Source organism: Alteromonas sp. ALT199, assembly GCF_018619335.1.
GTDB lineage: Bacteria > Pseudomonadota > Gammaproteobacteria > Enterobacterales > Alteromonadaceae > Alteromonas.
The window spans coordinates 1-48736 of record NZ_JAHHDX010000175.1 but is presented as its reverse complement, the minus strand read 5'-3'; the positions used below and the strand labels follow the sequence as shown (position 1 = coordinate 48736).

At 44.7% G+C, this 48736-nt stretch carries 44 protein-coding genes and 1 pseudogene; 26 read left to right on the top strand and 19 right to left on the bottom strand.

Annotated elements, in window-relative coordinates; all coding sequences use genetic code 11:
* From KL866_RS19705 to KL866_RS19695, 3 genes are all read right to left on the bottom strand, one after another.
* Nucleotides 1–187, bottom strand: a 187-nt coding sequence (locus KL866_RS19705) for a hypothetical protein (RefSeq protein WP_214996652.1), incomplete at its 3' end; no start/stop codon positions are given.
* A 147-nt stretch (nucleotides 188–334) separates the two neighbouring features.
* The gene (locus KL866_RS20515; RefSeq protein WP_025257521.1) at nucleotides 335–805 is read right to left on the bottom strand and encodes a type II secretion system protein; all 471 of its coding nucleotides are present in this window, start codon (nucleotides 803–805) and stop codon (nucleotides 335–337) included.
* Nucleotides 806–970: 165 nt separating this feature from the next.
* Nucleotides 971–1858 carry a TraB/GumN family protein gene (locus KL866_RS19695; RefSeq protein WP_214996650.1) on the bottom strand — a complete coding sequence of 296 codons (888 nt, stop codon included), beginning with the start codon at nucleotides 1856–1858 and terminating at the stop codon, nucleotides 971–973.
* A 300-nt stretch (nucleotides 1859–2158) separates the two neighbouring features.
* Here KL866_RS19695 and KL866_RS19690 point away from each other — a divergent pair, with 300 nt between their 5' ends.
* The 16 genes and pseudogenes from KL866_RS19690 (at nucleotide 2159) to KL866_RS19615 (ending at nucleotide 20936) form a co-directional block, all read left to right on the top strand.
* Entirely contained in the window at nucleotides 2159–3199 is a 1041-nt protein-coding gene (locus KL866_RS19690) for an alpha/beta hydrolase (RefSeq protein WP_214996648.1), read from the top strand.
* A gap of 630 nt (nucleotides 3200–3829) precedes the next feature.
* Nucleotides 3830–6115: a FepA family TonB-dependent siderophore receptor gene (locus KL866_RS19685; protein ID WP_214996646.1), complete on the top strand. Its 2286-nt coding sequence runs from the start codon at nucleotides 3830–3832 to the stop codon at nucleotides 6113–6115.
* A 102-nt stretch (nucleotides 6116–6217) separates the two neighbouring features.
* A complete protein-coding gene (locus KL866_RS19680; RefSeq protein WP_214996644.1) occupies nucleotides 6218–6994 on the top strand; it encodes a DUF3450 family protein in 777 nt (258 codons plus the stop codon).
* Nucleotides 6991–8385, top strand: coding sequence for a MotA/TolQ/ExbB proton channel family protein (locus tag KL866_RS19675; RefSeq protein WP_214996643.1), 1395 nt, complete (start codon nucleotides 6991–6993; stop codon nucleotides 8383–8385). The genes KL866_RS19680 and KL866_RS19675 overlap by 4 nt, the downstream gene beginning before the upstream one ends.
* On the top strand, nucleotides 8385–8789 hold the full coding sequence (locus tag KL866_RS19670; protein ID WP_214996641.1) for a MotA/TolQ/ExbB proton channel family protein: 405 nt from the start codon (nucleotides 8385–8387) through the stop codon (nucleotides 8787–8789). Before KL866_RS19675 ends, KL866_RS19670 begins: the two co-directional genes overlap by 1 nt.
* 2 nt (nucleotides 8790–8791) lie before the next feature.
* Complete coding sequence (locus KL866_RS19665) at nucleotides 8792–9199, top strand: biopolymer transporter ExbD (RefSeq protein WP_214996639.1); 408 nt, start codon at nucleotides 8792–8794, stop codon at nucleotides 9197–9199.
* An 18-nt stretch (nucleotides 9200–9217) separates the two neighbouring features.
* The gene (locus KL866_RS19660) at nucleotides 9218–9838 is read left to right on the top strand and encodes an energy transducer TonB (RefSeq protein WP_214996637.1); all 621 of its coding nucleotides are present in this window, start codon (nucleotides 9218–9220) and stop codon (nucleotides 9836–9838) included.
* Nucleotides 9839–9892: 54 nt separating this feature from the next.
* Entirely contained in the window at nucleotides 9893–11266 is a 1374-nt protein-coding gene (locus KL866_RS19655; RefSeq protein ID WP_214996635.1) for a tetratricopeptide repeat protein, read from the top strand.
* Between the two features lie 206 nt (nucleotides 11267–11472).
* A complete protein-coding gene (locus tag KL866_RS19650) occupies nucleotides 11473–12072 on the top strand; it encodes a PepSY-associated TM helix domain-containing protein (RefSeq protein ID WP_025257530.1) in 600 nt (199 codons plus the stop codon).
* A gap of 46 nt (nucleotides 12073–12118) precedes the next feature.
* Nucleotides 12119–12649, top strand: coding sequence for a DUF2271 domain-containing protein (locus KL866_RS19645; RefSeq protein ID WP_025257531.1), 531 nt, complete (start codon nucleotides 12119–12121; stop codon nucleotides 12647–12649).
* A 55-nt stretch (nucleotides 12650–12704) separates the two neighbouring features.
* The gene (locus tag KL866_RS19640) at nucleotides 12705–13538 is read left to right on the top strand and encodes a DUF4198 domain-containing protein (RefSeq protein ID WP_025257532.1); all 834 of its coding nucleotides are present in this window, start codon (nucleotides 12705–12707) and stop codon (nucleotides 13536–13538) included.
* A 111-nt stretch (nucleotides 13539–13649) separates the two neighbouring features.
* A complete protein-coding gene (locus KL866_RS19635) occupies nucleotides 13650–15047 on the top strand; it encodes a flavodoxin domain-containing protein (protein WP_214996633.1) in 1398 nt (465 codons plus the stop codon).
* A gap of 305 nt (nucleotides 15048–15352) precedes the next feature.
* Nucleotides 15353–17037, top strand: a pseudogene (locus KL866_RS19630) (carbon starvation protein A).
* 269 nt (nucleotides 17038–17306) lie between these two features.
* Entirely contained in the window at nucleotides 17307–18467 is a 1161-nt protein-coding gene (locus KL866_RS19625; RefSeq protein WP_214996631.1) for an SO_0444 family Cu/Zn efflux transporter, read from the top strand.
* A 147-nt stretch (nucleotides 18468–18614) separates the two neighbouring features.
* The gene (locus tag KL866_RS19620; protein ID WP_025257536.1) at nucleotides 18615–19697 is read left to right on the top strand and encodes a CNNM domain-containing protein; all 1083 of its coding nucleotides are present in this window, start codon (nucleotides 18615–18617) and stop codon (nucleotides 19695–19697) included.
* A 45-nt stretch (nucleotides 19698–19742) separates the two neighbouring features.
* Nucleotides 19743–20936: an energy transducer TonB gene (locus KL866_RS19615; RefSeq protein ID WP_214996629.1), complete on the top strand. Its 1194-nt coding sequence runs from the start codon at nucleotides 19743–19745 to the stop codon at nucleotides 20934–20936.
* 33 nt (nucleotides 20937–20969) lie between these two features.
* Here the strand turns inward: KL866_RS19615 and KL866_RS19610 are convergent, their stop codons facing one another.
* The 4 genes from KL866_RS19610 to pdsR all read right to left on the bottom strand — a co-directional run bounded on the left by KL866_RS19610 (nucleotide 20970) and on the right by pdsR (nucleotide 26047).
* Entirely contained in the window at nucleotides 20970–22196 is a 1227-nt protein-coding gene (locus KL866_RS19610) for an outer membrane beta-barrel protein (RefSeq protein WP_214996627.1), read from the bottom strand.
* On the bottom strand, nucleotides 22196–22852 hold the full coding sequence (locus tag KL866_RS19605; protein ID WP_214996625.1) for a methylamine utilization protein: 657 nt from the start codon (nucleotides 22850–22852) through the stop codon (nucleotides 22196–22198). The genes KL866_RS19610 and KL866_RS19605 overlap by 1 nt, the downstream gene beginning before the upstream one ends.
* 275 nt (nucleotides 22853–23127) lie before the next feature.
* Nucleotides 23128–25296, bottom strand: a complete 2169-nt coding sequence (pdsS, locus tag KL866_RS19600; protein ID WP_214996623.1) for a proteobacterial dedicated sortase system histidine kinase — start codon at nucleotides 25294–25296, stop codon at nucleotides 23128–23130.
* 61 nt (nucleotides 25297–25357) lie between these two features.
* A complete protein-coding gene (gene pdsR, locus KL866_RS19595) occupies nucleotides 25358–26047 on the bottom strand; it encodes a proteobacterial dedicated sortase system response regulator (protein ID WP_025257541.1) in 690 nt (229 codons plus the stop codon).
* Between the two features lie 685 nt (nucleotides 26048–26732).
* On the opposite strand from pdsR, the gene KL866_RS19590 reads away from it, so the two are divergent.
* Genes KL866_RS19590 through KL866_RS19580 form a run of 3 tightly spaced genes read left to right on the top strand, consistent with a single transcriptional unit; the run spans nucleotide 26733 to nucleotide 29184 of the window.
* Nucleotides 26733–27665 carry an ABC transporter ATP-binding protein gene (locus KL866_RS19590; RefSeq protein WP_214996620.1) on the top strand — a complete coding sequence of 311 codons (933 nt, stop codon included), beginning with the start codon at nucleotides 26733–26735 and terminating at the stop codon, nucleotides 27663–27665.
* A gap of 26 nt (nucleotides 27666–27691) precedes the next feature.
* Nucleotides 27692–28507, top strand: coding sequence for an ABC transporter permease (locus KL866_RS19585; RefSeq protein WP_025257544.1), 816 nt, complete (start codon nucleotides 27692–27694; stop codon nucleotides 28505–28507).
* Nucleotides 28507–29184: a tRNA (guanosine(46)-N(7))-methyltransferase TrmB gene (locus KL866_RS19580; RefSeq protein ID WP_214996618.1), complete on the top strand. Its 678-nt coding sequence runs from the start codon at nucleotides 28507–28509 to the stop codon at nucleotides 29182–29184. Before KL866_RS19585 ends, KL866_RS19580 begins: the two co-directional genes overlap by 1 nt.
* Before the next feature lie 97 nt (nucleotides 29185–29281).
* On the opposite strand, the gene KL866_RS19575 is transcribed toward KL866_RS19580, so the two are convergent.
* Nucleotides 29282–30013, bottom strand: coding sequence for an EAL domain-containing protein (locus KL866_RS19575; protein ID WP_025257546.1), 732 nt, complete (start codon nucleotides 30011–30013; stop codon nucleotides 29282–29284).
* A 581-nt stretch (nucleotides 30014–30594) separates the two neighbouring features.
* Here KL866_RS19575 and panP point away from each other — a divergent pair.
* Nucleotides 30595–32229, top strand: coding sequence for a pyridoxal-dependent aspartate 1-decarboxylase PanP (panP, locus tag KL866_RS19570; RefSeq protein ID WP_025257547.1), 1635 nt, complete (start codon nucleotides 30595–30597; stop codon nucleotides 32227–32229).
* Nucleotides 32230–32388: 159 nt separating this feature from the next.
* Here panP and panC read toward each other — a convergent pair whose 3' ends face one another.
* The 7 genes from panC to sfsA all read right to left on the bottom strand — a co-directional run bounded on the left by panC (nucleotide 32389) and on the right by sfsA (nucleotide 38420).
* Nucleotides 32389–33240, bottom strand: coding sequence for a pantoate--beta-alanine ligase (gene panC, locus KL866_RS19565; protein WP_214996616.1), 852 nt, complete (start codon nucleotides 33238–33240; stop codon nucleotides 32389–32391).
* Nucleotides 33241–33251: 11 nt separating this feature from the next.
* Nucleotides 33252–34046, bottom strand: a complete 795-nt coding sequence (panB, locus tag KL866_RS19560; RefSeq protein ID WP_025257549.1) for a 3-methyl-2-oxobutanoate hydroxymethyltransferase — start codon at nucleotides 34044–34046, stop codon at nucleotides 33252–33254.
* Nucleotides 34047–34103: 57 nt separating this feature from the next.
* Nucleotides 34104–34601, bottom strand: coding sequence for a 2-amino-4-hydroxy-6-hydroxymethyldihydropteridine diphosphokinase (folK, locus tag KL866_RS19555; protein ID WP_214996614.1), 498 nt, complete (start codon nucleotides 34599–34601; stop codon nucleotides 34104–34106).
* Nucleotides 34594–35916, bottom strand: coding sequence for a polynucleotide adenylyltransferase PcnB (pcnB, locus tag KL866_RS19550; protein WP_214996612.1), 1323 nt, complete (start codon nucleotides 35914–35916; stop codon nucleotides 34594–34596). The genes folK and pcnB overlap by 8 nt, the downstream gene beginning before the upstream one ends.
* A gap of 98 nt (nucleotides 35917–36014) precedes the next feature.
* Entirely contained in the window at nucleotides 36015–36938 is a 924-nt protein-coding gene (gene gluQRS, locus KL866_RS19545; RefSeq protein WP_214996610.1) for a tRNA glutamyl-Q(34) synthetase GluQRS, read from the bottom strand.
* A 73-nt stretch (nucleotides 36939–37011) separates the two neighbouring features.
* On the bottom strand, nucleotides 37012–37461 hold the full coding sequence (gene dksA / locus KL866_RS19540) for an RNA polymerase-binding protein DksA (protein ID WP_025257553.1): 450 nt from the start codon (nucleotides 37459–37461) through the stop codon (nucleotides 37012–37014).
* A gap of 242 nt (nucleotides 37462–37703) precedes the next feature.
* Nucleotides 37704–38420, bottom strand: coding sequence for a DNA/RNA nuclease SfsA (gene sfsA, locus KL866_RS19535; RefSeq protein ID WP_214996608.1), 717 nt, complete (start codon nucleotides 38418–38420; stop codon nucleotides 37704–37706).
* A 191-nt stretch (nucleotides 38421–38611) separates the two neighbouring features.
* Here sfsA and pepB point away from each other — a divergent pair, with 191 nt between their 5' ends.
* Complete coding sequence (gene pepB, locus KL866_RS19530) at nucleotides 38612–39895, top strand: aminopeptidase PepB (protein ID WP_025257555.1); 1284 nt, start codon at nucleotides 38612–38614, stop codon at nucleotides 39893–39895.
* A gap of 106 nt (nucleotides 39896–40001) precedes the next feature.
* On the opposite strand, the gene KL866_RS19525 is transcribed toward pepB, so the two are convergent.
* Nucleotides 40002–40184, bottom strand: coding sequence for a hypothetical protein (locus tag KL866_RS19525; RefSeq protein WP_025257556.1), 183 nt, complete (start codon nucleotides 40182–40184; stop codon nucleotides 40002–40004).
* Between the two features lie 495 nt (nucleotides 40185–40679).
* On the opposite strand from KL866_RS19525, the gene KL866_RS19520 reads away from it, so the two are divergent.
* Both KL866_RS19520 and KL866_RS19515 read left to right on the top strand, forming a co-directional pair.
* Nucleotides 40680–41282 (top strand): YhgN family NAAT transporter, encoded by a 603-nt coding sequence (locus KL866_RS19520; RefSeq protein ID WP_025257557.1) that lies wholly within the window; start codon nucleotides 40680–40682, stop codon nucleotides 41280–41282.
* A complete protein-coding gene (locus tag KL866_RS19515) occupies nucleotides 41283–41861 on the top strand; it encodes a YjaG family protein (RefSeq protein WP_025257558.1) in 579 nt (192 codons plus the stop codon). It abuts the gene before it with no gap.
* Between the two features lie 64 nt (nucleotides 41862–41925).
* On the opposite strand, the gene rsmD is transcribed toward KL866_RS19515, so the two are convergent.
* A complete protein-coding gene (gene rsmD, locus KL866_RS19510) occupies nucleotides 41926–42597 on the bottom strand; it encodes a 16S rRNA (guanine(966)-N(2))-methyltransferase RsmD (RefSeq protein WP_025257559.1) in 672 nt (223 codons plus the stop codon).
* A 66-nt stretch (nucleotides 42598–42663) separates the two neighbouring features.
* Between rsmD and ftsY the strand changes: the two genes are divergently transcribed.
* Genes ftsY through ftsX form a run of 3 tightly spaced genes read left to right on the top strand, consistent with a single transcriptional unit; the run spans nucleotide 42664 to nucleotide 45952 of the window.
* Nucleotides 42664–44235, top strand: a complete 1572-nt coding sequence (gene ftsY / locus KL866_RS19505) for a signal recognition particle-docking protein FtsY (protein ID WP_214996606.1) — start codon at nucleotides 42664–42666, stop codon at nucleotides 44233–44235.
* A gap of 26 nt (nucleotides 44236–44261) precedes the next feature.
* Nucleotides 44262–44975 carry a cell division ATP-binding protein FtsE gene (gene ftsE / locus KL866_RS19500; protein ID WP_214996604.1) on the top strand — a complete coding sequence of 238 codons (714 nt, stop codon included), beginning with the start codon at nucleotides 44262–44264 and terminating at the stop codon, nucleotides 44973–44975.
* Nucleotides 44972–45952: a permease-like cell division protein FtsX gene (gene ftsX, locus KL866_RS19495; protein ID WP_025257562.1), complete on the top strand. Its 981-nt coding sequence runs from the start codon at nucleotides 44972–44974 to the stop codon at nucleotides 45950–45952. The genes ftsE and ftsX overlap by 4 nt, the downstream gene beginning before the upstream one ends.
* 14 nt (nucleotides 45953–45966) lie before the next feature.
* Here the strand turns inward: ftsX and KL866_RS19490 are convergent, their stop codons facing one another.
* Complete coding sequence (locus KL866_RS19490) at nucleotides 45967–47205, bottom strand: EAL and HDOD domain-containing protein (protein ID WP_025257563.1); 1239 nt, start codon at nucleotides 47203–47205, stop codon at nucleotides 45967–45969.
* A 142-nt stretch (nucleotides 47206–47347) separates the two neighbouring features.
* A complete protein-coding gene (locus tag KL866_RS19485) occupies nucleotides 47348–48574 on the bottom strand; it encodes an EAL and HDOD domain-containing protein (RefSeq protein WP_025257564.1) in 1227 nt (408 codons plus the stop codon).
* Nucleotides 48575–48736 lie beyond the last annotated feature (162 nt).

Genomic DNA, 48736 nt, shown 5'->3' with positions numbered 1-48736 from the left:
GTGCGCTTTTTTTATGCCTGCGATTTAGTTCGTGATTGTTGTGCCCTCTGAAACGCGCCGTAAAGACATCCTTGGCGGCCTCAATCAGCGTCCCTGCAGCTGAGAGTTTTTGATGGGGCTTCACTCCCTCTTTAATTGGCATAGCAAAAAGCTTGAAGAGGAAGGCAATAACACGTCGTGAACCCATCCGTGCTTTTGTATTAGCGGCTTCGCAGCTGCTGCCATGCAGCTGAAAGTTCTAGGTTGAACAAGTACTCCAGTTTGGCAACTATTAAGCTTGTGAGGACTGTAGAAATGCGTGAGGAGTTTCTGTTATTACTGCGCGAAGGTTGCGTTATGCGTTACAGTTATTCACGGTTATAGTGGGCTTTTCACCTTGATTGGGATGACGATAGGTAAGCTTACATACTTCGTCTTCTTCAATCTCTTCATTGCTAAGGCCGCTAGTTTGTCTTTCTAGGGTAAATATCACTTCAGGGGCCGAGCCTGTAAGTTTCCAATCGTCTTCGGTGAAGTCTGCTACAAGCTTTAAATTCGTTTGTGTTGCGTAAGGGTAGCCATAACGTACACGAATTCCTGAGGTTAGGGTGCTATCAGCGCTACCATCAACACCCTCAAGGAGTGATTTAGCATAGACAATATCTGAAGAAGCGACTAAGGCTGATTTTAAACCCTGCAGCGCGCCAGCTTGCGCGTCTTTTTGAATGTTTAGAAGCTTTGGAGCTGCAGTAACAGCAAGTATGCCAAGCAAAACAATCACTATAATTAGCTCTATCAGTGTGAAGCCATTATTTTTGTTTTGCATACCCTACCGCTCTTATAAATTTTAAACCGCTGATCACCTAGTGTATACCATCAAGCAAACGTTTCAATTTAGACATAAGCCTAAGCGTAATTTTATAGAAAACTGATATAAAAAAGCTAGGCATCTGCCTAGCTTTAGTCTTGATATTCCTGTGCCAAAAGCGAATTACATTTGTTCTATTTTGTAACCTTTAGCTTGTAGTAGGGCAATTACACTGTCATCACCAACTAGGTGCCCCGCGCCCACCAAAACAAACTCTTGGTCTTCATCGCCGAACATAGCTTCAATTTGAGGTAGCCAGTGTTGGTTGCGTTTGGTAAACACATCATCATAAGAAGCTGGTGATTCACGTTTGAACGTATCTACTACTAGCTCATCAATCTGTTCAGTGTCACCGTTTCTCCATGCTTTTATAGTGCTTCGTAGCATGTCTTTTAGCTCTGGTAAGGTCTCCAGCGTTTCAGAAATAAGGCGATCTTCTTCACCTGCGCCCATGTTCGCAAGCATGTTAATTTGGAAATCTAGTGATTCTAAGTATTCACTTGTTTTACCATCACGTTCCGCTAACTGCATGAAATAAGCATCTACACCTTGCCCGGCCATTTGAGAGCGTTGTGCTTCCATAGCAACTAGCATTGATGCAACCATACCTGGCTTAAATCGAGCTAACTGATCTGCAGTAGCTCCGAAATTAGTTAAATAAGCATTAAGGGCCTGATAGGTTTCTTCTGAAACGTCATCTTTAAGCGTTTTGCCTTCTGCATAAGCAAGCCCTGCCATCATTTTCTGCTGACCTTCAATATCTGTAGGGTCTGGCATTTTTACTTCGAAAACCAATGTGTCTGCTTGCTCATAAACGTCAGTAAATTCACTCGGCAGGGGGAATTCAGAAATGGGTAAAATATGGATAGTGCCACCTACATATACGGTGTCTTCCCCATTAGACACTTTCCAAACGGACGTTTGGCTATCAGTGTCGGCTATGGCAGTTGTTACTGTAGATACAGCGAGTCCTAATGAGAACAGTAGTTTGTGTATAGAAAAGCTTTTCATCTTCATCCCTAAGGTTATGTACTTATTATTAGTTAAAGCGTGCGATCTGGTATCCCTTCGCTTTTTAAAAAATCGTAATAATTTGAGCGGTAGTGAGTAAATTATAAGCTAGCATAGCAAATTGCAATCTAGATATAACCTGTACTTAGTGCAGTGTTTTCAAACCAACCGGAAAAACGCATCTAGAGCGAAGTGAAAGCTAACAATTGAAGCCGCTAATTATACTAAGCTTTACATTTAGTGTTCACGTACCTTAACTTTTATAGAAAGATACTCATCGACGTCAGGCGTTTATTCATTATGAAATTTATATACCTACTGATGTATGTACCTACATTCTTGTTTACTCCTACTACATTAGCTACCACAAGCCCTATGAACAATAATAAGCCCCCATTACCACAAGCAGCCAGTGAAGCACTGGTAGAAAACATATCAGCCTTTCCTCACTTCACCAAAGAAGAAGTAAAAGCAAGTACGCCTGGTACTAATGAAGCGTGGAGAAACTATGCTCACGCTAGAAATAGCGAGCAAAAGAAAAAGATTAAAAAGATGAAGAAAGAGCTTAATGTAGATGTTGAGCTTATGAAATTAAATGGTGTAGTAGTGCGCAAGTTGACACCTAAGGCGATTACACCGGAATTTAAGGATAAAGTTTATCTCGATTTTCATGGTGGGGCGTTTGTCCTTTTTGGGGGGCTGCCTAGTATCGAAGAAGGGCTTCTCGTCGCTGAAAGGTTAGGTATTGTGGTGTATAGCGTTGACTATAGAATGCCACCAACGTTTCCTTTTCCAGCAGCACTGAATGACGTAGTTGCCGTTTACAATGCTTTACTCGACCAAGTTGGTGAGGGAAATGTATTTGTGGGAGGGACATCGGCAGGAGGCGGTTTAGTGCTTTCACTAGTCCAGTCTCTTATCAGCAGTAAGAGTCCTCTACCAAAAGCTGTGTATGCAGGCACGCCTTGGGCCGACCTTACCAAAACCAGCGACAGTCTTTACACAAACGAGAGTATAGACGGTGTGTTGGTGACCTACGATGGGGTACTTGAAGCTGCCGCTAAATTATATGCAGGTAAAAGAGCACTAACAGAACCTGCAATATCGCCACTTTACGGTTCATTTGAAGCATTCCCACCAACTTTACTGGTGACAGGGACGCGAGACATGTTTTTAAGCGACACGGTAAGAGTGAATCGTGCAATACGCGACGCTGGAGGCGTTGCGCAGATAGAAATTTTTGAAGGGCTATCTCACGCCGAATATTTGATTTTCTATAAAACGCCAGAATCAAAGACCACCTACAAATCGATGAAATCCTTTTTTCTCTCTACTACTTAATCAGCTTAGTGCGCATACCACTAAGTATGCGCACTAAAACCGCTACTACGCCGACTTTACTTAACACCTATATTCAATGACAAAGAGTGCCATATAAGCTTGCTCTTACAATTAAATAAACCCAACTATCCAATTCTTGTCGACAAGCCTTAAAGGCAGACACGCCCAGATCCCTGAAGTTAGTCGCTTCCCAAGCCGGATTTTCGTAGTCGGGCTGTGCTGTAAGGGTTTCTGAAGGTGTATTTAGCGGTGCTTAAGCTTATTCGTCATTTTTATGTAAAGAAATTAAAAAGCCTTTAAATAATAATTTAATTGCTAATGATAATCATTGTCATTAAGATGTTTCGCGATTTGAGTATGATTAGTCGCTTCTTGCAAATAAGAAGAGAAATTAAACGGTGACAATTCCCTGTGACAGACGGGGGATGTGAGTTGCTGCGGGTAGTCACATTTTTTGGCATCCATTCTTGGAATAATAATTACACCAGTTGCCCTAACTCAAATAGTTAGTGCTTTGCTCTTATTTGGCGTAATCGCCATTTATGAAGATGAGCCGCGCATAACAAGACACAACATTTTGAAATGGTGAGCCACTGGCTGGCCAACACTCAACTTATTAAGGATTATCAAATGCCTGTAAATGGTAAGCGCATTATTTTGTTAGGAACCCTGTTTCCCATGTTGTCAGCGGGTGTGCTGGCGCAAAGTGAAGAGATAGAAACGCTCGACACCACCGTAGTGCAATCTGCTTCTGAAGAACTGAAGCAAGCCCAAGGCGTGTCTATCATCACTGAAGAAGATTTCAAACGTCGTCCTGTCACTAACGATATCGCTGAAATTGTAAGAACTATGCCGGGTATCAACCTTACAGGCAATTCAAGTTCAGGACAGTATGGCAACAAACGTCAAATCGACATTCGTGGAATGGGTCCAGAAAATACGCTTATATTAATTGACGGTAAGCCGGTGTTGTCGCGCAATTCTGTAAAAATGGGGCGTTCAGGCGAACGAAACACACAAGGCGACAGCAACTGGGTCCCTGCTGAAGCGATTGAGAGCATTGAAGTTATTCGTGGTCCAGCGGCGGCTCGCTATGGCTCTGGTGCATCAGGTGGTGTCATCAATATCATCACTAAATCTCCTGATGAAGCCTCTACCACTATCACTGCTCAAACAGAACTTTCTTCAAATAAATACGAAGGCGATAACCGTCGTTTTAACCTTGTTACCAGTGCGCCTTTATCTGAGCGCTTCTCTCACCGCACTATTGTTAACTATAACGAGCAAGACGCCGACGATCCTCGCGTAAATTTAGACGCAACAGATGTAACGACAGGCGGTTCAGCGAAAGCAGTAGGTGCAGGACGTGAAGGTGTTGAAAACATTGATGTGCGTACTTTGGTTCGATTCGACCAAGATGATATTAATCGTTGGGACTTTGAAGCGGCCTATAGTCGCCAAGGTAACCGCTATGCCGGTGACAATGCATTTCAAGGCGTAAGCTACCCCGTTGATGAAAACGGCAACGTTATCATTCCAGACGCTGAAGATTTGGCTGAAACCGATCCTCAGAGCTTAATTGGTGAAGAAACACTAGTAATGCATCGCCGTACGTTCGGCGTAACACACAATGGTGAATATGACTTCGGCGATTCGTTTAGCTACATCCAATACGAAAGCACGTCTAACAGCCGTTTAGGTGAAGGCTCTGCAGGTGGCGGCGAAGGTCGCATTAATAGCCTTGAAATGACCACCATTAAACTAGAGAACATTACGGCAAAGACCGAGTGGAATGTGCCGTTAACATTAGGTGGCTTCAATCAAACAGCAACGTTTGGTGCGGAATACCGCAAAGAGACTCTAGACGATTCAGTTAGCAATCAGCTTTCTTTGAACGTAGTTGATGATGGCACTATTCCTGGCGCAGAGATTGATCCAGCGAGTCGACCTTCAGAGACGGATGCCACGCTTGTAGGTGTGTATGTTGAAGACAACATCATGCTAACGGATTCAATCACACTAACGCCTGGACTGCGTTTCGATGACCACAGCAAAGCGGGTACAAACCTATCGCCAAGCTTGAATGCCTCATGGCAGGCATCGTCCAATATTATGGTTCAAGGTGGTATAAGCCGTGCTTTTAAAGCACCAAACCTTTATCAGCTAAATCCTAACTACGTGTACTACACCCGAGGTAATGGTTGCCCAGTTGACTTCTCTAACTTAGGTGGCGGGTGTCACATTCTAGGAAACCCTGACCTAGAGCACGAAACCTCAGTAAACAAAGAAATTGGTATTAACTACACCAACGAAGAGGGCTTAAACGCTGGTATTACTTACTTCCACAACGACTATAAAGACAAAATTGGCACCGGTAATGTACCGCCAGAGTATGTGTTACCTGGCGAAGAAGGTGGCGAGGCAAACGTTCAGGTATTCCAGTGGTTTAACGTTCCTGAAGCGGTTATTTCTGGCCTTGAAGGTAACTTGTTGTTCCCTGTAACCAACACTATTGAGTGGTCGACAAACTTTACCGTGATGCTTGAGTCAGAAGATAAATCTACTGGCCAGCCATTATCTATCGTTCCTGACTACACAGTGAACTCGCTAATAAGCTGGCAAGCCACCGATGCACTTGAGCTTGTGCTTAGCGCTCAACACTACGGTGAGACAGAAAGCCCTACGGCCAGCGTAAACTCTGGGGCCGTTATCGAAGCTGATGATCGCGAAGCCTATACCATCACCAACATTAACGCCATTTACGCGCTCGACGAAAGCTTAAGCTTCAACGTGTCGGTTAAGAACTTGTTTAACGAAAGTGTTAAACGTGAAGGTACACAAGCATCTAACGCAGGGGCTAATACTTTTAATGAACCAGAAAGAAGCTTCTTGTTGTCTGCTACTTACCAGTTCTAATACTTAGCAAGCAGAAACAAGACATTAAAAATGCCGGCCTCGATAGCGATATCGACGTGCCGGCAATCGCATTAATTCAGCTAAGAGATGTAAGGGATTTGAATGAAAGTTAAGAGAAGTGCAGCGCTTTCTTTTTTACTAGTATCACTTGCTGTGTCCTCATCAGGTATTGTGATCGCAGCAACAAAAGCCAGCGAAATTGATGGGCTCACTGAAAAGTGGATTAGCATTGAGCGCCAGACGCAAAAGCTAGAAAACAAGTGGCGTGAATCAGAACCTGCATTGCGTCAGCGTATTCAATTGCTTAAAGCTGAACGAACTCAGTTGCAGCGTATGATTGACGAAAGTAAGGCTGCAACCACCGACGTAGAAGCCCAGCGAGAAGCACTGCTTTCTGAGCAAAGTGAGCTTGAAGCACAACAGCACGGGGTAGAGCGTGCCTTAACTGGAGTAATAGGGCAAGTAGACAGCCTTTATTCGTCGCTGCCTGAAATTATTCGCCAGACGTGGGATAAAGAGCAAGCCGAATTAGCGGCTGACGCTGACACATCGAATGAACTTCAGGTCACTTTGGCAAAACTTTCATCCCTTGCACAATTCAATAGCAAACTTTTGGTTAATGAGACCGTAATGCGCGCTCCCGATGATAAAGATGTATTGGTTAAACAGTTCTTTATCGGCAGCAGCTATGCGTGGTTTACCAACGCCGATGGTCAATATCAAGGTATGGGACGCGTTCAAAACAGCGAGTGGCAGTGGCAATTTAGTGAAAACGTAGACAGCGAAGCGGTAGCGCTTGCCGTCGCTATTTTCGAGAAAAAGCATGAACCTGATTTTGTTTCTCTACCACTTACGCTGGCTCAAGGAGAAGGCGAATGAAATGCTTATCTCACATTATCACAACATCTAATTCAATGTTGAAATCCTCTTTCTTCGCAGCATGCGTTGCTTTGTGTGCCGCAGTAGCTTGTGTACCTGCAGTGGCTGCGCCTGAAGATAGCATGTTGGCCAATATTAAAGAGGCGAAAACTCGTCTGGATCGCACAGAAAGCAAAATTAGTAAAGAGCGGGTAGCGCTGGCTAACGAATTGCGTGCGCTTGAACAGCAGGTAATGAAACTGCGCAATGAAACCACGGTCGCCCGCCGTAAAATGGACGAACGAACCCTTAGTCTTTCCCAGTTAGAAAATCGGCTATCGAGCTGGAGCGAGCAACAAGAGTTCCAACAAAATTTGTTGAGCCGTTTCCTGCTTCAAACCGGTGTAGACAGTCTGTCATTAAGCGAAATGAGCTTGTCTGATAAAGTCCAAAAAGTGGGTGAAAAAGCGAAAGAGTTTGCGAATCAACAAACCCCTAATTTCAGTGCAGGAAAAGTTGTACTGGCTAATGGCGAAGTGACCCAAGCAAAAGTACTTACTCTTGGTCCGGTAACGTGGTATCTGGCGCAAGCACAAAATGTTGCGGGTACTGCAGAGCGCACAAAGAGGGGAGGGCGAAAGCAAGACCTATTTACCTCTACGTCCACTTTTTCAGACAAGGATACCGAAAGCCTTACAAACTTGGCAAGCAGCGGCACTGGCAGTATCAAAATAGATCCTACTCTTGGCCGCGCCGCTACACGAGAGCAAGCGTCAGAAAGTGTCATCGAACATGTTGTGAAAGGTGGGGTGTGGGTGATTCCTATTGTGCTGTTTGCCCTTATCGCTACGCTTATTGCACTATTTAAAGTTATCCAGCTATGGCGCTTACCTAAGGTTAAGCAAGTAGCGTCAGGGAAAGCCTTGGTGAACATGGTGGGAAGTTCAGGTGTTGGTTTCTTTGATGGTATGCAGCGCGAACTGTATAACATTACTAAGCGTGCAAGCACGCCAACTGAACGCGACGATGAACTGTTTTCTGCACTCCAGCAAGACAAAATTAAGCTAGAAAAATACAATGGCACCATTGCTGTAACTGCTGCCGTAGCACCCTTGCTAGGGCTTCTCGGTACGGTAAGCGGCATGATTGAAACCTTTAGAATGATGACGGCATTTGGTTCGAGTGACCCTGAAGTTATTTCTGGCGGGATCGCTAAAGCTCTGGTAACGACAGAACTAGGCTTGGTAGTGGCCATACCGGCATTAATTCTAAATGCCGTACTCTCTCGCAAAGCGCGGCATTATTACGAAGAGCTCGAAAGTTTTGCTCTTGTGCTTAGCAATGATGAGCCAGACGTTGCTAAGAAAACCGACCAAAAGAGTGATGGTCAACAGCAAGCGAGCGCAAGCTAATGATTGAACAGCTAGCGGGGAATGCATTGTGTTGGTTGATGCTGCTGGTGGCATGGTTTGCTTATCAGCAAATCTTTGCGTTGTTTTCGTCGCGTAAAAAGATTGCCAAAAGCGGTGGCAATAAAAAGCTGCATGACGGTGAGAAAGAGCTAGAAAAGCAAGAAATGGTACCTGCCGTACTGGTCAGTGCCCTTCCCTTGATGGGTCTATTAGGCACAATTGCAGGCCTACAAGTGAGTTTTACTGGAATGATGTCGTTAGGTGTCGATAGTCAAGTCGTCACTGGTGGAATTGCCGATGCACTTTTTACCACTCAGCTTGGCTTAACCTTAGCTATTCCTGGCTGGCTTTTGTTGATGTTTGTTAATGGTGCGGTAAAGCGCGCCGTCGCAAGGGAGGCGTAAATATGGCAAGTCGATTACAGCGACGCCTTGAAAACCAGCAAGCGCAAGGCATTGATATGTCTCCGCTACTAGACGTGGTTTTTATACTGTTAATTTTCTTTATCGTTTCAACAGTGTTTGTAAAAGAAACTGGGGTAGAGGTGGATAAACCACAGGCGATATCAGCACAAAAGCTTGATCAAATGGCCATCATGGTGGCAATTACCCGAACCGGTGGAGTGGTGTATGACAGTGCCAATATCGGTGTGAGCGGTGTGCGCTCTACCGTTGAACAGTTGTTGATGAAAGAACAACGCCCAGTGGTCATTCAGGTAGATAAAGCCGTTCGCTCTGAATTACTGGTAGAAGTTATAGATGAAGCCAAGCTGGCGGGTGCCGACACGGTAAATATCGCCACTTTGAAGCCATAGCGAACGAGGCAAAATTTAATGAAATACAATCTGCAACCTTCTCTACTTAGCGGTGCCGTGCTCGTTAGTGCACTCGGCGTTATGTGGCTAGGACACTTTTTGTCTAACCTGCATCCCGACACTATGGTTGTGCGCAAATTAGACATTGCGGTAACGCCTCCACCACCACCGCCTCCTAAGACACAAAACGTAGTAGAAGAAACTGAGCTTGTTATGCAGGTAGAGGGCAGTGGCGCAGCCATTACCATGGTTGATTTAAGCGTTGAGCCAGATATTCAAGTGCCAAAACCCGACATGCCAAATGTTAAAGTGGCCCAAACCCAATGGGATATGCCTGACATTAAGTTGGATGCCTTTGGGCTAAGCGAACTGGACTCAAAGCCCACCTTGCTTACACCAGTCAAAATACGTTTCCCCAAGCGACTTAAAAAGCAAGGGATCAAGCAGGTGATTGTAAAGCTCGACGTCATTATTGATGAAAACGGCAACGTAAAGCTGATGGATATTGTCGAGAACCCGCATCACGAGCTTAATAAAGAAATAATGCGCTTTGTTAAAGCCAGCAAATTTACATCGCCCTACAAAGAAGATGAAGCGGTGAAGGCACGTTTTATTTGGCCCGTAGTTATTGAGGCCTAGTCTGGCGCAACAAAGCGAAATAAAAGCTAAAGAATTTAGAGGTTGATTGTGACAATGTTAAAGAAAATTACAGCCGTAACTGTCTTCAGCTGTGTAGTGAGCACTTTGGCTTTTGTTAAGCCGGTAAGTGCAAAAATAACGGTGGAATTAGAAGAACCCGATTGGCAGTTTGTTCTGCGTCAGCACCAAAGAGATGATCACCGCGAACGTATATCCCGTGAAGAAGGTGAGTTTATTGGGCTTATCCAGGCCGACTTGCAAGCAGGTAATTATTCAAAAGTTTCCAGCGCATTTGCAACGCAGGATATTTCTCAATTTAGTCCACGCTTACGTGAGCTTTACGGACAAGTGCTATTGAATGAGAAAAACTACGCACTTGCCGAAAAGGTGCTGTTAGACGTAATCGATGCTATGCCAAACCTTCCATCGGCGCACAGAAGTTTGAGTATGGCGTATTTAATGACAGATAAATTAGCCAAAGCACGTACTCACTTAACTAAAAGCGTAGAGCTAGGTATTCAAGATGCCCAACTTTTCGGCCAGCTAGCTTATGTAAATGTTCAGCTTGGCAAACCTGTCACCGCCATTGGTGCCTATCAAAATGCGTTGATGCTCGAACCTGAAAACAAGCAATGGTATCAAGGTTTATTGTTCGCGCTTATTGAAAGTAATGCACTTGCACATGCTGAAAGCTTGTTAAGCGAAATGTTGGTGGATGATGAAAGCAATCAGCAGCTTTGGCTTCAACGGGGGCAGATAGCGTTGAAGCAGGGAAACATGGTAAAGGCGCTGAGCAGCTTAGAGACAGCGCTTTCTCTGGGCGACCGCTCGCTGTCGAACTTGATTTCAGTGGCTAAATTGCACGTATCTGACGGAAGTCCGCGTCGCGCCGCAGACATACTGGCTACCCATGCGAAGACTTTTATTACTGACAAAGATGGGGAAGGTTTTGACGCTTACTCCAAAATATCGGCTTACTTAGCGGCCAATGAGCAATGGTCTGATTTAGGTAAACTAACTCAAGCAGCCGACAAGAATGCGAAAAAGCTCACGACCTCTCAAGCAGCCACGCTCAATGTACTTAAAGCCCAACTGGCTATGGGGAAAGGGCAGACAAAAACAGCAATTTCTCTGTTAACCAAAGCCATTGCTGACGCCCCTGATAATGGTGAGGCGCTGTTGTCTCTCGCCTCACTCTATCGTCAACAGAAAAACGTCGAGCGTGCCAAAATGACCTATCTACGAGCTGAGTCACTCACCGACGTTAAGCAGCGCGCCATGCTCGGACGAGCGCAAATTGCCATTGACCAGCGTCAGTACCAAGATGCACTGATACTTTTACGACAAGTCTATAAATCATACCCATCTCGTTCTGATTTACTTGGCAACATCCAATCGCTGGAAAACTTAGTGAAAAACACAATATGAAGCGCTGTGTAATTACCTTTTTCTTGTCGCTTCTTGAGACCTCGTTTACGTGAAAAATGAAGCAATACTTAAAAGTTATTGCGCAAAAAAACTCAACAATGAGAATAAATCTCATTTACATTGAAAAGGGTGAAAATACCTGTATTATCTAGCTCGTCAAATATAATTAGTATCGCTGGATAATACAGAGAGTTAGCAACGAAATTATGAGTTTTTCTTTAGGAGGCATCCGCCAATGGCATTGGATTAGTGGCGCAGTATGCCTGGTCGGGATGCTGTTGTTTGCTGTAACGGGGATCACGCTAAATCACGCAGCAGATATTCCTGCTAACAGAACTGTAACGTCAGCTGAATTAGGCTTACCACCGTTGGTCATCGACCAGTTGGTTTCTCTGGATACGGGTGACATTCACATTCCAAGCGAGCTTGCCGTGTTCATGCAGTCACAAGAGGGCATTTCATTACCTTCATCGGTGACAGGTGAATGGGATGGTATTGAGTTTTATGCCGCTTGGCCTGGTCCCGGTGCCGACAGTTGGATTGCAGTAGATGCTGAACTTGGCACTGTGACTTATGAAAACGTGGATAGAGGGTTGATATCTTATTTCAACGATCTGCATAAAGGGCGAAACACGGGAGATACTTGGCGCTGGTTTATCGATATTTTTGCTATTGCCTGCATTATTTTTAGTGTAACTGGGCTGCAGCTGCTAATGCGTCACTCGAAAACTCGCGCGTCGACCTGGCCCATTACTATGCTTGGCGTACTCATCCCGTTTGTCATTATTTTACTATTTGTGCACTAGCACGACGCTACTGGCACTTATCTACACAATTTTAAGGAGTGTTTACATGAAAACGAGGAAAGGCGCATTAATAGCAGCGACATTATTAACTATGACGTTTGCCTCGGGTGCTACATACGCAGCAGCTCAAGCCAAACTTGACGTTACCGTACCTCAACTTGATGTGGCTGAATATCACAAACCCTATCTCGCGGTGTGGATTGAAGACAGTAAACGAAAGGCTACTCAGGTAGCGGTATGGTACGACGTCGAAATGCGTGAAGACAAAGGTAAAGAGTGGCTTAAGGACTTGCGCCAATGGTGGCGTCGCGGTGGACGCAGCCTAGATTTGCCTTATGACGGGCTTACTAGTGCAACAAAAGGCCCTGGCGATTACAGCATCGATTCGCAGTTAAATAAAGCGTTAGCGGAACTGGCAGATGGCGAATACACGCTACGCATAGAAGCATCACGGGAAGTAGGTGGGCGTGAAGTACTGTCTCTGCCATTTACGTTGCCGTTATCTGCCGCATCATTACCGGTAGAAGTAAAAGGGAATTCAGAACTTGGACGTGTCGTACTGCGTCTGGAAGACTAATCTGCTAAGCCACTAATTCAACGTTCGCTCAGCAGAGAAACAATAAGAGGACATTATGAAAAAATTATCAGTAAAAGCTTCAGCAATTGCGCTAGCAGCAACACTTGCCGTGTCATTTTCAGCCAGTGCGCATCGCGCGTGGTTACTTCCAAGCTCTACCGTATTATCAGGTGAAGAAGCTTACGTAACGTTTGATGCCGCTATTTCAAATACTATTTTTCACCCTGACCACTTCGCAATGAATGCTAATAACTTAGTGGTTCAATCGCCAGAAGGTGAAACCGTAGACGTAGAGAATATGGCGCGCGGCAAGTACAGAACTACCTTCGATTTAAAGCTAGATAAGGAAGGAACTTACAAACTTACGTCTGCAAGTAGTGGCATTCGCGCTTTCTGGCGAGACGAAGAAGGTAAACGTAAGATGTGGCCTGGCCGTGGTGAAGAATATAAGCCTGAAGAGTTTGCAACAGCTGTGCCTAAGAAAGCTGACGGTCTTCGCGTGATGCAGAGTTCTCGCCGAGTAGAGACATTTGTTACTCTAGGTGCGCCATCTAATAAAGTATTCTCGCCTGACAACGTGGGTCTAGAGTTAGTACCTGTGACTCACCCTAATGACCTATTCGCTACCGAAACTGCAACGTTCAAACTACTTATTGACGGCGAGCCAGCGGTTGGCGCCGAAGTTGAAGTTGTTCGTGGTGGTATGCGCTACAGAAACGATCAGGAAACGATTAAAGTAACCTCAGACAAAAATGGTCAGGTTGAAATCACTTGGCCGCAAGCTGGGATGTACTTTGTAGAAATTGGCTATGAAGACGATAAGGCTGAAAAGCCTGCTACAACACGTAATGGAAGCTACTCAGGTACGTTTGAAGTACTTCCACTGTAATAACATAAATTATTACTTTGCCAGGGGCTGTAAAGGTTCTTTAAATATTAAGGAACCACAGCCTCTAACGTGTCTAATTATTTAAATGCGACAGTATAAAAGATAAGCACCATGACAGAAACACACCGCCTACTTATAGCAATCGCAAGTATTGGTTTGTATATGCTATGGGTAGCGGTGTTATTTTTTAAACATAAAAAGCAACCCAGCAATGCGGTAACTGGCGAAGAAACCCTTGTTGTATACGCAAGTCAAACTGGTACAGCTGAAAAAGTTGCACGCGCTAAAGCCGCGGCGCTCTCAGAGCAAGAGCAAACGTTGGTGGTGTCGATGGCGTCTTTGAAACTCAACACGTTAAGTGCCGTGTCGAAAGTCATCTTTGTTGTAAGCACCTACGGCGAGGGCGAGCCCCCCGATGCGGGCAGAACCTTTAGTAAAGCGCTAAAAAAAGCGTCGTCGAATCAATCTGATTACCTCTCCCATTTGTCATTTGAAGTGGTGGGCTTGGGTGATAAGCAATACGCAGCGTTCTGCCAATTTGCGGTTACTTTGTTTGATAATATTAGCGCCTTGGGTGCTCGCGCGCTTTCTCCGCTAATGACGTTAGACGCGGGAAAAGGTGAGCATTTGGCCTTACTTGACTCATTGCCAGAAGATGCACAGCATCCCACTCATGCTTTCACGCTGAAAACGCGAGTTCAACTAAATGAAGTAACTTTAGCTTCTGGCGAGCCTTTAGATGAATTCGACAATCAAGTTGAGAATCAATCTTTCAATTCAGCGTCACCAGGCCTGTTCGGTTTGTCGTTAAGCGTTGATAATACTAATCATACACAAGAATTACATGAACAATGGGAAGCGGGAGACGTGTTGGAAGTGCTTATCCCTCAGCAAGCGGAGTCATCCATAATTAGCCGCAGCTACACCATTGCGTCGGTGCCACAAGAGCACGACATAAAGCTTGTTGTTCGCCAGCTAGTAAAAGACAACGGCCAATTCGGAATAGGCTCTGGTTTGCTTACCCACACCTTGCCTTTATCTCAATCACTACAGGGCTACATTCGAAAAAATAGCAGCGCAATTATTACTGATACTCAGTGTCCATTACTTCTAATTGCTGCGGGGAGTGGTATTGCTGGGGTACGAGCACAACTTGCAAAACGCGCTTTGCTTGAAAATGCAGGGCCGGTTTGGATATTCTTTGGTGAGCGTCATCCCTCGCATGATAATGTACTAGATAAAACACTATCGCCTTTCCAACACGGCGACTGTATTTTTCAAAAGTCAGTAATATTCTCACGACAAGAAGGCGGCGGCTATGTTCAGCAGCGTCTGATAGAGCAGCAAGATGAGGTGAAATCTTTCTTAGGCGATACCGGACAAGTGTATGTATGTGGGCAATTTGAGGGAATGGGCCAAGGCGTGGATACAGCTTTACAGTCCATACTTAAAGAGCAAGCATATAACGCACTAGCTGACGAAGGACGTTATCACCGCGACCTTTACTAATTTGGCTAGCAATAGGCTATTAATGCCTGTTTTAGGCTTCTTTGTTTCAGCGTTGAATCATCGCTAATAAACCTTCAAAACCTTACCGCTACATCTCAAACTTTGAGTTAGACTTTAGTCTAATGTGTCGAGTCGCTACCTATCGCGTGTTTAAATACATCCAATCGTACATTGGCCATCCTTTATATCGGATATTTTACGCAGGTATGACCTTTTTACACCGATTATTGGTGTAATGTTTAAACTGAAAATAAGAAAATCAATGGGCCCTAGGTCCTGTTGATACAACAAATTAGGACGACAGTATGCAGTCTATTGCCATAGTAATACTGGGCATCATTGGAATGTTGCTCGGTTGGTTCGTATATTCGAAGTTTATTGCGAACCGCATATTCAAGTTGGATGATAGTTTTGTAACCCCAGCTCATACCATGCAAGATGGTGTCGATTTTGTTCCCACCAATAAAGTAGTGTTATGGGGCCACCATTTTACCTCGGTTGCAGGTGCTGCACCTATCGTAGGCCCTGCAATAGCCGTTTATTGGGGCTGGGTCCCCGCTGTTCTTTGGGTGGTATTTGGCACGATTTTGTTTGCAGGTGTACACGATATGGGCGCGCTTTGGGCGAGTGCACGCCATAAAGGCAAATCCATGGGAGCGCTTTCCGAGAGCGTTATTGGTAAAAGATCCCGCTCTCTTTTCATGATTGTAATCTTCCTTGTACTCTTGATGGTTAATGCCGTTTTCGGTGTGGTTATAGCAAACTCATTTGTATCCCAGCCTACGGCAGTCTTTCCCGCATGGATGGCGATTGCCGTTGCACTAATTATTGGTCAGCTATTAAAGCGTAACTTCAGCCTTATTCCCTTGTGTCTTGTCGGCATTATCGTGCTCTACGCTTCGGTATACGCGGGCAGTTATATCCCTCTTACTTGCCTGAAACCATGTTTGGTTTAGCTGATAAAGCTAACTGGATTATCATTCTGTTCGTTTATGCTGCTATTGCCTCATTACTTCCTGTTTGGATGTTATTACAGCCTCGTGACTTCATTAACGGTATGCAGCTATTAGTGGGACTGTTTCTACTCTACGGCGCGGTTTTCTTTGCCATGCCGGATATCACTGCGCCTGCTTTTAACACGCAAACTGCGGTCGATTCACCTAGCTTAATACCTTTGTTATTCGTGACTATCGCATGTGGCGCTGTTTCTGGTTTTCACGGTATCGTGTCATCTGGTACCAGTTCTAAGCAGCTTGATAAAGAAACCGACGCTCGTTTTGTAGGTTATCTTGGAGCAGTGGGTGAAGGTTCACTTGCGCTTATTACTATTGTCGCGGTAAGCGGCGTTGCGTTTGCTGCATCACCTGAAGAATGGCACGAAGTCTATAGTCACTTAGGCGCTGGCAGCGTTGGCGCGTTTATCACAGGTGGTGCGAACCTTATTCAGCAGGGCTGGGGGCTACCAGTAGATTTCTCTTCAACGATTCTTGCTGTAATGGTTGTCTTATTTGCAGGCACTACTATGGATTCAGGGGTACGCTTACAGCGCTACATCATACAAGAATGGGGCGATATTTACTCTATCGGTGCACTGAAAAACGGCGTAATCGCTACGCTAGTTGCGGTCGGGTGCTGTTTATTGTTGGCATTTGGCGCCGGCGGTGCTTCGGGTAGTGGGGGCATGATCATCTGGCCGCTATTTGGTTCTACTAACCAAATTCTTGCTAGTCTAACCCTTTTGGTTATATCGGTTATGTTAATCAAATTGGGTCGCCCTGCAAAATACACGCTCATTCCGATGGTATTTGTATTGATCATGGCTTTCTTCGCTGGGCTGATAAAGCTTAAAGAGTACTACGTAGAAGGAAACTATTTGTTAGTGTTCTTAGACGCAGTAGTGCTGGTGGTTTCAGTGCTCGTAATGCTCGAAGCCTTCTCTGTAGTGTCTAAGCTTAAAAAGGAGTCGAAACACAAGGCCCCACAAGGATAAGCAGCTGAATAGCTAATTGAGCACCGATACGGTTTTTCATGGTTGACCTCTGAGTTTAAAAAGCACACTCACGAGATAGTCAACATTCGGCCAGTACATTTGTACTGGCCATTTTTATGCTTCCACAATCGACCCAATCAGTTTTGTTGATTTTCTGTCACACTTTATATCTGTTACTATCTATAGTGTTTAAGACAACGTGACTTTGTCTGCAAGCAGAGCATGTCAACGAGCATCGAAGCTTAAGGCAAGGTTACAAGAGAGGCTATGTGTCAGATATCATTTTACTAGGGCAAAATTTTCTAGCGCTATTCATGGAATCAGCGCCATGGCTGCTATTGGGTTTACTGGTTGCAGGAGTGATGCATGAGCTAGTGCCTGTTTCTTTTCTTGAAAAGCATATGGGCAGCGCATCATTTGGCTCTATTAGCAAAGCCGCTATTATCGGTGCGCCTTTGCCACTTTGTTCATGCGGTGTTATTCCTGCCGCGCTTGGTTTACGTCGAAGCGGTGCATCTAAGTCTTCAACGATATCTTTTTTAGTGTCCACTCCGGAAACGGGTGTAGATAGTGTGTCAGTTTCATACGCTTTGTTGGGGCCTTTGTATGCCATCGTTAGGCCAGTCGCAGCTATTGTAAGTGCAATTTACGCAGGCCTAATGGTTCGCTTTTTTGCAGAGCACCATGAGCAGGTTGAACAAATGCAGTCTGAATCTAAAGTAGCCACTTCATCGTGTTGCGGTTCGAAGCCAGAGCCTGAAATTGTGAATAAATCAGAAACTGATACACAATGCACCGCGAATGAGATTCCTCATCAACATAACCACCCAGTACAGCGCAAACCATCTAAAGTTGCCAAGGTGCTTTCCTACGCAAGTGGAAAGCTGCTAGAAGATATTGTGGTGTGGTTACTTATTGGCTTGGTGCTTGCGGCTGCCATAAAAACCTGGGTGCCTACCAACTTCCTAACGCAATGGGGTGATGGTCTAGTTGCCATGCTCGTTATGGCGCTTATCGGCATTCCAATGTATATATGTGCTACGGCGTCTACACCGCTAGCAGTCGGCTTTCTTGCGGCGGGACTTTCACCTGGCGCTGTTTTAGTGTTTCTAATGGCAGGGCCTGCCACAAACGTATCTACCATGGGAATGATTAAACAGGAAATGGGCGTTAAGACGCTAATGCTTTATTTGTTTAGCGTTATCTCTGCAAGTATAGGTTTCGGCTATGCCCTCAACTATATTGTGTCAACATTTTCTTTGTCGTCAATGATAACAACGCAAAGCCATATTCACGAGCATGGTTCGCATATTCAGATTATCTATGGCCTATGTGCGGCTTTGTTAGCTGGACTTATGCTGAGATTAGGTGTCAAAAAGCTGTTAAGTTACAGGCAAAATCAAGCGCAGCAATCAGCATGCTGTAGCTAATATATCCCTTATTTTTCTCAATTCTAAACGGGCGCTCGGTTGTTAAAAATAGAGCGCTTGTATATCCCGCTCTATTATCCATAATAGTCGCTTAACTTATTAAAATTAAAACGCGTTAAAACCGACAAGGGCGCTTGGAATAATTACATGTTTTTACTTATTGTGTACGTCTTCATTGCACTGGGCTTTTCTTTTTTGTGCTCCATTGCAGAGGCTGTAATTCTGAGTGTCTCATCTGCTTATATTTCGGTATTAGAAAAAGAGGGCAAAGCCAGTGGAATGTTGCTGCGTAAACAAACTGATAATATCAATACCCCTCTATCGGCTATTTTAACACTTAACACTATTGCCCATACCATGGGCGCTGCGGGCGCTGGAGCACAGGCTGCAGCAGTATTTGGCGATGCATATTTAGGCGTTATATCGGCAGTGCTCACTCTACTTATTCTTATTTTTTCGGAGATTATTCCTAAAACGTTAGGGGCAACCTACTGGCGCACACTGGCACCGGTTACGGCTTATTTTCTAAAGTATCTTTCACTTATTCTTATACCATTTGTAAAGATGTCAGAGCTTATGACAAAAGGCTTTAAAGAAGACAGCCCACTTCGTGGTTTAAGCCGCAGTGAATTGCACGCTATGGCCGAATTGTCGGGGCAAGAAGGGCAGTTAGCCAATCACGAAGCGGCATTTTTGCAAAGCTTATTGAGTTTGCACGAGCTTAAAGTAAAAGATGCTATTACTCACCGTACTGCGCTGTTCAAGGTGTGTGAAACGATGACGGTGGAAGAGTTTTTTCACAAGCATGCAAACATAGAGTTTTCTCGGATACCGGTGTTTGAAGATAAAGATTCGGAAAATATCACGGGTTTTGTTATGCGCTCTGATTTGCTAGTGGCTCAGGCTCGCGGGAATACGGATAAACCGTTAATTGAATATGCCAAAGACATGGTGACCGTGCTTAACACTATGCCGCTTTCAGTAACCTTTGAACACTTTATTAATAAGCATGTGCACATGCTGCTGGTGGTCGATGAGTACGGTGGGTTAGAAGGCGTACTTACCTTAGAAGATTTGCTAGAGCGTTTACTTGGTGTGGATATCATTGATGAAAAAGACACAACGGTGAGTATGCGCCGTTTGGCGAAAATGATGACAAAGCGCAAAGAGCAGATGATGATCAAAAACGCGCCCGATGCATCACTTGAGAATTCGCCGAGAAAAAAATAATCTAAAGTACATAATAGGTAAAAGTTATTATTAAGGATGATAGATATGAACAAGGCTACTCGGAACAGGGCTACTAGTAAAAACACCCTCAACGCTCACTCACAATTGAATGAACACACTGCTAAGAAAAAAACGTTGGCACTTGTGTTGGCCGGTTTACTTACCTCATTTATTACTATTGATGCAGTGGCACAGGAGCTGAGTATCCCCTGCGATGAAGCTGAAGAGAAAGCGCTAGCTGAAGCGAAAGGCGACGAAGTAGAGCGTATCAGCGCGTTCACTCCTGCGACGCCGTTAAAACGCGTTGACCCTAGATACCCTACTCTAGCTGTAAGGAAAGGTCGTGAAGGTTGGGTTAGACTAAGCTACGTTATTGATGAAGAGGGCAGAGTGAAAGACCCTGTGGTAGAAGATTTTTTCGGAAGTCCTTCTTTCAAGCGCAGTGCACTATCGGCTGTTAAGAAATGGCAGTATAACCCAGCGATAAAAGACGGTGAACCCACCCAGCAGTGCCATCAGGCTGTTCAAATGGACTTCTCCATAAGCGGTAAAACAGGTGCAACCCGGAAATTTATTAAAGCGTATAAAAACGTAGATGAAATGTTCAAAGCCGGAGATGTTGAGGCTGCTGATGAAGCGCTTAAAGAGTTGTTGAGTTGGGATTCGTTAAACCGCTACGAAAACGCGTGGTTGCTCAGCTTGGAATCACAGATTGCAAGTACACAAAATGATATCGATAGAGAAGCACGAAGTTTAACTCGACTACTTGCCAGCAATGGACAAAAGCGCTTTAACAACGCCGTGTTTGATGGCGATTACGTGGCTTACGCGCTGCAAAGAAAAATCCTTCTAGATGCTCAGCGCGGGTACTATGCCGAGGCGTTAAAGTCGTACAGCAAACTGCAAGAAATGGAAGAGCAACAAGCGCGTGTTGACGAAATCGCTGCAATTATAAAAAAGGTCGAAACATCAATCGCGTCTGAAAATAATCTAAAGGTACCTGTGAGCATAGGGGACAATGGACGTTGGTTCCACACGCTTGTAAGGAACAAGTTTGCTTTTAATAATATACAGGGCGAACTTGATACGGTTGAAGTACGCTGCGACTCTCATCGAGAAAAGTTCACCGTTGCTGAAGCTCATGTTTGGCATATTCCACAAAGTTGGGGGCAGTGCCAGGTTATGGTTAAAGGTGACAGTGAGACAAAATTTGATTTAGTCGAGGTTGCCAAAGGTTAAGCTTCGGCAAACTAAGCCTTGAAAGTCTTAAGCTTAGAGCTTTGCTGTTAACGCCACTTGAAATAGGTGTTCAGTGTATTTTTCACTAGGCTGAAAGAAGCGCAAATTTTCTTGATGACCTGAATTTAGCTGCCATTCTGTCGTTACAGAAAAATGAGAGGTGACGTCGTACTTTACGCTAAAAGTATAGGCGTACCCTCTACTGCCATTTGGGTCGTACATAGTGTTGTCATTATCACTCACTTGATACCAGTCTATGCGTGCTGCCGCGGTTAAGTCCTCCAGCCCCAGAGCAGTCAAATTTAAGGAAGCGGCAACATAAGCACTCGCAAAGTCATTATCGACAATATTTTCGCCCATTAGGGTGTCGCCATACAAAAATTGAGAAAACAGTGTTATTTCGGGGCGAGGTAAATAGCGCAGTGTTAACGAATGAAAGCGTGTATGCCACGCATAAAGTCGATCTGAGTTGACTACATTGGCATCTGCGTTGTTATCGTAATAGTAATAGCGCATTTCAGCGCTACGCTTGTAGGCCGCATGTGCCCCAAAATAAAAGCCGAAGCGATTGTCGATTTCTCTAAAAGGTTCGGTCCAAGCGGGCGCATCTAGCCTGTCTTCATCTACTACACCCGGAATAGGAAGGAAATTCACCCTATCATTGTAAAGCGATTGTCTGTCGTGAAGTGCAAAGCCGCGCCAAGAAAGCAACGTACCTGTGGTGTCGTTACCTTTAAATAAACTGCCTAATACTTTCCATGACCAGTTGCTTCGGATTTGCCTGCCATTTTGTCTAAGGCTAAATTCAATGCCACCGGTTCTGAGCTCTTCTCCTATCCAACTGTTTATGGCTGAGTTGGTCAGGAAGTGAGGAGATAACCAGCCGAAATCTGTATTTTCAGCGGAAATGGCGGGGTAGAACGCACCTATTTTTACCTCAGGTTTTATTGATGATGCACTGAGTGGCCGATATTTGATATAGAGTTGAGAAAAGTTGAGGCGTTCTTCACCATCGCTGTAACCGTTTAAAACACTAGATAGAGTCCAGTTATTAGACAAGCGCTGCTGCGTTGAAATAATGGCTTGCGAGAGGTGTAAACCATCACCATCAAATCGCTGGTGGTTTTGACCAAAGTTCTGAAAGCTTTGCGTATTTTCCTGTAAAGCCCATGTCCCACGTAGCAAAAAATCTGTTTCTGCGTAGCTGGGTATGGAAAAACCTAACAACAATAGCGCTAATAGTTGAGTGACAAACCGCATCAATAGTCGCCGAAGCCAGAATCGAACCCGTCATCCCTGATTATGTTTGTGTTGAGCGTCCATGTTACTTCAGTATCGGCTGCCACAGAAATGGACTGTGAAGGAAGCGCTTTTTCACCTTCCACTTGCGGATGCCAAAAACGAACGGTGTATTCACCATGAGGAAGTGAAATTGAAGACTGCCCCTCATTATCAGTTTTTCCGAAATAAGGAGAGTCCGAGACAACAATGTAGCCCAGCATCCAATCGTGAATATTACAGCCAATATCAACAATACCTGCGTTTTCGAAGCGTAAAGGCTTTGCAGTAAATTCTTTATAAAGTTTTAGTTCGAATTGTTTCGTAGGTGAAAATGAATAGACGTGGTGAAACAAGTTGTCCGCATTGGGAAAGGTCACTTCAGTACCTGCTTTTACCACAAGCACGTGAGGTTCGAACTGTTTATCTATTTGATTCATTATAGCAGGTTCTTGGTGGGGCATTTGATGCTCATCCACCTCAAACTGAGGCTCAAATAGAAGTACACCGTTGTCGACTGGCTCTCCATCGCTATCATTCAGCGTTATAGAAAACGTTGCAGTTTGATAATCTTGTCCTAAGGCAGTACTTGAACAAGCCATAAGAAGAAGGGCGCTAAAAAGTGTTTTGTATTTCATTCAAGTACCTTATCCACGTACCTTATTCACGTACTATAACGGAAAACATAAAAAGAAAGCGTCAGTAAACTTAACCATAGGATAAACCCAGTAATATACAACTGCGCTACACCTTTAGTATGAGACCTTGTCGACAGCGACTTTATTTCGGCCTTGGGAAATTTTCGCGATAAGATCGGGCTTATTAGGAATACGTATAACTGCGGCGTCTAATTGATAGCCACAGGTTTGTAATTCGCTGTAACGATTAAAGCAAGTAATGCTTCATAAAAGAACTAAAGAGGCAAACTCACGGTAACGATGACGCCCTTACCATCTTCCCTGTCATTTAATAAGAGCTGACCTTTATGAAAAGTGGCTATCATGTTCGCGATATAAAGTCCTAGCCCTAAATGAGGGGAGTTAGTCGCGTTTTGCACGTCATTTTCTTTTCTTACCGATACCATGGATTGGGTAAGCTGACTCTTCATTCCTTTGGGAAGTAAAGGCCCAGGGTTACTCACCGACAACTGCACAGATTTGTCGTTCTTTTCTAGTTTGACGATAATCTCATCATTGTCTTTGCTGAAGTCCACAGCGTTTGACACGATTTTATCGAAAAGTTGGGCAATAAGTTCAGGAGACCCTTTAATAAGCAAATTATTATCAGTGGAAATAAAGGTCCATTTTCTTTGCGCATAAGCGTGCTGATAGCCCTGAACACATCCGTCGATCACCTTTATAATATTGAAGGTTTCTAAGTCTTCCTGCTCAATCGCCTGCTCTAATCGCGTAGCCTCACTCATACTGTTTAATATGGTGCTTAGGCGGTTCACGCCCGACTGAGCTCTTTCTACAAACACCGCTTGTTGGTTAGCATCATTAACGTGAGACAGCATATCCAACGATGATTTCACCACAGCAATAGGTGTTCTTAGCTCATGTGACAAACGAGAGGCCATGTTCTCTAGATAAGAGTTGTATTGCTGTAAGCGTGAAAGGACGTCGGCAAATGAGCGGGATAAATCGCCAATTTCATCACGTTGGTTAGATACCGGCAGTGTGCCAACGATTTTACCATTGTCATCAATGACAGCTTCGGTGTTATCACGAAGGGAACGAATACGGTTTGAAATTCGCGTAGCGAATAGCAGTAGCCCCAATGTACCTATGGTCATCACTGCTAAAATAACATGGAAAAGCTGCTCTAATGCACGGTTTCGCAACGTCCGAATGCCATTGGTAGTTTGTTCTACAATTACCGCCCCCATTACATTGCCTTCAATAAAAATGGGGTAGGCAGCAGAAAGTACAATGGCTTTGTTATCGGGTGACAAACGCCATAGTGATTCGGGTTGGCCATTTAACGCTGTCCCTAAATCCTGCCCTACGAGTGCATAGGCATCGTCTAATTCATCGATAAAGTCAGCGGGCGGACGCGTAAGAATTTGGTAATAGAGCGGCAGTAACCACTCACTTTCTATCCAATGCCAAACCGCGTTAGAAGGGGGAGCTTTTTCATCGACCTTAATGCCAGTAGCCGATTGAATATCACCAGCGCGAGCGAGTACACGTTTGTGCTTGTCCACAACCCACACCCTTGAATCGGCATATTTCAAGCCTGCCAAAATACGCTCAATTTCAGGCGAAGGTGTTATGACAGTTCCCAGCTCAGCGAGTTTTTTTGTATTTGCCGTGCCCAGCGCGTATTGCGTCAACCTGCTGTTCTCATCATCTACATCGACAAGTGAAAATGCTAAGCCACCTGTGGTCATAGACAGTGGAAAGCGCAATTCAACATTGTAGCCAGTGGCGGTTTCCTGCCAGCGACCTTGAATTGAAAGGGCATTCTCTACTGCCCGTGTTGTAGACGTGTTGCTAGCTAATTTGTACGCATTTACCCAGCCACTTTCATAAGGCGCAACAACGTATCTTGCCAATTCGCCTTGTGGGGTTTCCATACCGATAAGTAAATGGTCGCCCGTCTCGACACTTAAGCTATTGGGTTGCCGCCACAGCAAAACGTCATCGCTGACTTCAAACATGGCATATAAGAATTGACCGTAGCGCCCCACCATATGTTTAAACCACAAGCTGGTGGGTTCGCCGGCATAGCCATTGTAATACTCAATAACTTCCTCACTACCATACTTAGTCATTAGCTCACTGACTTGCTGCCAATCGTTGAGTTCTCCATCAAGTTGAATGGGGGATGGGATAGGTGGCGCGTAAAGGTCTGTTCCGGGTCGGACGTCTTGAAGGTAAGCTGATTGACTGTCAAATAAAGCTGGTCGTTCGTGTAGTGCTGTGGCAACGGCTCGCGCCGTACCTATCATGGTTTGCTCTTGACCGTTTCGCAGGTACTGCTCAAGTTCCCACACATAGTTATAACCCAAGTAAGGAATGGTGAATAAGAACAGCGACAGCACCATAAGCTGAAGACGAATAGAAAAACGAAAACCCATGTTTATAGTCGGTTGCCCTTATTTTTGTAACGGGTGAAACACAGCTTTAGACGCAAGCGCTTTACAGCTGCCAGCGGTATCCCATACCGTACACTGTATCAATATGATCAAAGTTTGGGTCAAGCTGCACAAACTTCTTTCGCATACGTTTTATGTGTGACGTAATGGTGGTGTCATCGACTACCATTCTAGACTCATCCATAAGCTGTTGACGGCTTTTCACGTGTCCTGGTCGTTTGATAAGCGCGTGCAGCATCCAGAACTCTGTTACTGTCAGTAAAACAGCCTGGTTTTGCCAGCTTACCGTCATTCTCGATACATCTACTTTTAAATCACCTACTTTTAGTTCATCTTTTTGCTCTGTAGGGGCAGCAAGTAAATCTGTACGTCTAAATAGTGCGGCAATTCGGGCTAACAGGTGGGCCATGCTGATATCTTTAGTCAAGTAGTCATCAGCGCCCATGCGAAGACCGCTGATAGTGTCTACATCGTTATCGCGTGCGGTAAAAAAGATAATGGGAAGGGTTTGAGATAGGCCTCGTAGTTGTTGACACAACATAAAGCCACCTTCTATCTCATCTTTTAAACCAATATCAATAATGGCTAAGTCGGGTAGCGTGTGGTTAAACGCTTCTGCAGCAGAAGGCCTGTCTTCATAAGCATTTACACTATAACCTTGCGCTTTAAGCGCCATAATATAGTTTTCGCGAATGGCCGCGTCATCTTCCACTAATGCAATTGTCTTTGGCATACATTAACCCGCAATTATAATTCTAATAGAGCGCACACTATACCTATGAACAAAAGCTATTGCCTAAGTTCGACATAAAATCCTCAAACTTGCCTCATTTGCGCCATATTTGAGAAGCGTTGAACGAAATTTTCATTGGTGAGGCATTATACAACGCAAGTTTCTATCTGGCTTAGCGTCCTATTGCACTGTCTATGCGGATTGATATCAAACTATCACTATATTTCCACAATTAGGCGCTTTTTCTGCCATTTATACCGTGTTAAATAAGCATCGTCTGTCAAACACAGTGCGTTGGCTTTAAAAACACGCTTGATAGCGTCATTTGTTTTAAAAGGCACTATGTTGTTAAAACAGACTGTGCTGCTGATGTCTCTTTTCGGTATTAAGCTACCCTTTGCGCTGCGTGCTACCCCAACGGTACGCAGCGCTTTTTTTAAAAGGTTGAAAAAGTGTTTTTCGCTCTCATTTAGTAAGGCAATCAGGCGTAAGCTTAATCTGTTTAAAGCAACCACTAAACGCGAGTGTATTCATTTAATAGCATGAACTAGGTTACACTTCGTTGGCTATATATTGTTAGCGACAGATAACTAGATCTCACTAAAGTTGGTTAGGGCGTACTGACCTTTGACATATATCAAAGGTCAGTATGTCTCAGTAGTCACACTCTCACTACGGGCAAATCATGAAAGCGTTGGACATTAAAGGGTTAACCAAAACCTACAAAGGTGGCGTACAGGCACTTAAAGGCGTCGACCTTACGGTACAAGAAGGAGACTTCTTTGCATTACTTGGCCCAAATGGCGCGGGTAAATCTACCACCATTGGCATTATAAGCTCACTTGTTAATCAAACTAACGGCAGCGTTTCGGTTTTTGGTTACGATCTCACAACGCAAAAAGAAAAGGCCAAAGCCTGTATTGGTCTGGTGCCACAAGAGTTCAACTTCAACCAGTTTGAGACGGTACTGCAAATTGTGCTAAACCAAGCGGGGTACTATGGTGTGCCGCGCAGTATTGCCAAGGAGCGTGCTGAAAAATACCTTGCTCAGCTCGATCTGTGGGAAAAACGCGATGCCCGCGCCCGTGAGTTATCAGGTGGTATGAAACGCCGCTTAATGATTGCCCGTGCGTTAATGCATGAACCAAAGTTACTTATTTTAGATGAACCAACTGCAGGGGTAGATATTGAAATTCGCCGCTCTATGTGGGGCTTCTTAGAAGAAATAAACCGTCAGGGGATAACCATTATCCTTACCACCCACTACCTTGAAGAAGCAGAGATGCTGTGCCGCAATATCGCCATTATTAATAAGGGAACCATTGTAGAGAACACCAGCATGAAGGCGCTGCTGTCTAAGCTTAATGTAGAAACCTTTGTGTTAGATATCAAACTCCCAAATGGCGTAGCGGCCACGGACAACTTACTAACCAGTTTCGAGCACCGCTTGATTGACAATCACACTCTTGAAGTTGATGTAGAGAAGAGCGAAGGACTAAACCCTGTTTTCACTCAACTAAGTGAAAAGGGCGTTCAAGTAATGAGCATGCGCAATAAATCAAATCGCCTTGAAGAATTGTTTGTGCGTTTAGTTGAATCAGCGAAGCAAGCTGGCTAAACCCACAGCAAGTAAAGGTGAAGAACATGAAAACTGAAAGTACACAAATGAACACAGAAGAAAACGTGGGCTGGTTTAAGCAAAACTATGTGGCGTTAACCACGATTTGGATAAAAGAGTGCACGCGTTTTTTGCGCATATGGGTACAAACCCTGGTGCCGCCGGCTATTACAATGAGCTTGTATTTCGTTATATTCGGTAGCCTTATTGGTAACCGTATTGGCGAAATGGGGGGCTTTACCTACATGGAGTTTATTGTGCCGGGTCTCATTATGATGTCGGTGATCACAAACTCTTACGCTAATGTGTCGTCCTCATTTTTTAGCGCAAAGTTTCAGCGCAATATTGAAGAGCTATTGGTATCGCCTGTGCCAACCTCGGTCATCATTCTTGGCTATGTTGGCGGGGGCGTGGCTCGCGCTATTCTCATTGGCATTATTGTTACTTTGGTATCGCTATTTTTTGTTGATGTGCAAATCCACAATTTAGGCATCATTGCGCTTACCTTACTACTTACTTCTACCTTGTTTGCTACTGCGGGCCTGATTAATGCGGTGTTTGCCAAAACTTTTGATGATATCAGCGTGGTGCCAACGTTTGTTTTAACGCCGTTAACTTATTTAGGCGGCGTGTTCTATTCTCTTACGCTATTGCCTGAATTCTGGCAATGGGTGAGCAAAGCGAACCCTGTTGTATACATGGTCAACGGGTTTCGATATGGCTTCTTAGGTGTATCTGACGTGAACGTGACACTGTCGCTTACTTTGTTAGTGGGCTTCAACGCGTTGCTATTTAGCGTGGCGTACTACTTACTCAAAACCGGTAAAGGTATTCGTAGCTAATGGCAAGCGGTAACTCTAGAGAAATCACCACATCGCAGGTGGGTATTCACGATAAGTTAGATGACTTAGTAAAAAAGTACCAAGTGAGTGAAAACAAGCGACCGATTAGTGAGCATACACAAGCCGCCTTTGATGAAGTAAGTGCTTGGCTTGATGCCGGCAACGGCTTTAATGGCGAGATTATTCTAGACTCTTGCTGTGGTGTTGGCGAAAGTACGGCAAACATAGCAAGAGCTAACCCCGATGCCCGTGTTATCGGTATCGATAAATCCGCGTTGCGGGTGGATAAACATGAACATTACAGCGCGCAGCAGGATAACTATCGTGTGATCCGTGCCGATGTAAATGACTTTTGGCGGTTGGTAAAACAGTCTAACTGGAACGTGACGCAGCACTTCTTGTTGTATCCCAACCCGTACCCCAAAAAGACTCAGGTTCAAAAGCGTTGGCACGCCAGTGCGGCCATGGTGGATTTGATGGCGATCACCCCTAACATAGAGGTGCGAAGCAACTGGCTTATCTACCTGATGGAATTTGCGCAAGCGGCTAAGAACTACGGCATGGTGTCAGACTTATCCGAAGTCACTGGCGATAATCACATGACGCCATTTGAGCGAAAGTACCGAGGTAGTGGGCAATCCTGTTGGAAGCTGAATTGCCGTAGCGAAGAAAGCTGAAAAGACCTTAACCAATAAATTACTGTAAAAACAACCTAAAGCGGGGCAAGATTGATATCTCGCCCCGCTTAGTTTGTATTACTGAATTGTTAGTTTATTAGTGGCGTGCTGTTGCACTTCTTACGTTCGCCATCGGTGGGCTAAACACATAACCTTGAGCATAACGAATGGGCAAGCGCTTCACGCGTTCTAAATGGGCTTCATCTTCAACATGCTCGGCAATTGTGCTAACGCAGTGGCGCTCACATAGCGACAGTAAATAGTCTACGTATTCTCTCACAGCCTCTTGCTCGTCGTAGTGCTTAATAAGCCCTCCTGCCAGCTTTATTCCTCGAATCGGCAAGTTCATTAAAGCGCGTATGTTTCCTGGGCAAGAACCTACGTTGTCGATAAATACTCCAAGGCCTGCGTGCATGCTTTTTTCTATAAACGCAGTTAAGCTTTTGGGATTCGACAATGCGGTAGAGGCGCTCACTTCTATACTCACTCGCTCGGGCGTGGGGTAACTCGCTAAATGCGTTATTAGCGTGTTGGTTAATTCCTGGTTGTACAAATCTTTTGCAGTGATATTGATATTCCAAGGAATATTCACATCGTGAAAGTAACTGGCACACTGCACGAACATACTGGCTGCAAGTGTGTTTACGTGTTGTTCTCGCTCAATAAGGTATAGAAACTCACTGGGAAGAAAAGTCTTATCTCCTTGAGTAATCAGACGCGCCAAGCACTCGTATCGCCATACTCCCTGACTGTTTAAATCTACGATAGGTTGAAAGTAGGGAACAATATCTTCTATGGAGAAATTCTCGGATATTTCGCGTATGGGCATAAACCGACCTCCTTGAAATGCTGTATTCAATAGTGACTGATACGCTGCCCACACCTGCATTTAACAGATATAGCAGGTCGCACATCCACACTATTCACAAATTAAATATAGTTGAGAGTACAAAATTTTGCGGTACTAATTTGAAAGAAGTATTGTTTGTTGTAGACGCTTACAACGTGAAGAAAGTAAGGTTCGGGTATAACACCCTATTTAAAAAATAGACTAACTAGTCTGAATGTTACACGGAAGACACTGATTTGGTTGATTCTGCCTCTTGGCGAGCATTGCAATCTGATGTAAAGTGCCTCACCCTGAAAGTGTTGTGATAAGTTTTCAGGTTTGGCAACGAATGGACCGCGTAAATGCGCATTAGCCTAGCCTATGTCTAAGTGTTATTGAGCTGTCATCTAGCTTTTAAATAGCAACGAGATATAGGGGGTAAATAGCTGCTGTTTAACAAGCATGCTAAATGGTTAAAAGGAAAAGTAAGTGTCAGGCCGGTATCCTACAAAACCGCCTGTTTATTTCGCCCAATAAATGTAAGCGAAATGTGTGATTGTTCAAAATATGAGGTGTGTTGAGTGGGTGAAGCGCAAGTTAGTTTAGAGCACCTGTTTAGGGTCTTTACCAAACCTGAACACAAAGACTCAAAGCTGGCTCAAATAGAGCAGCATTTATCTGACAATATCTTAGATTTTTTGTCGCAGCATGTGGTGACAAAAAAGACGTCGTTAGAAGAGATTGAAAAAGATTTTTCAGACTCTAAGGTGCCTGAGTCACCGGAGTTTGTGTCTACTCATGCTGAGAGCTTACTCGATAAGCTTGTTGCGCACTCTGTAAATACTTACTCGCCTACTTTTATTGGCCACATGACCTCCGCGCTGCCTTATTTTCATCTGCCGCTTTCTAAGTTAATGGTAGGGCTTAACCAGAACCTGGTTAAAATAGAGACCTCTAAAGCTTTCACGCCGCTAGAACGTCAAGTGCTAGGTATGATGCACAACCTTGTGTACGACCAGCCTCAGGATTTTTATGATGAGCACTTGCACAGTGCAGCACACTCATTAGGCGCATTCTGTTCTGGCGGTACTATCGCTAATATCACTGCTTTGTGGGTAGCTCGCAATAAATTGCTCGGCCCTCAAAAAGGCTTCTCAGGTGTCTCTAAAGCAGGTCTCGCTGCTGCCTATCGCCACTACGATATTAACAATTTAGGCGTAATGTGCAGTAAACGCGGTCACTATTCGTTATCTAAAGCCGTTGATGTTCTAGGATTAGGTCGCGAACAATTATTGACTGTACCTGCGCCAAAACAAACCCTAGACCCGTCAAAAGCCCTTCGCATAGGTAAGCGTTATCAAGAAGAAGGTAATAAGCTTCTTGCTATCGTTGGCGTGGGCGGGACTACCGAAACGGGGCATGTAGACCCGCTAGACGAGCTTGCTGACGTAGCGAAAGAGCTTGGCTGCTGGTTCCACGTAGATGCAGCCTGGGGCGGCGCAACGCTATTTTCGGCGCGATACCGCGACAGATTGAAAGGCATTGAGCGAGCAGACTCAGTCACCATTGATGCCCACAAACAAATGTACGTGCCCATGGGTGCGGGCATGGCACTTTTTAAAGACCCACAAAACGCCAACACGGTAAGGCATCATGCTCAGTACATACTGCGCGCAGGCTCCAAAGATTTAGGGGCTACTACCCTAGAGGGCTCGCGGAACGGTATGGCTATGATGGTGTACTCAGCACTGCATATATTTGGTCGCAAAGGTTACGAGCTCCTTATCGATCGCAGTATCGATAAAGCCAAAGACTTCTCACAAATGATAGATAAGGCGAGTGACTTTGAGTTAACTACTACGCCCACGTTATCGTTATTAACCTATCGGGTGTGCCCCGAAGAAGTACAAGAAAAGTTAAAGCACGCTAACGCAAAAATGCGCAACGCGATAAACGAAAAAGTTGATGCGCTTGTTGTTGCGGTGCAAAAGCAGCAACGTGAAGCGGGTAAGTCATTTGTTTCCCGTACCCGTTTAGAAGCGCCAGATTATCCTTCCCAGTGTATTACCGTATTTCGCGTGGTGTTAGCCAACCCGTTAACGAGCCATAATGATTTGGCCGCGATTTTGGCTGAGCAGCACTTAATTGCGAAAGAAACACAGGCGTGGAAAGACCTTATGGATTTTGTTAGCGAAACAGAAACTCTAGCTTCTTAGGTACAGCTTCTTAGATAATAGCCCTTTAGGTATTAGCTTCTTAAATTTGAGTCTCTTTAACGCCAGCGAAAAGCTAACTTCTCGCAACGAACAAATAAAAAAACGCCCGACGCAGATACCTGAGTCGGGCGTTCTTGTTTACGTGAAATCGGCGCGTGTTTATTTTCGCGTAATTTGCATGTTATCAATTAAGCGCGTCTTACCCATATACATAGCTACAAGCAGAACCAGCTCTTTGTCGTTATCACCAGGTGCTTCAAAAGTAGCTGCATTAACCACTTGGCAGTAGTCTTTCTTAAAGCCTTTCGCTTCAAGGTTCGTTACCATAGTATTTTCAAGCTCAACAAAGTTAATGTTGCCATTTTGAATGCTCGCTTTAATGCGCTGCATCTCCTCAAAAATAGCGCTTGCTGTGGCTTTTTCTGTGTCTGTCAGGTAGCCATTTCTAGAGCTCATTGCTAGACCTGACGCCTCGCGCTCGGTAGGTACGCCGTGAACTTTTACCGCCATTGACAAATCGCGCGCTAAAGCGCGGATCACTTGTAACTGCTGAAAATCTTTTTCGCCAAAGAAGGCATCGTCTGGCTGTACCATGTTAAACAGCTTAGTAACCACGGTGGCAACACCGCGAAAATGTCCTGGACGACTGGCGCCACAGTGAGAGTCTGATATACCAGGTACTTCAACAAAGGTCTGCGCGTCTAGTCCTGCCGGGTACATCTCAGCAACGCTAGGCAAAAATACCGCATCTGCGCCCACAGAAATAAGCTTAGCTTTATCTTCTTCTATGGTACGTGGGTAGGCGTCTAAATCTTCATTCGCACCAAACTGCATGGGGTTTACAAAAATGCTTACCACCACTTTGTCGTTATGTGCTTTTGCTTTTTTAACTAGTTTAAGATGACCATCGTGTAGATTGCCCATAGTCGGGACAAAACCTACGGTTTCACCATTTCGACGCCACGTATTTACGGTGTTGCGCAATGCTGAAATACTATCAAGCACCTTCATATTTTACCTCGTTACTCGAAGCTGTGTTCAGCAGAAGGAAACGCGCCGCTTTGCACATCCTCAATGTATTTTGATACTGCTTTGCGCATATCACCGGTTTCTACAAGATAGTTCTTCGAAAACTTAGGCATGTAGTTGGCGCTTATACCAAACATATCGTGCATCACTAGAATTTGACCGTCGGTATCTTTGCCAGCCCCAATACCGATAACGGGTATGGTTAAGGCTTCACTCACAACTTTTCCTAGTGATGAGGGTACACACTCAAGTACTAGCAGTTGAATACCTGCTTCTTCTAATGCTTTTGCCTCGCTAAGCAGCTTTTCAGCTTGGCTTGCTTCACGACCCTGAACCTTAAATCCACCAAATACGTGTACAGATTGTGGTGTTAAGCCTAAATGACCACACACAGGCACACCGCGAAGGTTTAAGCCTTTAATGGTGTCGCATAACCAGCTTCCACCTTCCATTTTCACCATGCTCGCACCTGCAGCCATTAATTTTGCTGCATTAGTGTAGGTTTGCTCTGGTGTGGCGTAAGACATAAATGGCATATCGGCTAAAACGAAAGCGCGTTCAGTACCGCGACGTACACTTTTGGTGTGGTAAGCAATGTCGTCGATAGTTACCGGTAGAGTGTCATCTTCACCTTGAAGAACCATGCCTAAAGAGTCGCCAATAAGAAGGGCGTCAACGCCTTGTTCATCGAACATTTTGGCGAAGCTGGCGTCGTAAGCGGTTAAAGAGGTGATCTTTTCTCCGGCCTGCTTTTTCTTAAGCAAGCCCGATACTGTTACTTTCTTCATGGCATGTCTCAGGTTGATATTGTTGATATCGTGTGGCGAACTATACGGATTTTGTCGCTAATTGGAAGAGGGCAGGCGACGAAGCCCGTCTAGGGAGCAGTTAGCGACCCAAGCAGAAATGGGTTTGCCGTCGTGCATAACCATAGTGGGTGCAATTTCAAACAGCGGCACCATCACAAATTCACGTTCGGGCATGCCGTAGTGGGGGATAATTAGGTCGGCGGTGTCAATAGTTTCGCTGCCGTATAACAAAATATCCAAGTCTAACGTGCGCGGCCCCCAGCGTTCACCTTTGCGCTCGCGACCTTCTTCCAATTCAATGCGCTGAAGTTGTTTCAATAACCCGTGAGGCTTTAACGACGTTTCTATTAAGCATACCGCATTAATGTAATCAGGTTGGTCTTGCGGCCCCATCGGTTTACTTGAATAAAGTGAGGAGGTCTTAAGTACGCGAGTGTCTTCTATTTTACTGATAGCATCGAATGCGCGCTGCGCTTTTCCTTGGCTATCGCCAAGGTTACTACCTACGCCAATGTAGACATGTTCTTTATGCATCTGGGTCTCGTTTAGCTGCTGGTTTACGCTTGCGTTTGCGCGGTGCGCCTTTAGCGCCGCCTTCATTTTTGCGCAGTGCGTTAAGCATGCCTTTTTGCTTGCCATTGTCTGCGTGCTGGAAGTGTGTCCACCACTGAGCTAATTCTAATAAGTCGCCGCCTTCTGTTTGACCGCGTACTAATAAAAAGTCATAACCCGCTCTGAATTTCGGATGGGTAAGCAATTGAAATGCTCGACGGCCAAAGCGTTTTGGTAAACGCTGTTGTAAAACCCATATGTCGCGTATCACAGTAGAGAAACGTTTCGGGATCATTATACGCTGAGTCTGCTGGCTAATTACCTCGCTCGATGCAATATTGAATGCATCAAAAGCGTTTAAGCCTGATTCGCTTTGCAAACGCTGAGATTGCTCCTCTACTGGATACCACAGTAATGCTGCATATAAAAATGCGGGTGTAACACGCTGATTACTATTAATTCGCTCATCTGTGTTAGCTAGTACACGGCGAACAAACTGCATTTCCTTGCTGTTTTCGTCTTTTAAGAACGGCGTTAACTGAGGGAATAAAGGCTCAATTAAATTGTACTCATGCAGCATAACAAAGGTTTCTTCGCCTTTACCTGATAAGAACAATTTGAGGGTTTCTTCAAATAATCGCGCGGCCGGAATATTTTGTAATAGATTTGCCAGAGATTTAATCGGTGCAGCCGTTTTTGCTTCAATGCGCATGCCTAACTTAACAGCAAAGCGCACCGCGCGTAGCATGCGTACCGGATCTTCACGATAACGTGTTTCTGGGTCACCAATTAGCTCTACTTCGCGCTTTTCTATCGCGGCTAAGCCATTTGCAAAGTCTTTTACCGTGAAGTCTGCCACACTGTAATACATGGCGTTAAAGGTAAAGTCACGACGCTCGGCATCTTCTTCAATAGAGCCAAAAACATTATCGCGCACAAGCTGGCCGTGCACGTCGCGTTTGGCTACAGCTTTACCTTTTGGAATATTTTCGTCTTCATCTGATTCTTGGTGATGCCCGCGGAAAGTGGCAACTTCAATAATTTCGCGGCCAAAAACAATGTGAGCTAGGCGAAAGCGTCTGCCTATAAGACGACAATTTCGAAACAAACCTTTAATCTGCTCGGGCGTGGCGTTAGTTACCACGTCGAAATCTTTAGGTTCATGACCCATCAATATATCGCGTACACAGCCTCCTACCAAATAGGATTCGAAGCCAGCTCCATTAAGGCGATACATTACTTTCAATGCATTTGCGCTTACGTCTTCACGAGATATACCGTGTTCTCCACGGGTCATTGTCCTTGGCTTTAAAGCGTTTGGAGACGAACTCTCTTTTGAAAAAGCGCGCTTAACAGATTTAAAAACACGATGAATGATGATGGTAACTCCGCAGACTATAATGGTCCGCTATAATAAGTGGATTCACGCTGTGGAACAATAATTTCGGGTGTTTTCACTACTATTTTCCTATCCCACACCGAAATTGCTGTCCTAACCGCCGTATCAATATCGTCAAATTCTGAAGCGTTCGGAAAGGAAAAGCCTAAAAAGTCCATCACACGCACAATATTTTCTAACGCTAATTGGTTATTAACAGGGGCTGCACGGTTTTGTTTACTCAGTTTTCTGCCTGGCGCCACGGCCGCCACCGGCACATGTCCGTATTGGGGAACGTTATAACCAAGCGTTTTATACACCGCGCGCTGCAATGGCGTTACATCAATAAGGTCGCACCCTCGGATCACACGATTAACCTGTTGAAATACATCGTCCAAAATAACCACTAGGTTATAAGAGAACAAACCGTCTCGCCGTTTTAGTACTACATCCTCAGCTTTTAAATCAGCGTCTGAACTAGAAGGGGTAACTTCACCCATAAGCAGATCATTGAATGGGGCAAGCTCACAGTCCATTTTTAAACGAATGGCACAATCCGCTGTGGTTGTTTGAAGCGACTTGTTGCGACAGCGGCCGTCGTATATCCCACCCATGGCCTTAATTTGCTTGCGGGTACAAGTGCAGTAATAGGCTTTTTCTTGTATCAGTAAATCATCAAGTACAGCTTGATAGCGCGAATGCTGTTGGCTTTGGTAAATGACATCGTCGTCCCAATGCAAGCCGTGCGCTTCTAAAGTGGTTAGAATATCTTTGTTGACACCCGCAATACAGCGCGGTTCGTCAATATCTTCCATGCGAAGTAACCATTTCCCATTATGGCTTTTCGCGTCTAGATAGCTGGCAACGGCAGTAACTAATGAGCCGAAATGTAATTGGCCGGACGGTGAGGGAGCAAAACGCCCTACATAGTGGTTATGCATAATTAAAGCTTAACAAAAAGCCCCATCTTTTTGGGATGAGGCTTTCTATATCAACATACTTGTGGTTGGTAGCTTAACCTTGAAGTTGTTTTTCTTTGATTTCGGCCATGGTCTTACAGTCGATACACAAATCAGCTGTAGGACGTGCTTCTAAGCGACGGATACCAATCTCGATACCACACGAATCGCAGAAGCCGAAATCGTCTTCTTCAATACGCTTAAGCGTTTTTTCAATTTTCTTTATTAGCTTACGCTCACGGTCACGTGTACGTAATTCAAGGCTGAACTCTTCTTCTTGAGCTGCACGGTCTACAGGGTCGGGGAAGTTTGCTGCTTCATCCTTCATGTGCGTTACCGTGCGGTCAACTTCCTCACGAAGTTGGTTACGCCATGCCTTAAGCAATAGACGGAAGTGCTCCATTTGGGGCTCGCCCATGTACTCTTCGTCAGCTTTTGGCTCGTACGGCTGTAAACCTGCCAGCGCTAATAGTCCTAGGGATTTTGTTTCTTTTCCTGTTGGCATCTGCCACATCTCCTACACTACGACATCCATCTTGTCCTGATTGGACCGATATCTATATCAGACTCGACACCTTCAGGCAATCGATCGTGTCTATGTAATTATTATGCTGGTGTATTGCTTTCTTAAATTAGCCAAGTGTTTTTTTGATTAAGCACACTGGCTACCAGCAAACGCATTAGTGCGTTCTCCCACTAAAACAAGGCGCAAATATGAAGGCGAAATGAAAAAAATCAACCTATTTTTTACAGAATCAAAGGGAGTGTTTGATTTAATAGGATTTTTTGTTCGTCTATCATACAGCTCGCGGCAAACAAAGTTACGCCAGCGTTTGCGGCAGTCTTTACGCTTTCTGCATAAGTTGGATCAATATGCTTTGCCACTTGAACGCTTTCGATGGCAGTGTGCTGCACGCAGAACAACAAGCTGGTTTTTATGCCGCTTTGCGCTAAACGAGCGAGTTCAAGGCAGTGTTTCGCGCCGCGCTGGGTGACCGCATCCGGAAAAAATCCTTCATTCTCATTTGCTAAGGTGACTGATTTAACTTCCATATACTCTATAGCGTCTTGGTACTGCACATTTTTTCGAGTTAGCGCAAAGTCGAATCGGCTATTAGCAGTAGGAGGTGTTACTTCAGCTTTCCAGCTGCTAACACCGGAAAATTCACTCAGCACCTTGTTATCTAGTGCTTCTGCCACCAACTTATTAGCATTGTGTGTATTGATGCCGATGAAGTGACCATCGAAAGTTTGTGCCAGTTCCCATGTATACTTGAGCTTTCGTTTAGGGTTTGTCGATTCACTTAAGAATACCGTGTACCCCGGTTCAGCGCAGCCGGTCATTGCGCCTGTATTTGGACAATGAGCAGTAACGATTGAACCGTCGTCTAGCTCAATGTCGGCAAGAAAACGCTTGTACCTTTTAATAAGGGTGCCGCGTAATAAGGGGGGGGAAAACTTCATGTATCGCCTTTTTTATTAAAAATAAGGTTTACCGCGTCGACACACCTTGCCGTTATTCGTGTGCAGTGGCACAGGATTCATGGATAGCGGACGACATATTCGCGGTATGCAGGCAAAAGAGAGTAACAAAGATTTGAGCAAGCGCAAAAAGCGCTTATCGAAACATAACGATGTATAAGGAATAAAACGCGATGGCAGAATTTACCGTTAGCCTTTCAACCAATAGTGCTGAAGCTGTATGGGGTGAAAGCGCTAAGCTTTCTTTCACTGAATCAGGCGCAGTCATTCACTTGCCTGATGACAAGCTTAACGAGCGTTTGATTCAGCAAGCGGCGAGAAAATTAGATGGCCTTGGTTTGCCTTCCGTTGCGCTTAGTGGAGATTGGCATAAAGAACAGCAGTGGGCTTTCGCACTTAGCTTTACACGTGCACTTAAGCCAGCGTCTATTCAATGGGCGGATACGGCTGACAAAGCATCGCTAGAGCAGGAGTATGCGGCATTACTATTTACCCGTCAGTTGGTGAACGAAACCCCGGAAGACCTTAGCCCTGAAACCCTAGCGACACGCGCTGCGCAGTGGCTCAAATCACTAGGTGGGGACAAAGTCACTTACTCAATGACAGTAGGTGAAGATCTTAAAGAGCAAGGCTGGATAGGTATTTATAACGTAGGTCGCGGTAGTGAGCGCCCGCCAGCAATGCTAGTACTTGATTACAATCCAACCGGTAGAGAAGATGCGCCAGTTGACGCGGTACTCGTGGGCAAAGGCATTACGTTCGACAGCGGTGGCTACAGCATTAAATCTAGCGAAGGTATGCTAGATATGAAGTGCGACATGGGTGGCGCGGCAACGGTAACGGGGGCGTTGGGCTTATCTATTTCTCAAGGCAGCGAAAAACGCATTCAGCTTATATTATGCTGTGCAGAGAATCTTATAAGTGGTCATGCTTACAAACTGGGCGATGTATTAACTTATAAAAATGGAGTAACCGTTGAAGTTGTTAACACCGATGCAGAAGGGCGTTTAGTACTGGCAGATGGTCTTATGGCAGCAACGGAAACTGGCGCACCACTTATTATTGATGCTGCAACGTTAACGGGTGCTGCAGTGGTTGCATTGGGCTCTGATTATCACGGCGTGTTTTCACTAGATGATAATGCGCGCGAGCAAATGCTTAACGCAGCAAAAGCAGAAAACGAACGCTTTTGGCCATTACCCCTTGAAGATTTTCACGCAGACCGCTGCCCGTCAGCGTTTGCTGACACGGCGAACAGTCGCCCGATGAAAGGTGGCGGTGGTGGCGGAGCCTCAAACGCAGCAGGCTTCTTATCGCGCTTTGTTAAACCTGAAGGCTGGGTGCATTTAGATTTGGCTGCGGCTTATCACGGTGGCGCAACCTCTGAAATGCCAGTAGGTGCAACAGCGAAAGGCATTCGGTCAATTGCTAGAATGTTGAAAGATTTTAATGCATAAGCATAGGGCACGCGCCACTGCGTATCCTATGCACAGGTGCCGATACTAACGGCCCTTTTTTAAAAAAGGGCGTGACTAATAGTAATGTTACGCCCTTATCCGTTAGTTAAATACCGCCCAAACGTTCGGCAAGTTTTTTATAACGCTCAACGTCGTCGCTATCGAAAAGTGGGTTACCGTCGGTATCTTTGTCTTTTGAGACTAAAAGACTTTCACGCTCAAGGCGCTCTACACGTACTTCTTGCACGCCAAGAAAGGCAGCCACTTCTTTAACCGTCATCAAACTCATTATAATATTTCCTATCTCGATTGTTGTTATTCTTTGCCAAAAAGGCCCTAGGTTTGGATAAGGCCGTCTAATCTCGTAATTACATCAGGAGTACTTTTTAAAAAACATTACCTAAAAGGCGAATAAAACACTAAGCAACTTGCTTAGACAAAACCTCTAGGTTTAGTTGGGTTTAACCCAAAGGCACGAGTGCGTTTTTGTCGCTAAAGCGTGTTATGTGTTGCTCCCTTTTGTTTTAGTTAAGCGCATTTTTGGTATTTTTCGAGTCTTTTTACGATTCTTTTTATGTCCATAGAAGTCGGTATACCTCTCTTAAAGCAGATTTAAAGCTAAATAGAAGTAAAGAACAGTGACATAATGCTAAAAGATGTTTTTAACTCACACTGCTTGGTTTACCATTGCGCGCCAAAACCATCTATCTTCATGAATCTTAGGTTATACTTTGCGGTTCATGTTTAAATTGGGTTCACGCTCTAAATCGGAGACAGTAAAAAAATGGATACTTGGTCCGCAGCCGTCATGCTTTTTTTGATCATGGATCCTCTTGGTAATCTGCCGGTTTTTATGTCGGTGCTTAAATCCATTGAGCCTAAACGACGTCAATTTATTCTTATACGAGAGCTTTTGTTTGCGCTTGGTATTTTATTTCTATTTTTGTTTAGCGGCCAATCTGTGCTCAACTTTTTGAATGTTGAGCAAGAAACAGTAAGTATAGCCGGTGGGATTATCCTGTTTCTAATTGCGCTCAAAATGATTTTTCCATCATCGGGTAACCCTAGTGGGTTAGCCGTAGGTGAAGAACCTTTTCTGGTGCCCCTTGCGATTCCTATGATTGCAGGCCCTTCCACATTAGCAGCATTAATTCTTCTTGCTAATCAGGCACCAGATAGGATGGTCGACTGGTCAATTGCGCTTGCCGCTTCGTGGTCAATTAGCGCGGTGATCTTGTTATTTTCAAATGTATTTCACAAAATTTTAGGGGAACGTGGCCTAGTTGCGATGGAGCGATTAATGGGTATGATCCTTGTTATGATCGCTATCCAAATGTTATTAGACGGCGTTACCAAATATTTCATGCATGCCACTGGAGCCCTTTAAATGGCAAAGCAAAAACTTAATACCTTTGGGCGTGTTCGCGCCTTGGAAGGCTGGAAAGCCGTTGCATTCGGTGCTGCATTACTTGAGCGTATGCTGCCTAACTACACGCTTTTCTGTGAACTGACAGAAAGTGGGGACGCAAGCGCGTTACGTAACTGCCTGAACTTAGTATGGGAAACGCTAAAGTCTCCTAAGAGTAAATTCAATATCGCCGTGCAGCTTGAGAAAGTAGAGGTCGCCACGCCAGATACGAGTGAACACGATAACTATGGTGTGTACCCAGCTATCGATGCCGCTATTGGGTTAGCTGGCCTTCTTAACTTAATCGCAGGTGATGATCCGCAAGGTGCGGTGGTAATCAGCAAACTATCACAAGGTAGCGTTGAAGCTTACCTGTTAGAAAGTGAAGAAGCTGATGACGAGACCGTGAAAGGTCATCCACTTATGGAGTTTGAAGTTGAGGTACAAAACGAACTGCTCGATTACGTAGAGCAGGCTAAGTATCCTGCAAAGGCAGCAGACGAAATGAAAGCCCTCGCCTTGGAAGCAGGTATCTCCAACATAGGCCTTGAACTTTAAAGTAGCTGGGCCGTGCACTTTAGGTAGGTTCACGGCTTTACGCTGCGCTAAAAGAACGTTTTAGTTAGTTCACTTCTATTAACATGTAGCGCAGTGCGCTGGTGTATTTCTCTTTAATAACTTGCCAGTGGCTAGGTAACGTAGGTGTTGTGAGCGTACTCTCATGTTCTAAGTAAACTACGCTGCCGCTTCGCACTAGGTTATTTTCTACAAGCGACGTAAGCGCAGGCGCTACTAAATCTTTGCCGAACGGCGGGTCGACAAATACTACATCGTAGGGTGATTCGTTAAGCCCCTTCAAGATGTCTAGGGCATTACCTTGATGGACGTGGGCTGACGTAACCTCATTTGCTTTTAGCAAAGAAAGATTACTTTTAAGCTGGGAAGCAGCCTGATTATTCAGTTCTATGAAATCACAATGCGAAGCATAACGTGATAATGCTTCCAAACCCAGTCCACCAGAGCCTGCAAATATATCTAGGCAACGAGCGTCGTTAATATAGGGCATTAACCAGTTAAACAGAGTCTCTTTATTTCTGTCTGTGGTTGGTCGTAAACCTTCTGCATTTAATACGGGTAACTTTCTACCGCGCCACTGACCACCAATAATGCGTATTTGCCCAGGGCTATTGGTGCCTTCAGCTTTCCCATTTTTGAGGGAATGTCTTTTTTTTGCAGAAGATGGGGCCCGAGTAGGGCGAGAAACTCGCTTCATAGTGGCTGACAATGGTATCATGCGTTCATACATTAGGCGGCAAGTGTAGCCGAAATTGCTAAGAATTTATAAGGATTTGTCCTAACAATGTCGAAACTTTTTGGCTGGTTCAATAAGAACAAAAAAGCAGAAAAACAAAAAGCCCAAGCGGAAGAAGAAGCTCGCGCAAAGGCGGAAGCTGAAGCACAGGCACAAGCCCAAGCGGAAGAAGAAGCTCGCGCTAAGGCGGAAGCTGAAGCACAGGCTAAAGCTCAGGCTGAACAAGAAGCCCGCGCAAAGGCGGAAGCTGAAGCACAGGCTAAAGCCCAAGCGGAAGAAGAAGCTCGCGCTAAGGCGGAAGCTGAAGCACAGGCTAAAGCTCAGGCTGAACAAGAAGCCCGCGCTAAGGCGGAAGCTGAAGCGCAGGCACAAGCCCAAGCGGAAGAAGAAGCTCGCGCTAAGGCGGAGGCTGAAGCACAGGCGAAAGCCCAAGCGGAAGAAGAAGCCCGCGCTAAGGCAGAAGCTGAAGCACAGGCTAAAGCGCAAGCCGAAGAAGAAGCTCGCGCAAAGGCAGAAGCTGAAGCACAGGCAAAAGCCCAAGCGGAAGAAGAAGCTCGCGCTAAGGCGGAAGCCGAAGCACAGGCAAAAGCGCAAGCCGAAGAAGAAGCCCGCGCAAAGGCAGAAGCTGAAGCACAAGCCAAAGCTCAAGCGGAAGAAAAGCCGAAAGAGAAGAAGTCGCTATTCGCACGCTTAAAAGCAAGCTTATCTCGTACAAAAGAGAATTTAGGCAGCGGTATAGTTAGCCTGTTTAAAGGCAAAGCTATCGACGATGAGCTTTACGAAGACCTAGAAACTCAGCTTTTAGTGGCTGACGTAGGTATGGATACAACGCAGAAAATCATCGACCATTTGACTGACAGTGCTTCTCGTAAAGATTTGAAAGACGCCGAAGCCTTGTTGGACATCATGAAACAGCAAATGTCGGGTATGCTATCTCAAGTCAACCAGCCGCTCCCTGAGGTTATTAAGGCTCACGATTCAAGTGAAGGCCCATTTGTTATCTTAATGGTGGGGGTCAATGGTGTAGGTAAAACCACTACCATTGGTAAGCTTGCTAAACAATTTCAGCAAGAAGGTAAGAAAGTTATGCTTGCCGCCGGTGATACATTTAGAGCCGCGGCGGTTGAACAACTTCAAGTATGGGGCGAGCGCAACGACATTCCCGTTATCGCACAACACACAGGTGCTGATAGTGCATCAGTACTTTATGATGCGCTAGAAGCAGCAAAATCTCGTGGTACAGATATTCTTATTGCCGACACAGCAGGGCGTTTGCAGAACAAGAATAACTTGATGGAAGAGCTTAAGAAAGTGGTTCGCGTTATGAAGAAGATAAACCCTAACGCGCCTCATGAAGTTATGCTTACATTAGATGCAGGTACTGGGCAAAACGCTATCAGCCAAGCCAAGTTATTTAATGAAGCCGTGGGCCTAACAGGTATCACCCTAACCAAGTTAGACGGCACAGCGAAAGGTGGTGTTATATTCTCTATTGCCGATAAGTTCAAAATTCCTATAAGGTATATAGGTGTTGGCGAAAGTATCGATGATTTACGCCAGTTTGATGGACAAGAATTTATTGATGCGCTGTTTAGCGAAATGGACACACCTGAAAGCTAACACCAGCAAAGCGGTAGGGAAAAATAATGATAAAGTTTGAGCAGGTAAGCAAAACCTATCCGGGCGGACAACGCGCGCTTAGTAAGGTGAATTTTCATATTGCGCCGGGCGAAATGGCCTTTTTAACAGGGCATTCTGGTGCAGGGAAAAGCACGCTACTCAAACTTATCAGCCTCATGGAGCGCCCAACAGTAGGGCGCGTTTTGATTAATGGTCATGACCTCAACGCTATTACCCGTCGAGATATAGCCTATATTCGCCGCGACATTGGCATGATCTTCCAAAGTCATCATTTGTTGATGGATAAGTCGGTTTTTGACAACGTGGCTTTGCCGCTAGTCATTGAGGGGTATACCCACAAAGAAATTCGCAAGCGCGTAGAAGCAGCTCTTGAAATGGTAGGCCTTAGAGACAAAGCGCGTTGCCTGCCTATTACTTTGTCAGGAGGTGAGCAGCAGAGAGTGGGGATTGCACGAGCGGTAGTAAACAAGCCACCGTTACTGCTGGCAGACGAACCAACGGGTAACCTCGACCCCAAACTTTCCATGGAAATTATTCGCCTGTTTGAAGATTTTAATCAAGCGGGGGTGTCAGTGCTTATTGCTACTCACGATTTAGGCTTGATTGCTCGTATGCGTTACCGCACGCTCACATTGAAAAGCGGGCAAATGATTACCGATGGTCTAACCGATGATATCGACAGCTCAGTATCAGGCAATGGCGAAGGAGGCTGGTCGTGAGTATTTTATTTAAAGGCCGCGCACAAGGCGCATCTTCAGCGAAAGTTGGCTTTGCGCAAACTATTGTTATGTTCTTTGTCAGTCATGTGCGACAAGCATTGTCTAGCCTTGGTGAATTGTGGCGACAGCCATTAGCCTCGTTAATGACTATTGGCGTACTTGGATTAAGCATAACTTTACCAAGCACGCTTTATATCATGGTAAAAAATACTGAAAAAATTACCGCGGGCTGGGATCAGGCATCAGAAATTTCCCTATTTCTAAAGCCCAATATCAATGCTACAAGTTCACAACAGCTAGTCGCTAGATTGAATACCTGGCCTGAGATAGATAGCGTGGTATACATCCCTGCGGATGATGCACTTAAAGAGTTTCAGCACTTATCTGGACTAGGCGACGCCATAGCATATCTTGAAAAAAACCCCCTACCAGATGTAGTACTTGTTACCCCAAATGAAAAACATGCATCGCCCACAGCGGCTAAAGCGTTGTTAGACAAGCTTCGTCAGCAGAGAGAGGTAGACATCGGTAAGCTCGATATCGAGTGGTTAGAGCGTTTGTATGCGGTTATTGATATTGCTAGAGACTTAGTAACCTTAATTGGCCTACTACTGTTTATTGCTGTGGTGCTAATTATCGGCAATACCATTCGCCTAAACATACTTAATAAGTACGATGAAATTGTTGTAATGAAGCTGGTGGGAGCTACTGATGCATTTATTCATCGCCCATTCCTGTATACAGGCTTCTGGTATGGATTGCTCGGCGGATTAATGGCTTGGTTTGCAGTAATTATTATTTTGTGGTGGATGGATAGCAGCATAACCACATTTGCTGCCATGTATCAGAAAGATTTTAATATTACTGGGCTAACTGGCACGGCGTTGTTTACTATGCTCGGCCTTTCTGTACTACTAGGCTTGTTAGGCTCATTGATTTCGGTGCAGCGCCACGTTAGAGAAATAGAGCCCAAATAACGCGTTATGCGCAATTAATTGGGCTTGGCGCTTGGATAATGAGACGAAATTGCACTGCGTATGCCGTTACCCCACGTAATGGCTTGGTTGTAAAGCATATGTAGTTGCTTTTGATCAATGTTAAGCATCTTTGCTTGTTTTATCACGTTCATCCACAGCGCACTCTCAAACGCGCGAACGAGCGTCATATAGTTGTTTACTTCAATGTTTTTCCCCAACAGTGCGTCATTGACCTCTTCAGAGAGAGGCAATTGCTTCACAATATCTGTCATTGACTGGTCTAGCAAACCCTCAAGTAGCGAGAACAAACCAACTAGAAAAGGTATCGGTGGGTTGTTTTTAACGCCTCTTAGCTCGGCAAGTAAATCAAAGAACTTAGCACGTACTAGCGACATATGAATGATTTCAAGCGGCTTTTCATCTGCTAAGTTAGTCAAACTTAATAGTGCGATAAACTTCTTAATCTCAACTTCGCCCATGTAATTAAGCGCATGCTTCAGCGAGGTGATTTTGTAGCGCTTGTTGATGGTGGGGTTGTTAATAAACTTCAGCAATAAAAAGCTGAGAGTAGCATCGCGTTCAATTATTTGGCTAATGCGTTCAACATCAAAGTTATTACTCGAGCTTTCCCCCATCAAATCTACAATATTCATCTTTGAGGCGGGAAGTTCTCTTAATATGCGAGCTTCGGGTTGGGAGAAAAAGTAACCTTGGAAAAAATCGAAGCCTAAGTCTACACAAGTAGAGAAGTTATCTTGAGTATCAACTTGCTCAGCCACAAGCTGTACGTTCGAATCGTGATACCGTGGAATATGCTTTTCGATGGTCTCAAAGCGAGTTTTAGTCACATCTACTTTGACGATGTCGATAAGAGGGAAAATATCGTGCGTTGCTGCCACCATCAAAGGGTCGTCGATAGCTAGCTTAAAGCCAAGCTGTTTTATGTGCTGGCATGCTTCAAATAAACCGCTGGATTTATCAGCAGGGTCCGCCAGCTCAACAACTACCGATTCAGGGTTAAGCGATGTTGGAAAGCGTGAAATAATGGTGTCAGAAGAAAAGGTTATAAATGACGTTTTCTCACCGCTGATGTCATCTAGCCCTAATGGGTGAAAATGTTCAGAGATATACTTGGCTTTTTCTTCACTATGTTCAGGATAGGCACCAGATTTACCATCTCGGAACAGGAGTTCGTAAGCAAATACATTTTTGCTTTTGTCTAAAATAGGCTGACGAGCTATAAAAGCGAACATAATCTATCCTGAGGCAACATGGTTTAATGGTGTTTTTAATTGCTATATGATGGGCTTATGCATCTATAAACAACATGCTATAGTCTATGATATGTAGACATTAACTAACAACAATTCAATGAACAATTTTCAATTGCATTAGTTAGTCATCTTTTAGAGCGGAGCTATGAATGTGTTTCGCCCACTTAATTGCTTCGTTATAATAGCTATGCAAAAGGCTTTGTTTTATCTCATATTTGGCTGAAAACTGTTTAACTCCTCCCCAATTTGCACGCTCAAAACACTGCACTAATGTTAAACAGTTGCGCAGCATACCTGGTGTGCCGCAAAGTGCATTCTTCACATCGTCACATATTGGAACTTTGCTTACCAAATCATCTATACGTTGCTCCATCATTGCATCAAGTAAAGATAACAGCCCAGTAAGAAAGCCTTTAAGCGGGTTTTCTGAGCCTTTTAGCTGAGTAAATGCTAACTCACAGAACTTGGCTCGAACCAGTGCCATCTGCATCAATTCGGTAGGCTTTTCATCACTTAAGTTGGCAAGAGCAAGTAAAGAAATAAATTTTTTCACTTCTACTTCACCCATGAAGGTTAGCGCATGTTTAAGTGAAGTGATTTTATTGCGTTTATTTACCATAGGGTTATTGATAAAACGCAGCAGCAAATAGGTTAATGAAGGGTCTCTCTCGATGATGTTATTCACGTCATCAAAATTGAGTTTTGCTTGGCTACTTAGGGTTAGCAGTTCCATCATGGTTAAGCTGCTTGGCCCTAATTTCCTATGCCTAACAATCTCAGGTTTAGCTAGGAAATAGCCTTGAAAGTAATCGAATCCCATATCTTTGAATTTCTTAAATTCTTCGTATGTTTCGATTTTCTCTGCAACTAGCTTTATTTTATTTGATTTGAAGCGTGTAACTAAAGCAGGAATTTTATCGTGCGGAATTTCTGTAATATCAATTTTAACGATGCTGGTAAAAGGAATAAATGCTTCCCATTTACCCTTCATGTCGTAGTCGTCTAAAGCAATAGGGTAACCAAGCCCACGAATATGCTTGCAAGCCGCAACCAGTGCGTCATCTACCTCTACGGTTTCAACAATTTCAATTACAACTTTGTCAGCATCTAAAGAAGTGGGGAAGCGAAACATCAGCGTATCGCGATGAAAATTGATAAACGCTTTTTTGTCTCCGATAATTTCTTCAATACCCAGGCTCAAGTGGGTAGAAGTCAGTATCTTTGAGGTGGCTTCATCGGGCGGGATATCTGGGAAACAGTTCTCCTCTCCAACGCGAAAAAGCAATTCGTAAGCATAAACTTCTTGGTTTACATTAAATATGGGCTGTCTAGCGACGTAAGCAAACATTGAATACCTCTTTGCTTTGCTTGCCTTACTCCTTTCCTTAAGTATTTCCCTTCCAGTTTTTTATTGTTTTAGTCTGGAAAATGCTATGCAGCGGTTGTAGTGCAAAATCGATTGATACAATCTAATATTTTCAATTTATAAGGAGAAAATCAAGGGTTAATA

What these genes read in the sequence shown, in the direction of transcription:
- ftsE (WP_214996604.1), top strand. Translation starts at nt 44,262, where the DNA reads ATGATAAAGTTTGAGCAGGTAAGCAAAACCTATCCGGGCGGACAACGC.
- KL866_RS19645 (WP_025257531.1), top strand. Translation starts at nt 12,119, where the DNA reads ATGAAAACGAGGAAAGGCGCATTAATAGCAGCGACATTATTAACTATG.
- KL866_RS19485 (WP_025257564.1), bottom strand. Translation starts at nt 48,574, where the DNA reads ATGTTTGCTTACGTCGCTAGACAGCCCATATTTAATGTAAACCAAGAA.
- KL866_RS19640 (WP_025257532.1), top strand. Translation starts at nt 12,705, where the DNA reads ATGAAAAAATTATCAGTAAAAGCTTCAGCAATTGCGCTAGCAGCAACA.
- KL866_RS19655 (WP_214996635.1), top strand. Translation starts at nt 9,893, where the DNA reads ATGTTAAAGAAAATTACAGCCGTAACTGTCTTCAGCTGTGTAGTGAGC.
- KL866_RS19695 (WP_214996650.1), bottom strand. Translation starts at nt 1,858, where the DNA reads ATGAAAAGCTTTTCTATACACAAACTACTGTTCTCATTAGGACTCGCT.
- pepB (WP_025257555.1), top strand. Translation starts at nt 38,612, where the DNA reads ATGGCAGAATTTACCGTTAGCCTTTCAACCAATAGTGCTGAAGCTGTA.
- KL866_RS19580 (WP_214996618.1), top strand. Translation starts at nt 28,507, where the DNA reads ATGGCAAGCGGTAACTCTAGAGAAATCACCACATCGCAGGTGGGTATT.
- rsmD (WP_025257559.1), bottom strand. Translation starts at nt 42,597, where the DNA reads ATGATACCATTGTCAGCCACTATGAAGCGAGTTTCTCGCCCTACTCGG.
- KL866_RS19635 (WP_214996633.1), top strand. Translation starts at nt 13,650, where the DNA reads ATGACAGAAACACACCGCCTACTTATAGCAATCGCAAGTATTGGTTTG.
- pdsS (WP_214996623.1), bottom strand. Translation starts at nt 25,296, where the DNA reads ATGGGTTTTCGTTTTTCTATTCGTCTTCAGCTTATGGTGCTGTCGCTG.
- KL866_RS19680 (WP_214996644.1), top strand. Translation starts at nt 6,218, where the DNA reads ATGAAAGTTAAGAGAAGTGCAGCGCTTTCTTTTTTACTAGTATCACTT.
- gluQRS (WP_214996610.1), bottom strand. Translation starts at nt 36,938, where the DNA reads ATGCATAACCACTATGTAGGGCGTTTTGCTCCCTCACCGTCCGGCCAA.
- KL866_RS19590 (WP_214996620.1), top strand. Translation starts at nt 26,733, where the DNA reads ATGAAAGCGTTGGACATTAAAGGGTTAACCAAAACCTACAAAGGTGGC.
- KL866_RS19670 (WP_214996641.1), top strand. Translation starts at nt 8,385, where the DNA reads ATGATTGAACAGCTAGCGGGGAATGCATTGTGTTGGTTGATGCTGCTG.
- KL866_RS19690 (WP_214996648.1), top strand. Translation starts at nt 2,159, where the DNA reads ATGAAATTTATATACCTACTGATGTATGTACCTACATTCTTGTTTACT.
- KL866_RS19515 (WP_025257558.1), top strand. Translation starts at nt 41,283, where the DNA reads ATGGCAAAGCAAAAACTTAATACCTTTGGGCGTGTTCGCGCCTTGGAA.
- pcnB (WP_214996612.1), bottom strand. Translation starts at nt 35,916, where the DNA reads ATGACCCGTGGAGAACACGGTATATCTCGTGAAGACGTAAGCGCAAAT.
- panB (WP_025257549.1), bottom strand. Translation starts at nt 34,046, where the DNA reads ATGAAGAAAGTAACAGTATCGGGCTTGCTTAAGAAAAAGCAGGCCGGA.
- KL866_RS19650 (WP_025257530.1), top strand. Translation starts at nt 11,473, where the DNA reads ATGAGTTTTTCTTTAGGAGGCATCCGCCAATGGCATTGGATTAGTGGC.
- KL866_RS19610 (WP_214996627.1), bottom strand. Translation starts at nt 22,196, where the DNA reads ATGCGGTTTGTCACTCAACTATTAGCGCTATTGTTGTTAGGTTTTTCC.
- KL866_RS20515 (WP_025257521.1), bottom strand. Translation starts at nt 805, where the DNA reads ATGCAAAACAAAAATAATGGCTTCACACTGATAGAGCTAATTATAGTG.
- KL866_RS19660 (WP_214996637.1), top strand. Translation starts at nt 9,218, where the DNA reads ATGAAATACAATCTGCAACCTTCTCTACTTAGCGGTGCCGTGCTCGTT.
- KL866_RS19490 (WP_025257563.1), bottom strand. Translation starts at nt 47,205, where the DNA reads ATGTTCGCTTTTATAGCTCGTCAGCCTATTTTAGACAAAAGCAAAAAT.
- KL866_RS19525 (WP_025257556.1), bottom strand. Translation starts at nt 40,184, where the DNA reads ATGAGTTTGATGACGGTTAAAGAAGTGGCTGCCTTTCTTGGCGTGCAA.
- KL866_RS19675 (WP_214996643.1), top strand. Translation starts at nt 6,991, where the DNA reads ATGAAATGCTTATCTCACATTATCACAACATCTAATTCAATGTTGAAA.
- KL866_RS19665 (WP_214996639.1), top strand. Translation starts at nt 8,792, where the DNA reads ATGGCAAGTCGATTACAGCGACGCCTTGAAAACCAGCAAGCGCAAGGC.
- KL866_RS19585 (WP_025257544.1), top strand. Translation starts at nt 27,692, where the DNA reads ATGAAAACTGAAAGTACACAAATGAACACAGAAGAAAACGTGGGCTGG.
- panC (WP_214996616.1), bottom strand. Translation starts at nt 33,240, where the DNA reads ATGAAGGTGCTTGATAGTATTTCAGCATTGCGCAACACCGTAAATACG.
- KL866_RS19575 (WP_025257546.1), bottom strand. Translation starts at nt 30,013, where the DNA reads ATGCCCATACGCGAAATATCCGAGAATTTCTCCATAGAAGATATTGTT.
- sfsA (WP_214996608.1), bottom strand. Translation starts at nt 38,420, where the DNA reads ATGAAGTTTTCCCCCCCCTTATTACGCGGCACCCTTATTAAAAGGTAC.
- KL866_RS19605 (WP_214996625.1), bottom strand. Translation starts at nt 22,852, where the DNA reads ATGAAATACAAAACACTTTTTAGCGCCCTTCTTCTTATGGCTTGTTCA.
- KL866_RS19620 (WP_025257536.1), top strand. Translation starts at nt 18,615, where the DNA reads ATGTTTTTACTTATTGTGTACGTCTTCATTGCACTGGGCTTTTCTTTT.
- KL866_RS19685 (WP_214996646.1), top strand. Translation starts at nt 3,830, where the DNA reads ATGCCTGTAAATGGTAAGCGCATTATTTTGTTAGGAACCCTGTTTCCC.
- ftsY (WP_214996606.1), top strand. Translation starts at nt 42,664, where the DNA reads ATGTCGAAACTTTTTGGCTGGTTCAATAAGAACAAAAAAGCAGAAAAA.
- KL866_RS19520 (WP_025257557.1), top strand. Translation starts at nt 40,680, where the DNA reads ATGGATACTTGGTCCGCAGCCGTCATGCTTTTTTTGATCATGGATCCT.
- pdsR (WP_025257541.1), bottom strand. Translation starts at nt 26,047, where the DNA reads ATGCCAAAGACAATTGCATTAGTGGAAGATGACGCGGCCATTCGCGAA.
- KL866_RS19615 (WP_214996629.1), top strand. Translation starts at nt 19,743, where the DNA reads ATGAACAAGGCTACTCGGAACAGGGCTACTAGTAAAAACACCCTCAAC.
- dksA (WP_025257553.1), bottom strand. Translation starts at nt 37,461, where the DNA reads ATGCCAACAGGAAAAGAAACAAAATCCCTAGGACTATTAGCGCTGGCA.
- folK (WP_214996614.1), bottom strand. Translation starts at nt 34,601, where the DNA reads ATGCATAAAGAACATGTCTACATTGGCGTAGGTAGTAACCTTGGCGAT.